We start from the raw sequence: 57671 nt of genomic DNA, 5'->3' as shown, positions 1-57671 counted from the left end.
TGGATTTTAGTTGACCATGCTAAAGACTGGAAGGTAAATGTTTTGGGACAAGTAAAATCATGGTTGGATGATGGTTTGAAACCTCGCGCCGTGACGCGTGACTTAGATTGGGGAATTGATGTTCCTGTTGAAGGTGCCGAAGGAAAGAAATTGTATGTGTGGTTTGATGCGCCAATTGGTTACATTTCTGCTACCAAAGAATGGGCAGCAAGAGAAGGGAAAAACTGGGAAGACTATTGGAAAAAAGACGATACTAAACTCGTTCATTTTATTGGGAAAGACAATATCGTTTTTCACTGTATCATTTTCCCGGCGATGTTGAAAGCTGAAGGCACTTATATTCTACCTGATAACGTTCCGGCAAATGAGTTTTTGAATTTGGAAGGAAATAAATTGTCAACCTCGAAAAACTGGGCCGTTTGGCTTCATGAATACTTACAAGATTTCCCGGAAAAGCAAGATGTTTTGCGTTATGCTTTAACAGCAAATGCTCCAGAAACAAAAGACAATGACTTTACGTGGAAAGATTTTCAAGCTAGAAACAATAATGAATTGGCTGCCGTTTTTGGTAATTTTATCAATCGTGTGGTGGTTTTGACTAATAAATATTATACCGGAATTGTTCCGGCTCCAAATGAATTTAATGATGTTGACGCACAAACCTTAGCCGAATTAAAAGCCTATCCTGCTGTAATTTCAAGTTCGATTGAACGATACAGATTCAGAGAAGCACAAGTTGAATTGATGAATGTGGCGCGTTTGGGAAATAAATATTTGGCCGATGAAGAACCTTGGAAAATGGTAAAAATCAATCCGGAAAGAGTGCAAACACAAATGTATGTGGCGCTTCAAATTTCGGCTGCATTACAAGTTTTATGCGAACCATTTTTGCCGTTTACAGCAAACAAATTAGCAACCATTTTGAATAGTAAAAATCTAGGTTGGAATTTGGTTTCTGAAACATCCGATTTAATTCCTGCTGGTCATCAAATTGGTGAAGCGGAAATACTTTTCGCCCAAATTGAAGATGCCGAAATCCAAAAACAAATAGAAAAATTAGAAGCTACCAAAACATCAAACGCGATGGAAAATAAAGTAACCGAACCTCAAAAACCAACCACAACATTTGAGGATTTTGCAAAATTAGATTTGCGTGTTGGAACGATTGTAGAAGCCGAAAAAATGCCAAAAGCCAACAAACTTTTAGTTTTGAAAGTGGATACAGGTTTGGATGTTAGAACCATAGTTTCCGGAATTGCAGAACATTTTTCTCCTGAAGAAGTTATCGGAAAGCGCGTGACGGTTTTAATAAATTTAGCACCAAGAGCTTTGCGTGGTGTTGAAAGTGAAGGCATGATTTTAATGACCAATAATGCCGAAGGGAAGTTGGTTTTTGTAAATCCGGATGCTGATGGTGTTGATAATGGTGCTTTGATTAGCTAAAAACAATACCGACATACTAAGAAGAAGCAATTTATTTTTAACTTTATGAAAAATTAGAAACTATGTTATCAAAAAATATAGAAGCTGCATTAAACAAGCAAATCCGCATCGAAGCTGAATCTTCACAGGTTTATCTATCAATGGCTTGTTGGGCAGAAATACAAGGTTTAGAAGGTGTTGCGCAATTTATGTATACCCAATCTGACGAAGAGCGTATGCACATGTTAAAGTTAGTAAAGTATGTTAACGAACGTGGCGGACACGCAATGGTAACCGACTTAAAAGCACCAAAAACTTCTTTCGGAACTATGAAAGAAATGTTTGAAGAACTATATAATCATGAGTTATTTGTTTCCGACTCTATTAATAAATTGGTTCATGTAACCTTTGAAGAAAAAGATTATGCGACACATAACTTTTTACAATGGTATGTTGCTGAACAAATTGAAGAAGAAGCTCAAGCAAAAACCATTTTAGATAAAATTAATTTGATTGGAGATGACAAAGGCGGATTATATTTATTTGATAGAGATATTCAACAAATAGTCGTTAAAAGTTCTATTGGAATCACTAATAATTAATCCGAATTTCACTCATTTTGAGTAATAAAGAAAAACATAAGGCCAAAAAGAAGACCGAAAAAGTGCTTCTTAAACTCCACAAAATTGCTGAAAATTGCAAGTCAGAATGTTGTGAGAAATATAAAAAAAGGAAAGTAAACGCTGCAAACGTTGCCCAATGTTTGACTTGCTGAAAAAATATAAAACTCCTTCTTTGTGATGGAGTTTTTTTTACCAAAACAACTACTATGAATTTAAAAGTAATTGCCTTCGATGCCGACGACACTTTGTTTGTCAATGAGCCTTATTTCCAGGAAACAGAACAAAAATTCTGTGGTTTGATGAGTAGTTATTTGTCCCATCACAGTTTATCACAGGAATTGTTTAAAACCGAAATTGACAATCTAGATTTATATGGTTATGGAATAAAAGGATATACGCTTTCTATGATTGAAGCAGCAATGAAAATCTCTAACAATACTTTGTCTATTGAAGTTATTGGGGAAATTATTGAATTGGGGAAAGCATTGTTACAAAGACCTATTGAACTTTTAGATGGTGTAGAAGAAACACTAAAAGCACTTCAAGGGAAATACAAACTGATTGTGGCAACCAAAGGCGATTTGAAAGACCAACAAAGAAAACTTCACGACTCCGGACTTGGCCCTTATTTTCATCATATTGAGGTGATGGCGGATAAACAAGAATTAAATTATGAGAAACTCTTAAAGCGGTTGGAAATTGAGTCAAAAGAATTTTTTATGATTGGGAATTCTTTGAAGTCGGATGTTTTGCCAGTATTGGGCATTGGCGGTTATGCTGTTCATATTCCGTTTCACACGACTTGGGAACACGAAATAATTAGTCATACCGTAAATCATCCTAATTTTAGAACGTTGGAAAAAATATCGGATGTGTTAGAGATATTATTATAGTTTTAATTTATAAAAGTCCAATTAATTCCATCGCTGATAATAATTACTGTTTTTAGAGCAGAATTAAAAGGCATAGTTAATGGCGCTGAAGTATTAGTACTTGAATTTTTTGAAAAAAACAATCCGCCCAAAGTATAGATTAATGCGTCAACAGAATTGGAAATATTCCTTAAAACATAAATCCTTCCAGGAACATTAACCGCATTTGGCAATATAAATTCCTGATTTCCTGTAGTTGGTGTCAATGATATATAAACCCCGTCAGAAATTGGTGTAGCACTTAAACTTGGCCCACCATTAAGTGATCCCGAACCAGCAACCAACGCATTAAAAATTCCAATCTCTTTTACATTTAAATTCCCATTAATATCTAAGGTACTTAATGGCGTTGTAGTATTAATTCCAACTTGGGAAAAACCAAAATTTGCAGTGCAAACGACTGCAATTAAAATCAGTATTAATTTTAATTTATTCATGGCTTTGTTCTTGTTTGGACTTTTTTGACATTTTAAATGTAACTAAATTGTTGAACAAAAGCCACTTAACTGATTTTAAATTGACACCGAAAACGTTTGCGTGTTGACAACTTTATGTTTATTACGTTAAAAGATTACGATTTTGGCAATAAAAAAACGGCAAAATTTTCACTTTGCCGTTTTTCATTGGTATTTGAAATTATTATTTCCCCAATAAAAGAATGTCATTGGCAACTACTTCTGTGATGTAACGTTTGTTCCCATCTTTGTCGTCATAACTTCTGTGTGTTAGTTTCCCTTCTATGGCAATTTCTTTGCCTTTGGTTACATACTTTTCGATGATGTCAGCTACTTTTCCCCAAGCACTTACACGGTGCCATTGGGTTTCTTCTACTTTTTCACCTTTGTCATTGGTGTAATACTCATTAGTAGCGATAGTGATGTTGGCTACTTTTTTTCCTGCGTCAAACGTTTTGATTTCAGGTTCTTGTCCTACGTTTCCGATTAACTGTACTTTGTTTTTCATTGCATTCATGGCGTTTAAAATTTAAATGTTATTGTTATTTTTTTGTTTTCCGTTACCTGTTATGAGTTTTCTGTTTCTCATTTCCGACGATGCAAAGTTGTGACGACTTTCAAAAATTATTCGGTAACTAACCATTTACTTTCGGTTGTAATTGTTTGTAACCGTTTGTAAATGGATATTATTTTTCTATCTTTATCAAAATTAGCGTTTTATGCAAACAGAAATAAATAAGGTTGAACTCCGAAATTTACGTATTGAAGACTATAAAGAATTGAAAAATTCCATGATGGAAGCTTACAGCGAATTAGAAAACTCTTATTGGAAAGAACGTGATATCCAAAAACTGTTGTCTATTTTTCCTGAAGGACAATTGGTAATTGTAGTCGATGATAAAGTTGTAGGCTCTGCACTCTCATTAATCGTAGATGAAGACACTGCGAATAAAAAACATAATTATGCGGAGATTACCGGTAATAATACCTTTTCCACTCACGATCCTTTAGGTGATGTGTTGTATGGTATTGACGTCTTTATTCATCCAAAATACAGAGGGTTGCGTCTTGGAAGACGACTTTATGATACCCGCAAAGAATTGTGCGAACAATTAAATCTTAAGGCAATTGTATTTGCAGGAAGAATTCCAAATTACACTAAACACCACAAGGAGATTTCACCGAAAATATATATTGAAAAAGTCCGTCAGAAAGAAATATACGATCCTGTACTTTCTTTTCAATTGAGCAATGATTTTCACGTTATAAAAGTGATGCAAAATTATCTTGAAGGTGACAAAAACTCCAAAGAATACGCTGTCTTATTAGAATGGAATAATATTTATTATGATAAAAGTCCAAGATTAATAAACATAAGAAAAACGGTCATTCGAATAGGTTTAGTCCAATGGCAAATGCGACCTTTGGCTAATTTAGAAGCTCTTTTTGAACAATCAGAGTTTTTTATCGATGTAGTATCAGGTTACGGAAGTGATTTTGCTCTTTTTCCGGAACTATTTATAGCTCCATTAATGGCCGATTATAATCATCTTTCTGAAGCTGATGCCATAAGAGAGATTGCTAATTATAGTGAGCCGATTCGTAAAAAATTTTTAGAATTTGCCATATCCTATAACATCAATATCATTACCGGAAGTATGCCTCACCTTGAAAATGGTGTTTTATACAATGTGGGCTATTTGTGTAAACGAGATGGAACATTTGAGATGTATACCAAAATTCACATCACTCCAAATGAAGTGCTCTATTGGGGAATGAAAGGTGGATCGGAAATTAAAACATTTGACACCGATTGCGGAAAAATTGGAATTATGATTTGCTACGATGTAGAATTTCCTGAATTATCACGATTAATGTCTGATCAAGGCATGGAAATTTTGTTTGTGCCTTTTTTAACTGACACGCAAAATGGCTACACACGAGTAAAACTTTGTGCCCAAGCGCGCGCTATCGAAAACGAATGCTATGTTGCCATTGCAGGTTGCGTTGGTAATTTGCCAAAAGTAAATAATATGGATATTCAGTATGCTCAAACAGCCGTTTTTACACCTTCAGATTTTGCATTTCCAAGCAATGGTATAAAAGCTGAAGCAACTCCAAATACTGAGATGACCTTAATTGTTGATGTCGATTTGGACTTGTTAAAAAAGCTTCACGAACACGGAAGTGTCAGAATTCTGAAAGACCGAAGACACGATTTGTATCAGATTAAAAAGTTGAAATAAATGTAAATTAAATTACTTTGGGTATGGATAAAACCTGTTTAGAATGTGGCGAAAAAATTGTAGGTCGCGAGGACAAAAAGTTCTGCAGTGATGGTTGTCGCAATGCCTACAACAATAAAATAAACAAAGACAGCACAAATTATATGCGAAACATCAACAACAAGTTACGCAAAAATTACCGAATTTTGTCAAACCTCAATGTGGAAGGGAAATCAAAAACCACCAAGACCAGACTGTTAAGCAAAGGTTTTGATTTTGATTTTTTTACCAACATACTAAATACTGGAACTGGCAACACTTATTATTTTGTGTATGACCAAGGTTATCGATTTTTGGATAACGATTTTTATATGTTGGTAAAAAAAGAACATTAATTTTATCTTAATGAGAAAAAATAATACTTCCATTAATTCCCTACTCGTGCTTGTGGCTTTGCTATTCGGTATTTTCTTCTTCATGATGCCTCAAAGTTATGACCAGACTGAAGCACCACTTTCGGAGTTTTCTACTAAAAGAGCTTTGGCAAGCGTAAAAGAAATTTCGAAAAAACCTCATTTTGTTGGTTCCAAAATACACGAAGTTATTGCCAATTATCTTCAAAAAGAATTACAAGATTTGGGTTTAGAAACATCGATTCAGGAAGGTTTTACCATGACTGAAAAAGGAACATTAGTCAAATCGAAAAATATCATTGCCAAGATTAAAGGTTCAAAAAACACAAAAGCATTATTGCTGCTTTCACACTATGATTCGGCTCCACATTCGTACTCGAAAGGTGCTAGCGATGATGCTTCGGGCGTTGCAACAATTCTCGAAAGTGTTCGTGCTTATCTGCATAATAAAACACCGCATAAAAACGACATCATTATTCTGTTTACTGATGCCGAAGAATTGGGTTTGAATGGCGCGGCACTTTTTGTGACGCAACATAAATTGGCTAAAGAAGTTGGTTTGGTTTTGAATTTTGAAGCACGCGGAAGTTCCGGCCCAAGTTATATGCTGATGGAAACCAATGACGGAAATGCCAAAATGGTGGATGCGTTCAAAGCTGGAAATGTGAGTTATCCAGTTTCCAATTCGTTGATGTATAGCATTTATAAAATGTTGCCCAACGATACCGATTTGACCGTTTTCAGAGAAAGTGGAAAAATTCAGGGATTCAATTTTGCCTTTATTGACAGTCATTTTAACTATCACACAGCACAAGATAAATATGAAAATCTTGATCCGAAAACCTTGGCACATCAAGGAAGTTATTTATTTCCATTGTTGAATTATTTTTCGAATGCCGATTTAACCAATTTTAATTCTGTCGATAACAAAGTTTATTTCAATGTTCCGTTTAGTTTTGTGAGTTATCCTTTTGGATGGATTTTCCCGATGCTGATTGTAGCTTTTGGCTTGCTTTTCCTATTTGTTTTTGTTGGTTTGGGTAAACGTGCTTTGCGCTTGGACGAAATCATTAAAGGATTTGTTCCCCTTTTTGGTTCACTTGCTACGGCAGGTTTAGTGACTTATGTTGGTTGGAAATTACTGCTCAATTTTTATCCGCAATACAACGACATTCTTCACGGATTTACTTATAACGGTCACGATTACATCTACGCATTTGTGAGTTTGACTTTAGCGATTTGCTTTTTGTTTTATCATAATGATGGTAAACGGAATCCGGAAATGAGTCAGATGGTGGCGCCATTATTTGTTTGGTTACTTATCAACCTTGGGATTGCTTTTAAACTGCAAGGCGCTGGATTTTTGATAATTCCGGTTATTGCCAGTTCGTTGATGTTAGGCTTTTATGTGCTTACGCAAAAATCGGGTTGGGTTTTAAATTGTCTTTTAGCAATACCAACGCTGATAATTTTAGTGCCTTTTATACAAATGTTTCCTATTGGTTTAGGATTGAAAATTCTTTTTGGAAGTGCTGTTTTAACTGTTTTGACTTTTACGCTTTTGTTACCCATTTTTGGTTCCTATGTCAAAAAAGGAATTTGGGCCATATTTTTCATTTTGGTTTCGATTGGATTTTTTATCAAAGCGCATCAAGCTTCTAGTTATACTAATGAAAAAGGGAAGCCAAATAGCTTGGTCTACATTTTAAATGCTGATACAAACACTTCGAATTGGGCAACCTATGATACCAATCTTGACGAGTGGACGAAAATCTATTTAGGTGAAAAACCAAAAGCAGCAACAGCTATAAATTCGAATAAATTGTATAGCAAATATGGTTCGCAATATACTTTTATGGCTAATGCACCGGTGAAGAATATTCCCAAACCAACAATTGAATTCGTTCGGGATACTGTTAAAGGAAATCTGCATTTGTACAAAATAAAAATCACTCCAAACAGAGGCGTAAATCGTTATGATATTTTTGTAAACAACGATTCTCAAATCAATAATCTGAAAGCTAACGGTGTACAATCTATAGATTTTAAGAGCAATATTACTTCGAAAACATCGGACAAATTGTTGACCTATTATGTTGTAGATAATCTTCCGTTAGAATTGGAATTCTCAATTTCAAATTCACAAAAACTAGATTTGGAATTAGTGGAAAGCTCGTTTGATTTACTTGCAAATCCTTCCATAAAAATGATTCAAAGAAAACCGGGAATGATTCCAACCCCTTTTGTTTTGAATGATGCCGTGATTATCAGACAGAAGATAAAACCTTCGCCAAAAATTCCGATTGAAACGCCGGCAATGAGAAACTATTACGAGCGAAAAAGAGATACTTTGAATGTTGCTGTTGATAGTTTGAGATAAATTTAATTTAAATAATTATAGTTATATTCGTACATTAGCGGCTAATAAAAGTATGGATAATGAAAGTTGCTACTTTACAATCTAAAATATATGAAATTCATAATCTCAAAGTTATGTTAGACTTTGACTTAGCTGAGCTTTATGAAATACCGACAAAAGCATTAAATCAAGCTGTCAAACGGAATTTGAAAAGATTTCCTTCCGATTTTATATTCCAATTAACTATTGAAGAGTGGGCTAACATGCGGTCACAAATTGTGACCGCATCTCAAGAAAAAAGAAATATAAAAACAACTCCTTATGCTTTTACTGAACAAGGTGTTGCGATGTTAAGTGGTATTCTCAATTCTGATATAGCTATTAACGTTAATATTGCCATCATGCGAACTTTTGTAATGATAAGAAAGCACGCGATTGAGCATAAAGATTTCAATGAAAAATTAAATGTTTTAGAAACTAAATACGATAAAAAGTTTGGCGATATTTATGAAGCATTAAATTATCTACTTCAAAATGAAGAGACAGAAAAGAAACAGAAAGAAAGAAAACAAATTGGCTTCAAAAAACAATAATCAAATCTCTATTTTAGGTTGCGGTTGGCTGGGTTTGCCTTTGGCAAAATCATTACTTGAAAACGAATTTTCGGTAAACGGTTCGACGACTTCTTTGGAAAAAATATCAGTATTGGAACGTAATGGAATTCAACCTTTTCAAATTGAATTATCAGAAACCGAAATAAAAGGAGAAATCGATTCGTTTCTTGCAACTTCTGAAATTCTGATTATTGATATTCCACCAAAACTGCGAAGTGCTTCAAGCGAAAGCTTTGTCAAAAAAATTCAAAATCTGATTCCGTTTATCGAGAAATCGAAGATTGAAAAAGTTGTTTTTATTAGCTCAACTTCCGTTTATGCAGATAATAATTCGGTTGTCACGGAAGCAACAAAGCCAAATCCTAATACGGAAAGTGGAAAACAATTAGCGCAAGCAGAAAACCTTTTGCAAGGCAATCCAAATTTCAAAACTACAGTAATTCGATTTGGCGGATTGATTGGTGAAGACCGACATCCAATACATTTTTTGGCGGGACGAAAAAATATCGAAAATCCGGAAGCGCCAATCAATTTAATCCATCAAATTGATTGTATCGGAATCATTGAAAAGATTCTTCGACAAGCTCAGAATGACAATTGGGATTGGAACGAAACTTTCAACGCAGTAGCGCCATATCATCCAACTCGAGAAGCCTATTACACTCAAAAAGCAATGGAACTACATTTACCTTTACCTGAATTTGACCAAACTAAAAGTTCGGTTGGAAAAACAATTTTGAGTGATAAATTGGAAAACGTTTTCGATTATAAATTTCAAAATACAACCTTATGAACACAACTGACATAATTGGAACAATTGGCGTTGGATTAATCTTGATTGGATACTTTTTGAATATCTTTTCATTAATAAAAAAAGATGGTGTTTTGTTCTATGTTTTGAATATTCTTGGTGGAATCATTGCGTGTTTTTCTTCCTATCTGATTCGATTTTGGCCTTTTGTCATTCTTGAAGGAACTTGGGCAATAATTAGCGTAATTGGATTACTAAAAAGCATAAAAAAACCTCAAGTATCTTGAGGTTTTTATTTATAATTTGAATTCGATTACCAAATTTTAACTCTTTTGCTTGGCTCAACATACATTCCATCTCCTTGTTTGATATCAAACGCATTATAGAACGTATCCAAGTTTAACAAAGGCACATAAGCTCTGTACATTCCCGGTGAATGCGGATCCGTTTTAACTTGATTTTTCAAAGCTTCATCACGCATTTTGCTTCTCCAGATAGTTGCCCAGGAAATAAACAAACGTTGCTCCGGCGTATATCCATCGATTAATCCCGGATTTCCATTTTCTTTTAAATACAATTGTAATCCGTCATAAGCGGCGTTAATTCCACCTAAATCTCCAATGTTTTCACCCAAAGTAAATTTCCCGTCAACCTTTGTTCCCGGTAACGGCTCTAAAGCTGAATATTGATCTGCTAAAGCTGTTCCTAATGCTGTAAATTGCGTTAAATCGTCTTCAGTCCACCAATCTACAAGATTCCCTTCTGCATTATATCTTGAGCCTTCATCGTCAAAACCATGCGAGATTTCGTGACCAATAACGGCTCCAATTCCACCATAATTTACTGCTTCGTCCGCTTTATAATTATAAAAAGGAGGTTGTAAAATTGCTGCCGGGAAAACAATCTCATTATAAGATGGATTGTAATAGGCATTGACAGTTTGTGGAGACATTCCCCATTCTGTTTTGTCTACTGGTTTTCCTTGTTTCTCTAAATCCTTTTTCCAATTCCATTCCGATGTATTTCTCACATTTTCAAAAAAGCTACCTCCTTCGTCCGGACTTTTAATTGCTAAAGCTGAATAATCTTTCCACCGGTCAGGATATCCAATTTTAATTGTTAGACTATTTAATTTTTGAATCGCTTTGGTTTTGGTTTCCTCCGACATCCATGTCAAATTGTTGATTCTGTTTTCATAAGCGCGCATAACATTTTTAATCATTCTAGCTGCTTTCCCTTTTGCTTCCTCCGGAAACATTTTTTCAACATATAATTTTCCCAAAGCTTCTCCAACAGTTCCATTAACTACTTGAAGTGCTTTCTCATGACGAGGTCTTTGTTTCAAAGCACCGGTTAATGTTTTCCCGTAAAATTCCCAATTTGCTGTTTCAATATCAGTTGATAATGTAGCTGCAGATCCTCTCAACAACATCCAACGCATATACTCTTTCCAATCCTCAACTTTATTATCCGTGAAGATCTTTTGTAAAGCTGCCATATAACGTGGCTGACTTACGATAATAGTATCTAATTTTTTGAATCCAACTTCTCCTAAATACGTATTCCAATCAATAGCCGGAACCATTTTTTGTAAATCAGAAATCGCTGTTGGATTGTATTGTTTTCTGGCATCTCTTCGTTCAACTCTGTCCAATCTTGGGCTTGACATTGCTGTTTCTAAAGCTAAAATTTTAGCCGCATTTGCTTTCGCTTGTTCTGGTTTTTCATCTAAAAACTGCAACATTCTTGCTACATGAAGAATATATTTTTCTCTTTTTTCTTTAGAATCTTTATCGTCAGAAACATAATAATCTCTATCCGGTAATCCTAATCCTCCAGGGCCAAGACTTACCACATTTCGGTTGCTGTTTTTATCATCCGCTCCAATTCCAACGCCAAAAAAACCAACGCCACCACCTTTTGATTCTTCCTGCATCATCAATTTTTGCAAATCAACTATGTTTTTAACCGCATCAATTTTTGCTAAATACGGACGTATAGGATCAATCCCGTACTTGCTTCTTGCTACTGTATCCATAGCAGCTTTATACATATTTATGGCTTTCCCTTGATCAGTATTTGAGCCATATTTTGGATTTTTAGCAGCTTCGTTTAAGATAGCCAATGCATCTTTATCCGTGTTTTGACGCAATTCATCAAAACTGCCCCAACGCGTTTTATCTGCTGGAATTTCTGTGTTTTTTAACCATGTTCCATTTACAAACTTAAAAAAATCGTTTTTTGGACTTACAGCTTTGTCCATCAAAGACAAATTAATTCCTGGTGTTTTTTGTTGTGCATTGATTTGAAAAGCAATTGTAAATACAACTGCTGTCAACAATGTTTTTGAAAGAATAGTGAACTTCATAAATAGTTGGTTTATTTTTTTGTGATACAAATTTATTCTTTCTGATGAAAGAAACTTTTTTTTAACAAAAATATATGTCTTAATTGTTTTTGAAATGTTACAATGAATGAGTTGCTTTTGTACTTTTGCAAAAAAAAGAATGCTTGATATCATAAAGAAATACAGAATTTTCATTGGAACTTTTGTGATTTTTTCTATCATAACCATCACTTTGTTTTACAATGTTTTAAAACCAAGTAAAAAGCTTCCCATCTATAATCCTTCAGACGTCAATCCCGAATTAGTAGATTCAACTGTTCAGTATATTGCCCGAGAACATACCATTGACGACTTCTCGTTTATCAATCAAAACGGAAAAGTAATTACGCAAAAAGACTATGAAGGTAAAATTTATGTTGCCGATTTTTTCTTCACAACCTGTCAATCCATTTGCCCAATTATGACCACTAATATGGTAGATGTTCAAAAAGCAATTTTGAATAATCCAAAGATAATGCTGCTCTCGCATACGGTAACTCCGGAAATTGACAGCGTTCCTGTTTTAAAAAAATATGCTCTCGAAAAAGGTGTTATTGATTCTAAATGGAACTTGGTTACCGGCGATAAAAAAGAAATTTACGCAATAGCGCGAAAATCCTATTTAGCAGTTAAATTGGGCAAGCCAAACGAATTATACGATATGGTTCACACCGAAAATTTTGTTTTGGTCGATGCTCAAAAAAGAGTTCGCGGTTTTTATGACGGAACCAAAAAAGAAGAAATCAGTCGACTAATTGACGATATTAATTGGCTTTGCGAAAATGATAAAAAGTAGTTAAACTGACATTTATCATTTAATACTCTCATTTTATGCTTACTTTTGTAATCTTAATTCAATCTAAATAAGCATTGAAAACCACTGTTGATTTATTACAAATTGGAGACATCGCCACAATCACTAATGTTGATTTGGACAAAATTCCGCTAAAGCTTTTAGAAATGGGTTGTTTCCCAGACAATACCGTGGAGATTATCCAAATTGCACCGCTTGGCGATCCCATTTATTTGAATGTAAATAATGGTTCTCATTTGGCTATTAGAAAGGAAACAGCTCGTGAGATTGAAGTTGAAATTCGGCAGAAATAAGTAAACATGAGCATCCAAAACATCAATGTTGCCTTAATTGGAAATCCAAATACCGGAAAAACTTCGGTGTTCAACCAATTGACCGGATTAAAGCAACAAGTTGGAAATTATCCCGGAATTACCGTTGAAAAAAAATTGGGCTTTTGTAAATTAACCAATACAATCAAAGCAAATATTCTTGATTTACCAGGAACGTATAGTCTGAATGCAAGTTCTATTGATGAAAACGTCGTTATCGAATTATTGCTCAATAAAAACGACAAGCTCTTTCCTGATGTCGCGGTTGTAATTTCCGATGTTGAAAATTTAAAAAGAAACCTATTACTTTTTACACAAATAAAAGATTTAGAAATTCCGACTATTCTTGTCATTAACATGGCGGATAGAATGAAGCCAAAAGGAATTTCGCTCGATGTTACACATCTTGAAGAAGAATTAAAAACCAAAATTGTTTTAGTTAGTACGCGCAAAGGATATGGAATTGATGACCTTAAAAACCAAATCGTCGCTTACAAATCCTTATCAACGGAACCTTGTATGAATGCATCGAGCATTGATGAAGAGTATTTCAATAAACTCCGACATGCATTTCCAAATCAGTTGTTATATAAACTTTGGCTGGTGATTACACAAGATGTGAATTTTTTGAATTTGGAGCGAAATGAAATCCGAAATTCTTTTACAAAATCGCATTCCGATTTAAAACGTTTGCAGCAAAAGGAAACCATAAAACGATACCAATTTATCAATGATACTTTGAAAATTGGGCAAACTATTGACTCAACTAACGCTAAAGATTTACGTTCCAAATTAGACAAAGTGCTAACGCATAAAATTTTTGGTTACGCTATTTTCTTTGGGATTTTGCTGTTGATTTTCCAATCTATTTTTGATTGGTCGAGTTATCCGATGGATTTTATTGACGCCACTTTTGCCGATTTAGCGAATTTTGCGAAAACGCATCTTCCTTCAGGAGAATTTACCAATTTAATCAGCGAAGGAATCATTCCCGGAATTGGTGGAATCGTAATTTTCATTCCGCAAATTGCGTTTCTTTTTCTCTTTATTTCTGTACTCGAAGAAAGTGGTTATATGAGTCGCGTTGTCTTTTTGATGGACAAAATCATGCGGCGTTATGGACTCTCTGGCAAAAGTGTCGTGCCTTTAATTTCGGGAACCGCATGTGCAATTCCGGCAATTATGAGTGCGCGAAATATTGAAAATTGGAAAGAACGTTTGATTACCATTTTGGTTACACCTTTTATAACTTGTTCCGCACGTTTACCGGTTTATGCCATCTTGATTGCTTTGATAATTCCCAACAAACGCTTATTTGGATTTTTTAGTCTGCAAGGCGCTACTTTAATGATCTTGTATCTTTTGGGTTTTGGAATGGCGCTTTTTTCGGCCTATATTTTAAATAAAATTTTAAAGGTTAAAACCAAATCGTACTTCGTTGTTGAAATGCCAAATTACAAATTGCCGCTTTTAAAAAATGTTGCAATTAACGTAATCGAAAAAACAAAATCATTTGTTTTTGGAGCAGGAAAAATCATTTTGGCAATCTCAATAATTCTCTGGTTTTTAGGTTCGCATGGTCCAAAGGAAACTTTTGGAAAAGCAGAAAAACTGATGAATGAAAAATTTAAATATGTTTCCGACTATCGAATTGTCGAAAACGAAATTAGTTCATACAAACTAGAAAACTCCTATATCGGAATAATTGGAAAATCGATTGAACCAGTCATAAGACCTTTAGGCTACGATTGGAAAATTGGAATAGCTGTGGTTACCTCCTTTGCAGCTCGTGAAGTTTTTGTCGGAACATTGGCGACCATTTACAGCGTTGGAAGTAAAAGTGATGATGACTCAACCATCAAAAACCGAATGGAATCTGAAGTACATGAAGACGGCAGAAAAGTATTCAACTTTGCAACTGGTGTTTCGCTGCTTTTATTTTATGCTTTCGCGATGCAGTGTGCCAGTACGCTTGCAATAACTAAGAAAGAAACCAATTCTTGGAAATGGCCAATGGTTCAGTTGGTTTTTATGAGTGGATTTGCTTATATAACTGCGCTAATTGCGTATCAACTTCTAAAATAATCTTCTTCAAATTATTAGTTTAAAAATAATTTTTAAAATTATTATTTATATTTTGTCTAAATAAAAATAAATTATATTTTTGCTGCGTAGAATTAATCTAAATAACTCATGCGCCCATTTTATTCACTCCTTTCTGTTTTATTCATTGCGAATTCGTTAAAAGCTCAAGACAACTTTGAAAATGAATTAAATGACACCATCAAAAAACTTAGTCCAGTAATTATTGTTACCAAACAACAAAGCCCTGAGCGAATGCCAGAGACCAAGGACAATGTTTTATTCTCAGGAAAAAAAAATGAAGTCTTAAATCTTTCCAGCATCAATGGAAACTTAACAAACAACAACGCGCGTGAAATTTTTGCAAGAATTCCCGGTGTTACCGTTTGGGAAAATGAAGGCTCTGGTTTGCAAATCAATTTGGGAGTTAGAGGTTTAAGCCCAAATAGAAGTTGGGAATTAAATACACGTCAAAACGGTGTCGATATGTCCGCTGATGTTTTTGGTTATCCTGAGGCTTATTATAATCCACCATTAGAAGCAGTGGAAACCATCCAAATGGTTCGTGGTGGCGCATCTTTACAGTTTGGACCACAATTTGGCGGAATGCTCAATTATGTATTGAAAAGAGAAAAAGATAAACCATTTTCGTTTGAAACCCAAAACACAGTTGGAAGTTATGGAATAGTAAGTTCGTTTAATGCCATTGGTGGCAAATACAAAAAATGGTCTTATTACCTATATAATCATTCACGAAGTGCAAAAGGCTGGCGAGAAAATAATCGTTTTCAAGCTAGAAATACGCATGCTTTTGTGGAATATCGTTTTTCTGAAAAAACAAAAATTTCAGCCGAATACACGAATTCTGATTATGAAATGCAACAACCTGGCGGTTTAACTGATGCGCAATTTGAAGCGAATCCAAGACAATCAACTAGAACACGAAATTGGTTTGGTGTTCCATGGAATATTTTTGCTGTAAATTTTGATACAAAAGTAAACTCCAATTTTGATGTCAATGTTAAAGCTTTTGGACTTGTTGGTGAGCGAAATAGCGTAGGTTTCACCGCTGCTGCCAATGTGGAAGATGCCATTAGCACTTCGACTAACCAATACGCGAATCGAAGATTAGATTGCGACACCTATAAAAATTTAGGGATTGAAAACCGAAATTTATACCGTTACAAATTGGGCAACACAACTCAAAATCTTGCTTTTGGTATTCGTTTATACCAAGCCAACACCAATCGTTTTCAGAAAGGAAAAGGAACTACGGGAAGCGATTTCGATATGACAATCGAAGGAAAATATCCAACAGATTTGGAATTTACCACAAAAAACGTAGCACTTTTTTCCGAAAATCAATTTAAAATTACAGATAAATTTAGTGTAACTCCAGGATTCCGTTATGAGCATATTAACTCAACGGCCGAAGGTAGAATCGACATCGTTTCTGGAAATGATGTAAACTTTGACAAGAAAACTGTTGTTAGAAATAAACCGCTTTTTGGTCTTGGTTTCGAATACAAATTGAGAAATACAAACTTTTATGCTAATATTTCTCAAGCGTTTCGCCCGGTATTATTTAGCGATTTAACTCCCGCAGCAGTCATTGATGTTGTTGATCCAAACTTAAAAGATGCGAGCGGTTATAATGCTGATTTGGGGTATCGTGGAGTTTATAAAAGATTTCTAAATTTTGATGTTAGTGTTTTCTATTTAAGTTATAACAACCGCGTTGGCGGCGTAAGACAATATATTAATAATGACCCAAGTCAAGGAACCTATTTATTTAGAACAAATTTGGGAGAAACTCGCAATAAAGGAATAGAGAGTTTTGTGGATTTAAATATTACAAAATTATTTGACATTGATAAGCCTTACGGAAACTTGGATATATTTGCTTCGATGTCCTTTATTGACAGTAAATATGTTGATTTTAAAACCACGACGACATCGGGTTCAGCTCCAAATATTGTAATTAACGAAACGAATCTCGCTGGTAATCGAGTTGAAAATTCGCCGCGATATATTCACAATTTTGGAATGTCATGGGGAAATAACAATTTTTCGGCAACAGTGCAATATAAAATATCTGGAAGGATTTTTACCGATGCAAACAATACGGTAACTCCGTCTGCAAATAGTCAAACAGGTGTTTTAGATGGTTACAAAATTGTAGATTTTTCATCAGAATATAAATTCCTGAAAAATTACAATCTTCGAGCTGGTGTTAATAATGTATTTGATAAAAATTATGCTACTCGCCGTTCTGGTGGATATCCTGGGCCAGGAATTTTGCCTGGAGAAGGTAGAACATTTTATATATCAATTGGCGCAAAATTTTAAGCTAATTAAAACCTAAAAGGTTCTCTAATACATGAGAACCTTTTTACATTTGTAGTATGAAAATTCAAGAAGTATTAGTTTATCTAACAGTAATTGTTGCCATTGCTTTCTTATTTAGAAAATTTATTTTTGGGAAAAAGTCAAAGAAAAACTGTGGTGATGATGATTGTGGTTGTCACTAAATAATTTTTACATAAAGATTATTAGCTATTATATTTGAAACAGTAACTATATTTTCCTCCACTTTTATTCGCAATGACAAATCAAATTCTTCTTTGGCTAAAACAACAATTTTAGAACCTAAAGTGATTTGATTTTTATCCAAATATTTTAAAAATTGCGTAGACGAATCTTTTACACCAATACAAATTCCGGTTTGGTTTTCATAGAGTTCAGCCAATACTAATTTTTCTACTTTATTGATTTTCCCTTTCGAATCCGGAATTGGGTCGCCATGCGGATCTTCGGTTGGATTACCCAAAAAATCATCCAGTTTATTGATTAGTTTTTCCGATTTTATGTGCTCTAATTGTTCTGCAATATCATGAACTTCGTCCCAAGAAAACTGCAATTTATCTACCAAAAAGACTTCCCACAAACGATGCTTTCTAACAATCATTTTAGCGGATAGCTTCCCTTTTTCTGTCAATAAAACGCCTTGATATTTTTTGTAAACTATTAATTCTTTTTCGGCCAATTTTTTCAGCATATCAGTTACTGAAGAGGCTTTGGTTTCCATTTTTTCGGCAATGGCGTTGGTACTTACCTCAACTCCGGAAGCAGCGGTAATATGGTAAATGGTTTTTAAATAATTCTCTTCTGAAAAAGTCATAGTATTATATAATCTGATTTAGCCCAGATAGCAGTGGAAATCCTTTTTAAATTTGTCATACTGAGCTTGTCGAAGTACAAATTTAAAAAGATTGCAACGGATAGCTGGAAATAGCTTCAAAAAAAAATAAACCATTAAGAAATTAAGAAAAATTAAGTCAAACTCTTAATGAACCTTAATGTCTTAATGTTTCAAAAAATTAATTTTTCACAATAAACAAAGGTATGCTAATCTTATGTCGAACATTGTCAACGGTTGTGCCAAATATCAAATCTTTCAAACCGGTGTGCCCATGTGTTCCCATAATTAGCAAATCATAATTACCCTCGTTTATGATTTTCGGAATGATTTTTCCGGGCTTACCAAATCCTAATTTGACTTCTATTTTAAAACCTTTTTCTTCTAACAGCCTTTTATAATCTAACAATAATTTCTCGTCTGTTGTAGTTTCGAAGTCGCTAGTTTTGTTACCATAAATCATAGCTCCAACGGTTTCTACAACATGTATCAATGTGTATTTTGTTTCTTTGTTGCCTATATCTAAAGCGTGATTTAATGCCTTTTCATCGGCATCTGAAAAATCAACTGAAATGGCTATGTTTTTCTTTTCATAGTTCCTTTCCGGACTCAGTTTTACAATCATACTGTGAGGCAAATGATTTCCAATCACCTCTTTTGCATCGGTTATAAATGGTTTGAAAATAATGTATAAAAGTAAGATCAAAAACCCAAATGCTAATGGGACAACAGTAAGCCATAAAACAATTGGGTTTTCAGAAGTTTCGAGCCAGCCCTGAATTTCGTTAAAAACTAATTTGGCATTCAACGAAACAATTATAATGGCAACAATCCATGAGGCAATTTGTGTAATTATACTGATCTGAAATCCTTTCATTTTAGTTTTGTCACTCACAAAATGAATAAGCGGAATGATGGCAAAACCCAATTGTAAACTCAAAATCACCTGACTAAAAATCAGCATTTTTCCTGTTACTCCTTCGCCAAAAACAGAAATTACAATCACCGCAGGGACAATCGCAATCAAACGCGTTATTATTCGACGCACCCATGGTTGAATTCTCAAATTAAGATAGCCTTCCATAACGATTTGACCTGCCAATGTTCCGGTAATTGTAGAGCTTTGTCCGGCCGCAATCAAAGCTACCGCAAATAATATTGGTGCCCATTTTGTCCCTAATAATGGTTCTAAAAACTTATGTGCATCCTGAATTTCTGCCACATCAAACATTCCGTTTTGATAAAACACTGCGGCGCCCAGAATCAAAATAGCTGCGTTTACAAAAAAAGCAAGGTTAAGCGCAATCGTCGAATCGATAAAATTATATTTTAATGCCTGCTTAATTCCCGCTTTGCTTCTATCAAATTTTCGGGTTTGAACTAAAGAGGAATGGAGATACAAATTATGAGGCATAACCGTTGCGCCAATAATTCCGATAGCAATATATAATGCATTTTCATTAGGCAATGACGGAATTAATCCTGTTAATATTTTCCCGACTTCCGGTTGCGCAAAAATCATTTCAAAAATGAAGGAAAAACCAATAATCATTACCAGCGCAATGATGAAAGCTTCCATTTTCCGAATGCCTTTGTTGATTAAAAACAGTAATAAAAAAGTGTCTAAAACGGTTATCATTACACCTTGAATTAACGAAATATCAAAGAGTAAATTCAAACCAATTGCCATTCCGAGAACTTCGGCCAAATCGCAAGCTGCGATAGCAATTTCTGCTAAAAAATAAAGAATATAATTTATAAATGGTGGGTAGGTTTCTCGTGATGCTTGCGCCAAATCACGTTGTGTCACAATTCCTAGACGTGCGCTCAAACTCTGAAGCAACAACGCCATAATGTTACTCATTAATAAAACCCAAAGCAAGGCATACCCAAATTGGCTTCCGCCTGCAATGTCAGTTGCCCAGTTTCCAGGATCCATATAACCAACGCTGATTAAGTATGCCGGACCAAGAAATGCTAAAATTTTTCTAAAGCCCGTTTTTTTACCTTCGGTTGCAACCGACTGATTTACTTCTTCTAATGACTTGCTCATTTTTAAAATATTTTTACTTCGTAACAGTTCGTCTCGTCTTTAGGACGAGACTCGATTGCACAAATATAAAAATAAATTTGATTAGAGTAAATATTTTTTTAGTTTTGTCTAAAAATTAATTATGAAGAAGATAATCCATTTACTTAGCATTTTAGGTTGCTTTACAATACAAGCGCAAACTACAGAACCCATACAATGTGACAGACCAGATCAAACCGAAACTCCGGCAATTGTTCCGAAAGGAATGTTCCAAGTTGAAACAGGTTTCACCTTTCAAAAGAATGATGAAATCAGCAACACTAACAGTTTGCCTACCGTTTTATGGAAATATGGTGTAAACGAAAACTTTGAATTGCGATTGATTACCGAATTTGTTTCTGAAAAAATGAACGATGAAAAAAGCTCGGGTTTCACTCCGATTTTGATTGGTTTTAAAGTCAAGCTTTGCGAAGAAAAAGGAATCATCCCAAAAACTTCTTTCATCGGACATATTGGTTTGCCAAATGCCGCTTCTTCAAAATACAAAAATGATTTTGTGGCGCCTGAATTCAGATTTACGATGCAACATACGCTTTCAGAAAAGCTTTCTTTGAGTTATAATTTAGGTTGTGAATGGGATGGAATGACGCCAGAAACCACTTTTATTTATACGCTGACAACCGGTTATTCAATAAACAACAAGTTGGGTTGTTATGCTGAATTATTTGGATTTGCCCCGGAAAAGAATGAAGCTAATCACAATTTTGATGCTGGACTTACCTATTTGATAAACAACAATTTTATGGTAGATTTGTCTTCAGGAATTGGCATTACTGAAAATGCGCCAAAGCATTATTTTGCTTTTGGTTTTTCGTTCCGAATATAAATGAAACACTACCATTACATCTTTACAGGTTCAGGGTTATCGGCTTTGATGACCGTTTATGAAATGGTGCTTTCCGGGAGATTTGAAGACAAAATTATTTTGTTGATTGATGAAAATCTCAAGAAAACCAATGACAGAACCTGGTGTTTTTGGGATAAAGACAACTTGTTTGACGATATAGTTTCTAAAAAATGGAGCACGGCTCTTTTTGCTGATAAGAACTTCCGAAGAGAATTAATTCTCCAGCCCTATCAATACAAAATGGTCAAAGGTTTGGTTTTTTATAAATTGGTTTTCGATTTAATATCGAAGCAGGAAAATATTCATTTTGCCAATCAGAAAGTCATTGATTTTGAAGAACTAGGGAATCATTGTGTGTTAAAAACAAGTGTTGGAAGCTTTACCTGCGACAAAATTCTCAATTCCATTTTCACCCGAACCCATAGGGCGAACAGTACGGAGCGTAGCGCAATAAATCCAGAAATTGTAAAAAACCAAAACAAATATCCCTTATTGCAACAACATTTTATTGGTTGGTTTATCAAAAGCAAAGAAGCTGTTTTCAATACGGATTGCGCCACCTTCATGGATTTTTCGGTGGAACAAAAAGGCAACACTCGATTTATGTATGTACTTCCAACATCGGAAACCGAAGCTTTAATCGAATATACTTTGTTCTCAAAAGATTTACTATCGATAACAGAATACGAAACCGAAATCCAAAATTACATCCAAAAACTAGGAATCACAGAATACGAAATAGTCGAAAAAGAGCAAGGAAATATTCCGATGACTTCCTATAAATTCTGGAAACACAATTCGAAAAACATCATCAATATTGGTTCTGCTGGCGGTTGGACAAAAGCCAGTACGGGTTATACTTTTAAAAATACGACTAAGAAATCAAAAGCTTTGGTACAATTTCTATTGACGGAAACCGACTTTACCAAATTCCACAAGAAAGATAAATTTTGGTTTTACGATTTGCTTTTTTTGGATGTTTTGAATCGAAGAAATGATTTGGGTTCTGAAGTTTTTTCAGCACTTTTCAAAAAAGGAAATCCAACTTTAATCTTCAAATTCTTAGATGAAGAAACAACATTGCGGGAAGACTTAAAAGTGATGTTAAAATGTCCAACAATTCCTTTTGTAAAAGCATTTTTTAAAAGATTATTTTAAATCAACAAATGTTAAATTTTATAAAAGTGTATCTTGCTTTCGAATTTACTTTATACATTTACAAAATAATAAAATCAAAATGAAATTTACAATCACTCAATTGCATCATCATCATCTTACCTCACAGGCGAGTTAATGATGCATTGTAGTTAATCATATTTAAAAACCGTCTGAGTATCTGACGGTTTTTTTGTATTTATTACAGTCGTATATACTCAGATTTATCCAAAAAAAAAATGAGTACTTTAAAAATTGCCATCCAAAAAAGTGGCCGACTGAGTGAAAAATCACTTGAACTATTAGAATCATGTGGCATTCAAATCTCTAATGGAGAACGAAAACTAAAAGCCATTGCCAGTAATTTTCCTATTGAAATTTTGTATTTGCGCGATGACGATATTCCGCAATATGTAGAACAAGGTGTTGCCGATATAGGCATTCTTGGTGAAAATGAAGTTTGGGAAAAAAACAAAAAAGTTACTACCATTTCCCAACTCGGATTCGCTTCGTGTAAATTATCATTAGCAATTCCAAAAGATGAAATTTATAACGGTTTGAGTTATTTCCAAAACAAAAAAATCGCAACCAGTTATCCGAAAATTCTATCTGTTTTTTTCGACACTAAAAGCATTCCAGTTATCATTGAAGAAATTAGCGGAAGTGTAGAAATTGCAACAGGAATCGGACTTGCTGACGCCATTTTTGACATTGTAAGTTCAGGAAGCACCTTGCTAATGAATGGGTTGAAAGAAGTAGAAGTTGTTTCAAAAAGCCAAGCGGTTTTAATCTCAAATGAAAATTTATCCGAAGAGAAGGAACAAATTCTAAAGAAATTATTATTCCGCATTAACTCTTATCGCAACGGAAAAGAAAACAAATATATTCTTCTGAATGCGCCAAACACTTCGATAGAATCCATTTGCGAAATTTTACCCGGAATGAAATCACCAACTATTTTGCCTTTGGTTGAAGAAGGTTGGAGCAGTTTGCATTCGGTGGTGAAAGAAAATGACTATTGGGATGTTGTCGAACAATTGAAATCGCTCGGAGCCGAAGGAATTTTGATTATTCCAATAGAAAAAATGATACTCTAATTTGAAAAATAAAACTATGAAAACATACATAAATCCGAACCCAAAAGAATGGGGAGATTTATCCCAACGAAAAACATTAGCACTAACCGATTTGAGCGAAACTGTAAAAGGAATTTTTAGTGATGTTCAAAAGAATGGTGACAAAGCCGTGTCAAAATACACCCATATTTTTGATGGCGTTACGATTACCGATTTTAGTGTTTCAAATGAAGAAATGCAAAATGCAACTACATTGGTTTCTGAAGATTTGAAAAATGCCATTCAAGAAGCAGCCAAAAATATCAAACAATTCCATACTTCGCAAAAAGAAATTGCAACTAAAGTAGAAACTACTTCTGGAGTATATTGTTGGAGAGAAAATCGTGCTATAGAAACCATTGGGATTTATATTCCAGGCGGAACAGCTCCACTTTTTTCAACGGTTTTGATGCTTGCGATTCCCGCGCAAATCGCTGGTTGCCAAAACATTATTTTGTGTTCACCGCCAAACAAAAAAGGAGAAATTGATTCAGCAATTTTATATGCTGCGCAATTAACCGGTGTAACATCAATTTATAAAATAGGTGGCATTCAAGCCATTGCGGCTTTAACTTTTGGAACCGAAACCGTTCCGAAAGTTTCTAAATTATTTGGGCCTGGAAACCAATATGTAACTGCAGCTAAACAATATGCACAGCAACAAGGAATTGCTATTGATATGCCTGCTGGTCCGAGTGAATTATTAGTCATTGCAGATGATACATGCGATGCTGATTTTGTAGCTTCTGATTTATTATCACAAGCGGAACATGGCGAAGACAGTCAAGTAATTTTAGTTGCGAATTCAATAGAAATTATAGAAAAAGTAAAAATTGCAATTGGTGTTCAAAAAGCAAAATTACCCAGAATTGCAATCATAGAAAAAGCACTCGAAAACAGTCGTGCTCTTGTATTGAATTCTATTGATGAAGCTATAAAATTCAGTAATTATTACGCACCAGAACATTTGATTTTAGCTATTGATGATGCCGAAAATAAATTAGTTAAAATAGAAAATGCAGGTTCGGTTTTTATTGGAAACTATTCGTGCGAAAGTGCCGGAGATTATGCCAGCGGAACTAATCATACATTACCTACCAATGGTTTTGCAAAAAATTACAGTGGCGTTTCATTGGACAGTTTTGTAAAAAAAATTACGTTTCAAAAAATCACGGCAACCGGAATTCAAAATTTAGGTAAAACAATCGAAATTATGGCCGCTGCTGAACAATTAGAAGCACACAAAAACGCCGTTTCTATTCGATTAAAAAAGATACAAAATGGACAATATTAATCAATTAATCAGGGAAAACATTGCAAATCTTTTGCCTTATTCGAGTGCAAGAGATGAGTTTTCGGGAACCGAAGGGATCTTTCTAGATGCTAATGAAAATCCGTTTGGAAGTTTGAATCGCTATCCCGATCCGTATCAATGGCGTTTGAAACAAATTTTAAGTAGCAAGAAAAAAGTAGCTATCGAAAATATTTTGATTGGAAATGGAAGTGATGAAATTATTGATTTGGTGCAACGTGTTTTTGGCGAACCTAATGAGGATGCCATAATTATTTGTCCGCCAACTTACGGAATGTATGAAGTGTATGCCAACATCAATAATTTAAAAATAATTTCGATTCCGTTAACCGAAAATTTTGAATTGAATACCGAAGCGATTTTAGAACAAAAAGCAAAAATTTTATGCTTGTGTTCACCCAATAATCCTACGGGAAATTCACTAGAAAATTTAGAATGTATTATTCAAAATTTTAACGGAATTGTCTTTGTTGACGAAGCGTATATCGATTTTAGTAAGCAACGTTCATTGGTAGAAAAAATTAAAATTTACCCCAATTTAATTGTTTCTCAAACGTTTAGTAAAGCACGTGGTTTAGCCGCTGCACGTATTGGTATTGCGTATGCTAATGCTGAAATTATTAAAGTTTTATCAAAAGTAAAACCCCCTTATAATGTGAGTGAATTGAATCAGGAAGCGGCAATAAATACATTAGCAGATGATTCTGTTTTTAGAAAAAATATAGATTTAATAATCGAAGAACGCGAAAAATTAAAAATAGCACTTTCAAAATTTGAATTTGTAACCAACATTTATCCATCAGATGCAAATTTTCTTTTGGTTGAAATGGAAAATTCCATTGCGATTTTCGAAGCCTTAATTGAACGTCAAATTATCACAAGAAACAGAAATTCAGTCGTGAAAAACACCATCCGAATTACTGTTGGTACACCACAAGAAAACCAGTTATTAGTATACACTTTACAACTTATAAAAGATGAAAAAAGTATTATTTATAGATAGAGACGGCACTTTAGTAATCGAGCCACCAATAGATTTTCAGTTGAATTCATTAGAAAAATTGGAATTTTATCCCAAAGTTTTTCAAAATCTTTCTCGCATTGTTTCCGAGCTGGATTATGAGTTAGTTATGGTTACCAACCAAGATGGGATGGGAACTGATTCTTTTCCGGAAAACACATTTTGGCCAACACAAAACAAAATCATTCAGGCATTTGAAAACGAAGGAATTGTTTTTAGTGAAGTGCTTATTGATGTTTCACTTCCAGAACAAAATTTACCAACTCGAAAACCCGGCATTGGCATGTTACAACAGTACATTAAAGGAAATTATGACTTAAAAAACTCTTTCGTCATTGGTGACCGAATTAGCGATCTTCAATTAGCCGAAAATTTGGGTTGTCAATCGATTTTTATTTCATCTGATAAAAATAAAAAGGCGACTTTAACAACTACTTCTTGGAATAAAATTTACCAATTTTTAAGTCAACAAGCACGACAAGCAACTGTTATAAGAAACACCAATGAAACCAAAATTACCATCGATTTGAATTTAGATGGAAACGGAAAAAGTACCATTCAAACAGGTTTAGGGTTTTTTGATCACATGTTAGAACAAATTGCAAAACACGGAAATATGGATTTAAAAATTGAAGTGAAAGGTGATCTATATGTTGATGAACACCACACCATAGAAGATGTGGGCATTGCTTTAGGCGAAGTTTTTGCAAAAGCATTGGGTTCCAAAAAAGGGATTGAACGTTACGGGTTTGTATTGCCAATGGATGATTGTTTGGCTCAAGTGGCTTTAGATTTTGGCGGACGTTCCTGGTTGGTATGGGAAGCAGATTTTAAACGAGAAAAAATTGGTGAAATGCCGACCGAAATGTTTTCTCACTTTTTTAAATCGTTTACTGATGGCGCTAAATGTAATTTGAATATCAAATGTGAAGGCGAAAATGAACACCACAAAATCGAATCAATATTCAAGGCATTTGCCCGAACATTAAAAATAGCGGTTAAAAAAGATGGTTCTAATACCATTCCAAGTACCAAAGGAATATTATGATAGCGATAGTAAAATATAATGCTGGCAACATTCAATCTGTAAAAAATGCGATTGAAAGACTAGGGTTTTCGTGTATTGTTACCAATGACGAAACCATCTTAAAATTAGCCGATAAAGTTATTTTTCCCGGAGTTGGAGAAGCAAGTTCAGCCATGAAGTATTTAAAGGATCGGAAGTTAGATGTTGTCATTAAAAATTTAACACAACCTGTTCTTGGAATCTGTTTAGGACAACAATTATTATGTAATTTCTCTGAAGAAGGTGACACAAAATGTTTAGGAATTTTTGATGCCAATGTTAAAGAATTTGAAGCTGTAGAGAAAGTCCCACATATGGGTTGGAATACCATTTCGAATTCAAAATCAGCATTATTCAACGGAATTTCTGCAGAAGAAGATTTCTATTTTGTACACAGTTACTATGCCGAGATCAGTAATGAAACCACTGCCGTTTGTGATTATATCGTTCCTTTTAGCGCTTCGATGCAAAAGAATAATTTTTACGCCACTCAATTTCATCCTGAAAAATCATCACAGGTTGGCGAACAATTATTACTGAACTTTTTAAAACTATAAACATATAAAAAGTTTTAAACCATTAAGGTATTAAGCTAATTAAGTCTTAATGAAACTTAATACCTTAATGGTTTAAAAATCAATAGAAAATATTATTATGAGAATCATACCAGCAATAGATATCATCAATGGAAAATGTGTGCGATTGTCAAAAGGCGATTATGCCACACAAAAAATATACAACGAAAATCCACTAGAAATCGCAAAATATTTTGAAGATAGTGGCGTAGAATTTCTTCATTTGGTTGATTTGGATGGGGCAAAATCGAATACAATTATCAATCACAAAGTATTATACCAGATTTCGACAAAAACAAATTTAAAAATTGATTTTGGTGGCGGAATTAAACAAAATAAAGACCTTGAAATTGCTTTTGAAAATGGAGCTAATCAAATTACAGGTGGAAGTATTGCGTATAAAAATTCGAGTTTGTTTTTAGAATGGGTTGAAAAATTTGGAGCTGACAAAATAATTCTTGGCGCCGATGCTTTGAACCGAAAAATTGCAACACAAGGTTGGTTGGAAACTTCTGAAACTGATGTTGTAGATTTTATTTCAGAATATAAAAAAAACGGAATTGAATATGTGATTTCAACTGATATCGAAAAAGATGGAATGCTCAATGGCCCATCAATAGAATTGTATCGAGACATTTTAAAAGTTGCAAAAGTAAAGTTAATTGCTAGTGGTGGAATCACAACAATAGAGGATGTTTTGGAGTTAAAAAAGCTTGGTTGTGAAGGCGCTATTATTGGAAAAGCCATTTATGAAAACACTATTAATTTAAAGCAATTAATTAAGCTATGTTAAAGAAAAGAATCATTCCATGTTTGGATATAAAAAATGGTCGTGTGGTTAAAGGCATTCAATTTGAAGGATTGAAAGATGCTGGAAATCCGCTTGAATTAGCGCAATTTTATTCTGAAAATGGTGCTGATGAATTGGTTTTTTTAGACATTACTGCGACGTTGGAAAACAGAAAAACATTGGCGGAATTAGTAAGTCAAATTGCGAAAAAAATAAACATTCCATTCACCGTTGGCGGTGGAATAAATTCGGTCGAAGACGCCAAAATCATGGTACAAAATGGCGCCGATAAAGTAAGTGTTAATTCAGCCGCAATTCAAAATCCGAACCTTATTTCTGAGCTGGCAAACGAATTCGGAAGTCAATTTGTAGTCGTTGCTATTGATGTAAAATTCGTAGAAAATAATTGGATTGTTTTTGTAAAAGGTGGCACTGAAAAAACCAATTGGAAAGCCATCGATTGGGCAAAAAAAGTTGCTCAACTTGGAGCTGGAGAAATTCTGTTAACGTCCATGAATAACGATGGTTCCAAAAACGGATTTGCATTGGAAATTACAAATGAGATATGTAAAGCCGTTTCCATTCCAGTAATTGCTTCCGGTGGTGCAGGAAAAGTTGACCATTTTATTGAATTATTTACCAAAACCGAAGTCAGTGCCGGATTAGCAGCGAGTATTTTTCATTTTAATGAAATACCAATTTCCGAATTAAAAAACGTTTTAAAAACCCAAAATATTCCCATCAGATGAATTTAGATTTCTCAAAAAACAATGGATTAATTCCAGTTATCATTCAAGATAATAAAAGTCAGCAAGTTCTGATGTTAGGTTATATGAATGAAGAAGCCTTGCAAAAAACACAAGAAGAAAATACCGTAACTTTTTTCAGTCGAAGTAAAAATCGTCTTTGGACAAAAGGCGAAAGTTCAGGTAATTTTTTGGAAGTAATTTCCATTTATGAAGATTGTGATCAAGACACTCTTTTGATTACAGTAAAACCAACTGGACCAACTTGTCATAAAGGTACTAATTCGTGCTTCGGAACAAATGATGAAAGTCCGTTTTTATACCAATTGGAAAACATTCTAAAAAATCGTATTTTAAGCAATGATACTAATTCATATACTGTTTCATTAGTGCAAAAAGGTATCAATAAAGTAGCTCAAAAAGTGGGTGAAGAAGCTATAGAATTGGTGATTGAAGCTAAAGACAATAATGATAGTTTATTTTTGAATGAAGCAGCCGATTTAATGTATCATTATTTACTTCTATTACAAGTCAAAGGTTTTTCATTACAAAATGTAGAAACTATTTTGAAAGACAGAAACAGTGTCAAATAATTTAAGTTCGATTTCTCAATCTAAACATAAGAAATCTTTATGATTTCTTTAAAATTTAAAAAGTAAAATCTCATTACCTTTGCATTAGATTAAATCAATTAATCCTAATTCCTTAATCCTAAATTAAAAATTATGTATCCAGAAGAAATGGTATTACCAATGCGTGCTGAATTAACTGCCGCTGGTTTTCAAGATTTATATAATGCAGAAGACGTAAAAAATGCTATCAAAGCAGAAGGAACAACACTAGTAGTTGTGAATTCGGTTTGTGGTTGTGCTGCAAGAAACGCTCGTCCGGGAGCAAAAATGAGTTTAGACGGAGCAAAAAAACCAGACCATTTAATTACGGTCTTTGCCGGTGTTGATAAAGAAGCGGTTGATGCAGCCCGAGAAGAAATGTTTCCTTTTCCTCCATCATCGCCAAGTATGGCTTTGTTCAAAGATGGCGAATTGGTTCACATGTTAGAACGTCATCACATTGAAGGTCGCCCTGCTGAAATGATTGCTGAAAACTTGAAAGACGCTTACGCAGAATTCTGTTAAAAGTTAACCGCAAAAACGCAAAGTTATTCCGCTAAGAACGCAAAGAAAATTAAATAATTATTTACCGCAAATTCGCAAATTAGTTTTGCGAATTTGCGGTTTGGTTTTTAAAACCTTTGCGAACTTTGCGTAAACCTTTGCGAACTTTGCGTAAACCTTTGCGAACTTTGCGGTAAAACTTTATCTTTACCTCGGATTCTTCCATTTAGAGTTCAAATATATATTTCTGTAATTTAAAGTTTATAGCATGCAACTGTATAACACCTTAAGCGCAGAAGAAAGAGCCGAACTTATTGATCAAGCCGGCAAACAAAGACTTACTTTGTCTTTCTATGCATATGCCAAAATTGAAGATCCAAAACAATTTCGCGACAATTTATTCCTCGAATGGAACAAACTCGATGCCCTTGGCCGAACGTATGTAGCTAAAGAAGGAATCAACGCTCAAATGTCGGTTCCAGCAGAAAATATTGAAGCTTTTCGGGAAACTATAGAAGTGTATGACTTCATGAAAAACATCCGTCTGAATGTGGCTGTCGAACAAGACGACCATTCCTTTTTGAAACTGACCATAAAAGTCCGCGACAAAATTGTTGCTGACGGCTTAAACGACGAAACCTTCGATGTTACTAATATTGGAATTCATTTAAAAGCTAAGGAATTCAACCAAATTTTAGATGATCCAAATACAATTGTAGTCGATTTTAGAAATCATTACGAAAGTGAAATTGGTCATTTTAAAGGCGCCATAACTCCTGATGTAGAGACTTTCAGAGAAAGTTTACCCATCATCAACGAGCAACTTCAGAATCATAAAGAAGATAAAAATCTGGTAATGTATTGCACCGGCGGCATTCGTTGCGAAAAAGCTTCAGCTTATTTCAAACACCAAGGTTTTAAAAATGTATTTCAGTTAGAAGGCGGAATTATCAATTATGCTAAGCAGATTCAGGAAGAAGGTTTGGAAAGCAAATTCATTGGAAAGAACTTCGTTTTCGATCATCGTCTTGGCGAAAGAATTACCGACGATATTGTTTCGCAATGTCATCAATGCGGGAAACCTTGCGACAATCACACGAATTGTGAAAACGAAGGCTGCCATTTGTTATTTATTCAATGTGATGAATGTAAAGTTGCCATGGAAAACTGCTGCTCGACCGAATGTCAGGAAATCATTCATTTGTCATTGGTTGACCAAGTGAAATTGCGTCGCGGTGTAAAAAACGGCAACATGATTTTCAGAAAAGGGAAATCGGATAAATTATTGTTCAAACATTCGGGTGACCTTTCAGATAAACCATTGGCAACAATTCAAAAATTAGCAGACATTCGTCAAAAAATAAAAATAAAAAAAGTCTTGATTGGCAAAGCAGAACATTATTATGCAAAAGCAGAAGTTGGGCTTTTTAGTATTGAAAATCAGGAAGTAACTATTGGCGATAGAATATTAATTTCAGGACCAACCACAGGAAGTCAGGAAATTGTTGTTGAAAAAATGTTTGTCAACGGAAGTGAAAATACTTTGGCAAAAGCGGGTGATAAAGTCACTATGAATTTACCTTTCAGAATTCGTTTGTCGGATAAATTGTTTAAAATTCTAGACTAAAATATAATCAAATTCCAATACTTAAAATTCTAAATTCCAAAAATAAAACCCTTTGGAATTTGGGATTTTTTTATTGGAATTTATTTTTTTAAAATACTATCTTTACCAATTAATCGTTTTATGAATTATAAGTTGCTTTTTGCAACACTACACATATAATTATGGCTTGTCAAAGTTGTTCAACATCTGATGGTGGCGCACCTAAAGGATGCAAAAATAATGGGACTTGCGGCACCGATAGCTGCAACAAATTAACGGTTTTTGATTGGCTTGCCAATATGAGTTTGCCCAATGGAGAAACTGCTTTTGACTGTGTTGAAGTTCGCTTCAAAAACGGAAGAAAAGAATTTTTCCGCAATACCGAAAAACTCACACTTGGTATTGGAGATGTTGTAGCTACTGAAGCTTCTCCCGGACACGATGTTGGAATAGTAACGCTTACTGGAGAATTGGTCAAAATTCAAATGAAGAAAAAAGGCGTTAATCACACTAGCGCAGATATTCCGAAAGTATACCGAAAAGCTTCCCAAAAAGACATCGATATCTGGAGCGATTCTCGCGAAAAAGAAGAACCAATGAAAGTGAAAGCGCGTGAATTAGCTATTATTCACAAGTTGGAAATGAAAATTTCTGATATCGAATTCCAAGGCGATGGTTCCAAAGTAACTTTCTATTACACCGCAAACGACAGAGTTGATTTCAGACTTTTGATCAAAGATTATTCTCGCGTATTCAGCACCAGAATTGAGATGAAACAAGTTGGCTTGCGACAAGAAGCAGCTCGCCTTGGCGGAATTGGTTCTTGTGGTAGAGAATTATGTTGTTCTACTTGGTTAACTGATTTCCGTAGCGTAAATACATCGGCAGCGCGTTACCAACAATTGTCTTTAAATCCGCAAAAATTAGCCGGACAATGCGGTAAATTAAAATGCTGTTTGAACTACGAATTGGACACTTATTTAGATGCTTTAAAAGGGTTTCCTGATTTTGAAACCAAATTAAAAACAGAAAAAGGCGATGCCATTTGCCAAAAGCAAGATATTTTCAAAGGCTTGATGTGGTTCGCTTATACCGATAATTTTGCGAATTGGCATGTCTTAAATATTGAACAAGTCAAAGAAATAATGGCTGAAAACAAGCAAAACAAAAAGGTAAGTTCTCTTGAAGATTTTGCTATTGAAACAGTTGCTGAGCCTGAAAAAGATTTTAACAATGCCATGGGACAAGAAAGTTTAACACGATTTGACCAACCCAAAAAGAGCAAAAACAAAAACAGAAACAAGAATAAAAATAAGGTTTCACCCGAAGCACACGAGCGTCAGCGAACTGGCGAAACAAAGCCGAACGGAGCGAAGCTAAATCAAAATTCACCCGGTCCAAAGGCGAACGGCGGGAAGCTAAATCCAAACCAAAACCCGAAAAAAGAGCAAGGTCAGGGACAAATGCAAAATCAAAACCAAACCCGAGCCACAGGCGAACGGAGCGAAGCTAAACCAGAAAACAAGAAACCTATAATCATAAAAAAGAATGAGAATAAAGAATAGCATCCTTTTTATTTTACTACTTCTTTTGGCTATTTCTTGTGATAAAAAAAGAGTTTTTGACGAATATAAATCGGTGGGGAAAACTTGGCATAAAGATAGCATCGTGACTTTCGATTTGCCAAAATTGGACCCGAAAAAATTCTTTAATTTATATGTAAATGTTAGAGATAACGACGATTACCCGTTCAATAATTTGTTTCTGATTGTTTCTTTGGAACAACCTAACAGAAAGGTAAAAGTCGACACATTAGAATACCAAATGACAAATCCGGACGGAACACTTTTGGGAGATGGCTTTTCGGATATTAAAGAAAGCAAGCTTTTTTATAAAGACAAAGTAAGATTTACTCAAAAAGGAATTTATAAAATTCACATACAACACGCAACGAGACAAACCGGAAAAATTGAAGGCGTAACAGCACTTCCCGGTATTTCTGATGTTGGCTTTAGAATAGAATCTACAGAATAAAATTATGGCACAAAAAAATAACACTCCGGTCAAAGACATTAAGTATTACCAAAAGAAATTTTGGAAGTTGTTTTTTTATGGTCTTGGAGTAATGGCATTGTTTTTCACTTTGGCATCATGGGGGTTTTTTGGAAGTATGCCTTCTTTTGAAGATTTAGAAAACCCGGAATCAAATTTGGCAACCGAAGTAATTTCTTCCGATGGTGTAACGATTGGGAAATTTTACAATGAAAACAGAACGCCAATTAAATATGAAGATTTACCACAAAGTTTGGTCAAAGCTTTAGTCGCCACTGAAGACGAGCGTTTTTACGAACATTCTGGAATTGATGCTCGACGTACTTTGGGTGCTGCATTAAAATTAGGTTCCGATGGTGGAGCAAGTACATTAACCCAACAGTTAGCCAAATTGTTATTCCATGGTGAAGGCTCAACATTTAAACTTTTCCGAGTTATCCAAAAAGTCAAAGAGTGGATTATTGCTGTTAAATTGGAACGGCAATATACCAAGAACGAAATTATCGCTATGTATTTGAACAAAGCCGATTTTGTAAATACCGCAGTCGGAATTCGATCGGCTGCAAAAGTTTATTTTGGAAAAGAACCACGCGATTTGACTATAGACGAAGCTGCAATGTTTGTCGGAATGCTTAAAAATCCATCTTTATACAATCCGTTACGCCGATTAGAAAAAGTGCGTTTGCGAAGAAATACAGTTTTGGGTCAAATGGTTAGAAATGGTATTTTGGATAAAGCAACCAAAGATAAATTAGCTGCTCAACCTATCGTTTTACACTTTCATCCAGAAAGTCACAAAGAAGGAACGGCTACTTATTTTAGAGAATTCCTTCGTGAATACATGAAAAATTGGGCGAAAGAAAATAAAAAACCTGACGGAAGCGATTGGGATATTTATAGCGATGGTTTAAAAATTTACACAACCATAGATTCAAAAATTCAGGAACATGCCGAAGAAGCCGTTCAGGCACATATGAAAAATTTGCAAAAGGAATTCTTTGCGGAACAAAAGGATAATAAAAATGCTCCATTTTTAAAAATTACTCCCGAAGAAACTCAAAGAATCATGGACAATGCCATGAAAACATCAGAACGTTGGCGTGTTATGAAAGATTTAGACAAATCAGAGGAAGAAATTATAGCCTCTTTTAGTGTCAAAACAAAAATGAAAATCTTTTCATGGAAAGGTGAAATTGATACATTGATGACACCTACGGATTCCATCAGATATTACAAACATTTTCTTCAAGCCGGCTTAATGTCGATGGAACCGAAAACCGGTCATATCAAAGCTTGGGTTGGCGGAATTGATTATAAATATTTTCAATACGATCACGTTGGACAAGGTGCAAGACAAGTAGGCTCGACTTTCAAACCTTTTGTTTACGCCACGGCTATCGAACAATTAGGAATGTCGCCCTGCGATTCGATTATCGATTCACCGTTTACAATTCCCGTTGGAAGACATCACGTTACCGAAGCTTGGACACCAAAAAATTCCGATAATAAATATCGCGGAATGGTCACGCTCAAAAAAGCTTTAGCTAATTCAATCAATACGGTTTCGGCAAAACTAATGGATAAAGTTGGACCGGAAGCAGTAGTTGCCTTAACCAAAAAATTAGGAGTAAAATCAGAAATCCCCGTTCAACCTTCTATTGCGCTTGGTGCAGTGGAAATTACGGTAGAAGACATGGTTGCCGCTTACAGCACTTTTGCAAACCAAGGTGTTTATATAAAGCCCCAATTCATTAGCCGAATTGAAGATAAAAATGGTGTCGTGCTTTACGAACCAGTTCCTGAAACGCATGATGTTTTGAATAAAGACATCGCTTATGCCGTTATCAAACTTTTAGAAGGTGTAACCGAAGAAGGTTCCGGAGTTCGTCTAAGAACTCAAGGCGGCGGAAGTGGCGACAATCGCTGGACAGGTTATCCATATATGTTTACCAATCCAATTGCCGGAAAAACAGGAACATCCCAAAATCAATCCGATGGTTGGTTTATCGGAATGGTGCCCAATTTAGTTACTGGAGTTTGGGTTGGTTGCGAAGATCGTTCGGCTCGTTTCAAAGGAATTACTTATGGTCAGGGAGCAACTGCTGCTTTGCCAATTTGGGGTTACATGATGAAAAAATGCTATGAAGATAAAGATTTGCTCATATCAAAAGATCCGTTTGAAAGACCTGATAATCTTTCTATAAAAGTGGATTGCTGGAAACCGAGAAAAGCTGTGGTTGACTCTACGGCGGTTCCAACTGAAGAAGAAGAACAAAACCCGGAAGAATTTGGGCTGTAAAAATTAGGAGCTATTTCCAGCTTTCCACTCTATCTTTTCCTTGTTAAAAAAACAAGAAAAAGGATGCCGTTGCAATCTGGGCTAAAAAACAGAATAACAAACAACCATGATTAACAAAAAAGCAAATTCCGTTCAAGAAGCACTGCAAGGCATTGAAGACAATATGACCATTATGCTCGGCGGCTTTGGTCTTTGCGGTATTCCCGAAAACAGTATAGCTGAATTAGTAAAAAAAGAAACAACCGGACTAACCTGTATTTCAAATAATGCTGGTATTGACGATTTTGGACTCGGATTGCTTTTGCAAAAAAGACAAATCAAAAAAATGATTTCTTCCTATGTTGGAGAAAATGCCGAGTTTGAACGTCAAATGCTTTCAGGAGAATTAGATGTTGAACTAACACCACAAGGAACTTTAGCCGAAAAATGTCGTGCCGCTCAAGCCGGAATTCCAGCTTTCTTTACGCCTGCAGGTTTTGGAACCGAAGTGGCCGAAGGAAAAGAATCTCGTGAATTTAACGGAAAAATGCACATAATGGAATTAGCCTACAAAGCTGATTTCTCTATTGTAAAAGCATGGAAAGGCGACGAAGCCGGAAACCTTATTTTCAAAGGAACAGCCCGAAACTTCAACGCGTGTATGGCTGGTGCCGGTAAAATAACCATTGCTGAAGTAGAAGAATTAGTACCTGTTGGCACACTTGATCCAAATCAAATACACATTCCGGGAATATTGGTGCAACGGATTTTCAAGGGTGAAAAATTTGAAAAAAGAATTGAGCAACGCACCGTAAGGAAAAGAGAATAGAACAAAGAACATAGAAAATAGATTTTACGATTTCTCTTTTCTATAAATGATAATCTTAATGAAACTTAATTCCTTAATGGTTTAAAAAAACATTTATGTTAGGTAAAGAAGAAATCGCAAAACGAATAGCCAAAGAAGTTAAAGACCGCTATTATGTAAATTTAGGAATCGGAATTCCAACCTTGGTAGCCAACTATGTCCGTACTGATATTTCGGTTGAATTCCAAAGTGAAAATGGCGTTCTCGGAATGGGACCATTCCCATTTGAGGGTGAAGAAGATGCTGATATCATCAATGCCGGGAAACAAACAATAACAACATTGCCCGGAGCAAGTTTCTTTGATTCTGCTTTTAGTTTTGGAATGATTCGAAGTCAAAAAGTAGATTTAACGATTCTTGGCGCGATGGAAGTTGCCGAGAACGGAGATATTGCCAACTGGAAAATTCCGGGGAAAATGGTCAAAGGAATGGGCGGCGCGATGGATTTAGTGGCTTCTGCCGAAAACATAATCGTTGCCATGATGCACGTCAATAAAGCTGGCGAAAGCAAAATCCTGAAAAAATGTACCTTGCCATTAACAGGTGTTGGCTGTGTTAAAAAAGTGGTAACCGAATTAGCCGTTTTAGAAATAACGCCAAAAGGATTCAAACTTTTAGAACGCGCACCAGGCGTTACTGTAGAACACATTATCGCTTCGACTGAAGCCGATTTAATTATTGAAGGAGAAATTCCGGAGATGGTTATTGATTAAGATAATCTAATAAGACTTCTGAAGCATTGCCAAAAGTATTCACTTTTTCTGTGATACTGACTGCTCGTTTTTTATTCAATTTATATGTTAAATCAAACTCTGTCGTAAACAATATTGCCGACAAAAAAGGGTTATTGATATACGTAACCAGCTTGTCACGAGCCGCATCAATAGTATGGATTTCGACTACTTCTTCTTGTTGAAATTTGTATTTAAGTTCCAGTTTCAAAACTTCCTCTTCTACAATTGGGCGAACGTAAATATTCATTAAATCGGTGTTTCCAATGGTTTTTGCCATCGTTAATTTAGCAAAAGTGCCGTCGGCTAAACTCGCTTTAACTTTATTATAAAACTCTTCAAAAGCTATGTAAATTGACATTAGGTTTAGAATAAATTGAGGCGTAAAGTTATGAAAAGTTGCAGAATTTTAACTGGCTTTCCTGCAAGGTTTCTAAAACCTTGTAGGTATGTTTAATTATATATACCTACAAGGTCAAAAAAAGACCTTGCAGGACAAGTTTAAAAAAACCAACTCGCCACAAAAATCGCAGTTATCACACAAATCAAATCTACCAAAAGCATCGTGCTAAGTGTGTAACGTGTATTCTTAACATTGATACTTCCAAAGTAAACCGCAATCACATAAAAGGTAGTTTCAGCACTGCATTGGAAAATACAACTCAATCTTCCTGTAAAGGAATCTGGTCCAAAGGTTCGCATCGAATCAATCATAAATCCACGTGAACCACCAGAACTAAAAGGTCGTAACATCGCAACCGGAAGCGAATCTGTAATTTGTTTGCTTACGCCAATATTTGAAAATGCAAACGAAATTCCGTTGCTTATAATTTCAAACAAACCACTATTTCTAAAAAAGGAAATCGCAACCAACATTCCCATTACATAAGGGAAAATTTTGACTCCGGTTTGCAAACCATTATTGGCTCCAGTTACGAAAGCATCAAAAATAGTAGTGTCTTTTTCAACAAACTTTTTCTCATTAATGAATGAAAAGATTAATGTAAATCCAATTATTGCAACAAGCATCAAGCCTGAAAGATTAGAAGTAAACGCATTTTTACCTATTAGATCTAATGTGTTTACATAAAACAACAATCCAGCAATAGCCGCAATTATTGTCATCAAAGCAACCACTAAAGAAGCGCTTTTAAAGTTTATTTTTTGTCGAATTCCAACAATTAAAAACGCTGCAATCGTTCCGATAAATGACGTAATAATACAAGGCAACATTACATCGGCAGGATTACTGGCATTTTCGGCAGCACGATAACCAATGATAGATGTCGGAATCAATGTTAGTCCGGCGGCATGCAAACACATAAACATAATTTGGGCATCACTTGCTTTGTCTTTTTCGGGATTGAGTTCCTGTAAACTCTGCATAGCTTTTAATCCAAAAGGTGTTGCGGCTGAATCTAATCCCAGAAAGTTAGCGGCAAAATTCAAAGTCATATACGATATTGATTCGTGGTTTTTTGGAACAGTCGGAAACACTTTTACAAAAACCGGACTTAGTTTTTTGGCTAATTTTTCCGAAGCTCCTGAGTCAATCAACAATTGCATTAAGCCGCAGAAAAATGCCAAATACGCAATCAAAGGAAGAATTAAATCTAGTAAACTGTTTTTGCATGTTGGCAACAATCCATCCGACTTTTGAATGCCTGAATAGATTTTAACAGTCTTTGCTTTATAAACATACGTTGTATCTGCATTCAGCGTATCTCTGTTGATAATCATGGTTTGTTCAGGTGCTTTTTTGATGCTGTCCATGATAAATTTTGGCAACTGTTCCACATACTTTTCGGAAATTAAAATCGGATCATCTTTTTTTCCATTGAGAACATTATCAATAGTATAGCTGCTTCCTATACACAAACTAAATATTACAAAAGCTATGGAGGAAACAAAAATAGCCAGCCAAAATCTACTTAAAACCATACGTTGTTTTTTTGTAAATATAGCATTTATCAATTTTGAATTAAAAGATTAAGTTCAAATTTTATTGCTGTATTTATAACCTATTAAACAAAAGCTAAATTTTTCTGATTATTTACCAATAAAATGCAGATATTAATTTGGTGTTTATATATTTGTCGGCTATAGTTACATAATATTTATTTTTAGTTACAAAATTTCCATTTCCATAATCTATGAAAAAGAATTATTTCTTATTGCTAGTGATTTTGTTCAGTGCATGTACGATTTTCGCACAATCATCGGAGGATATCAAAAAAATTACTGCCAAATATGATATGGCAAAGCTTAAAAATACAGAAGCTTTTTATAGAAAAAAAGAGCAAGCGGATAAGCGAAAAGCAATTGCTGTTGCTCTAACTAAAAATTGGCCACTTAGTATCAAAGATGCAGATGGAAATTTTTCTGAGTTAATGAGACTTTCTGCTGATGGTTTCCCTCTTTATTATTCTACACAGAATGTAAATGCAGCAAGAACAACCAGAGCAAATCACTTAAATTCTGGCGGTTCGTTAGGTTTAACATTAAATGGCCAAGGAATGGTTGTTAGAGAATGGGACGGCGGAAATGTTAGAACAACCCATGCTGCTTTTGGCGGAAGAGTTGCTGTAATTGACAATCCATCAAGCACAACAACTGTGGCGCATGCAACACACGTTTGCGGAACTATGATTGCTAGTGCTAGCCCAACTGCTGTAAAAGGCATGGCGTATCAAGCCAATGCCAGAACATTCGATTGGGATTCTGACGATTCAGAAGCTATTTCAGAAGCGCAACTTGGAATGCTTATCTCCAATCACTCTTATGGTGTTCCTATTACAAATGGCGGAACAACATTGCCTTCATGGTTTATAGGCTCTTATTCCTCTGAAGCTTATATTTGGGATGAACTCGCTTATAATGCTCCTTATTATTTGCCTGTAATGTCAGCCGGAAATGATGGACAGAATGAAAATAATCCAGAGCCTATTTTATTTGGGTATGACAAACTAACTTCTAATAAAACCGCCAAAAACAATTTAGTTGTAGCTAGTTGCGAAGATGTTGCTGCACTAAGCAATGGAACAGTTAACACGGCAAACATAATCATCAGCTCATTTAGTAGCCAAGGTCCAACAGATGATCTTAGAGTAAAGCCGGATATTACAGGAAACGGATCAAATTTAACCTCAACATCAAATGGAAGTAACACCGCTACTGAAATTATGTCCGGTACGTCAATGGCTTCTCCAAATATTGCGGGAACTTTAGTTTTAATACAACAACATTATAAAAATGTAACCAATAGCTTTATGCGTGCTGCTACACTAAAAGGTTTGGCTTGTCATACGGCTGATGATGCTGGAAATACAGGTCCTGATGCCAATTTTGGTTGGGGTTTATTAAATGCTAAAAAGGCAGCAGAAACTATTACTGCTAACGGATTGACTTCTTGGATTTCGGAAGAGAATTTAAACACTGGTCAAGTTTTTACAATGAATGTGAATTCAAATGGAACTACTCCTTTAATTGCTTCCATTACTTGGACAGATTTGCCTGGTCAGGTAAATAATGGCACTTTACCTGCAAACGATCCAACTCCAGCGTTAGTAAATGATTTGGATATTAAAATTACAAAAAACACGACAACCTATTTCCCTTGGAAATTAAATTCTGATCCAAGCTTACCGGCAGTAAGAACAGGAGATAATTCAGTAGATAATGTTGAGCAAGTAAAAATTGACGCTCCAACAGCAGGACAATATACCATTACGGTTACTTCTAAAGGAGCTTTAGTAACCGGAAGTCAAAAATATTCTCTAGTTATTACCGGCATAAACTCAGCTTTTGCAATTAATTCAAATTCAGATAATTTAACCGTTTGCGCTAGTCAAAATGCCGTATATACTTTTAATTATACTCAAACAGGTTCGGGAACAACAACATTTTCAGCAGTTGATTTGCCAACTGGAGCATCCGCTTCATTTTCTCCGGCATCTTTAAGTGCTAATGGAACCGTTTCTATGACAATTACTGGCCTAACAAATATTACTCCTAATGAATATTTTGTTGGAATTAAAGGAACGAGCGCGACCGAGACAGAAACTAGGTATAAATCGTTACGCGTTTTCAATGCGACTTTCCAACCAATAGCTTTACAAAGTCCAACCAATGGTCAAAACGGATTGTCAACTTCTACAAATTTAAAGTGGAATAGACAAACCAATGCCCAAATTTATAGAGTACAAGCTTCAACATCTCCAAACTTTACAACTTTTGTAATTGACGATTTTGTAACTGATACTGAATATTATCTTTCGGGACTAAGTCAAGCATCAAGATATTATTGGAGAGTAATTCCTTCTAACGATTGTGGTACCGGTTTAGCAGCTAATGCAGCTGTTTATTCGTTTGATACTGGGACATTATCTTGCGACCAAACTTTTACTGCAACTGATTTTTCAAATAATTTTATTGATACTGTACCAAACTCAGAAGCAAGTGTTCCATTAACAATTACTGGTGGATATACTATTGGCGATATTAATGTAAATATGAGCATTACTCATACTTGGATTGGAGATATAACTGTAACCCTTGAAGGTCCGGCTTCTATTGGAAGCCCTGTTTTTACTTTATTGGATATTCCTTGTGGAGATAATCAAAACATCATTTGTACAATGGATGATGATGGCGCAGTTCCGGCTTGTACTGGAATTCCAGCAGTGTCAGGGAATATTACGCCTGTCAATCCTTTAAGTGTTTTGAACACTTTGCCAGCTGATGGAGAATGGGTTTTAAGAGTTTTGGATCATAATAATGAAGATGGCGGAACTATTGATAGCTTCAGCATTAACTTATGCCGAGTTCAAGTCGCGTTAGCTGTCGTTACGAATCCAATTTTAAATAGTAGTGTTTATCCAAACCCAACTAAAGGTATTGTGAATGTTGCAATTCCGGCATTGACAGATAAAGCAACTATAAATTTATACGACTTACAAGGAAGACAAATTTTTTCAAAAGAAACCAATCAAGTCAATACTTCATTTGGAATTGAAAATCTTCAGGACGGAATTTATTTAGTTAATATCCAAAATGATTTAGGCTCAATCACTAAAAAGATAGTCTTGAGAAGAAACTAAAACTAATAAAAAGTCCTCTCGGTTCAAAAAACGAGAGGACTTTTTTTATACATGAATAACTTCATCGTCAATCAATAAATCTTCTCTTCGCATTCGGAGAAAGATTTGTGCCACAGCAATCACATCTTTTTCGCAATAAATTACAATTCTATCAATGTCTTTTTCGACGTAGTAAACATGCGCAACCTGACTTCCGTCGATATCGCCTTTTGGAGATGGGATTCCGAGAATTTTAGTCAATAGTTTTAAGGAAGTGAAATGTTTGTAATCGCCAAATTTCCATAATTCCAATGTGTCCAAATGTGGAATTTCCCATGGTTTTTTTCCAAATAAATTCAGTTTGTTCGGAATAGCAATTTGGTTAATTATCATTCGACGTGCAATAAACGGAATGTCAAATTCTTTAGCATTATGACCACACAAAACATGTTGTGCTTGGTTAAAGTGATTCTCCAATAAATTAGAAAAATCCTTTAAAATCTTTTTCTCTTCACCAAAAAAGGACGTGACCCTAAAATTTCGAATGTCACCTTTATTGACAAAATACCCAACCGAAATACAGACAATTTTTCCAAACTCAGCCCAAATTCCGGCGCGGTCATAAAAATCTTCCGGAGTAAATTCATCACGCCTTTGGTACTGTGTTTTTTGTTCCCAAAGCTGTTTCATGTCATCATCCAAAGAAAGAAAGTTTTCTTCTTCGGGAACCGTTTCAATATCGAGAAAAAGGATGTTATTGAGATTTATCTTTTCTATCATCTTAAATAAATTTAGGAATTTACCGACTTAAAATTAAGTAATGTAATTCAAATATGAAAGAAAAAGTTTAAAAAAAATATTTTTGCCCATGCAAATTATTTAAAAAACTATCTTTAATTAAAAAATGAATCCGATGAAAAAATTTCTAGCTCTCTTAACGGTTCTTATTTACTTTGCAAGTTGCGCTGATAAAGATGACGAACAAACTACTCAGGCGGTTTGTGACACTACAAATTCCGAATTCAAGCAAGTTTATACTGCCTTTTCATCGGCACCAACAGCTCACGCAGAAGTTACTATGGATACAGAAATTCATTCATACACCTTTTTTGTAAGCAGCCCAAAAACTATTTGCAGCTTCGGATATCAAAGCGCACATGCAGACCCAACAGTTCCGTATCTTATTGAAATTGTAAACAATGTAACTAGTGCAGTTGTATATAGTGGAAGCCATATTTTTTCAACTACTGCTACGAGTTATGTTTCTTTGACAACAACGGTAAACCTTCAGGCAAATATTAGTTATACTATTCGAAGAATTCAAACCAATTGGGGAACCGACATAGGAAATACGATTGGAAGGTTATCCTGGTCTTACGACAGTTCGGGTGATGTTGATTTACTACCGTTGACATCTGGTGATTTAACTATAACCAGCGCTTATTTCGACGCATTTGGTATGGGGCAGTTGTATAATATGTTACCCTATATAGACATTGTTTTTGAAAGCTAAAATAAACTTTGTTGCTTTGACGGACTTTCATGTTCTAACAACCATTTTTTGCGCCACAAACCGCCTGCATAACCTGTTAACGAACCATCGGTTCCGATTACGCGATGACACGGTACTACAATCCAAACTGGATTTTTTCCATTGGCGGAAGCTACGGCACGAATCGCTTTTACATCGCCCAATTTTTTGGATAAATCAAGATACGACATGGTTTTTCCAAAAGGAATATTTAATAATTCCTGCCAAACTCTTTGCTGAAAATCGGTGCCTTGCGGATTGAGTTTGAAATCGAAATGGTTTCGCTGACCATCAAAATATTCACGAAGTTGAGATACACATTCTTGAAGTTGGGCCGGAATTTCAGTCGTTACTGCACCTTCACTTAAAACAGAAATTTCGGAAATACCGTTTTCATCACCAACAATTTTGGCGATTCCGAGTGGCGATTCTATAAAGGAAATTTCCATTGGATAAAGTTAGTGATTTAACCACAAATCCCGACACTTCGGGACACTAAGATGGCACGAAGTTCACTAAGAAATTATTTCGAAAAATTAAGAATGTAATCTTCTAAGGCTTTCAATTGGTCGTCGCTCATGCTTTTGGTAATGGCGAAATTGGTTTTCATAATGTCGTACTGACTTGGGTCAATTATTGGTTCACTTTCCTCTTTTAAGAATAGAACAATGCTTGCATTTTTCTCCTTGTAGACTTTTGCAATGTCTTGCAAACTGGGTCCGATTATTTTCTGGTCGGGTTTATGACAAGCGATACAATTTCCTTCGCCTTCAAAAAGTTCTTGGCCTAAAATTTTGGTTGCAGTTTCGTCAACTGAAGTTGCTGTTTTCTCTTCTTTATTTTGACAAGACACGAGCGTTAGCGAACTGGCGAAGCAGATTAAAAAAAGGAATGAAACTATAAATAAAAGATTTTTCATGGTTTACAAAAATTCAATACGTTTTTCAATTAGCCCTGATTGAAGTGGCATCTTTTATACCTGACAGGTTTTAAAAACCTGTCAGGTATAAAAATATAACGGAAAGCAGGAACATGGAACACTGATAAAGCCCAAGCCCTTCGCTCCTAAAAATTACCGCAGATTCGCAGATTAAAATAAAATGATTAATCTGCGAATCTGCGGTTTATTTATTTGTTTAATAAAACAGCTGCTTCCTTCGCAAAATAAGTCGAAATTAAACTTGCTCCTGCTCTTTTGATGCACATCAATTGTTCCATCATGATTTTGTCGTGGTCAAGCCATCCTCTTTCTGAAGCTGCCTTAATCATAGCATATTCGCCCGAAACATGAAAAACCGTTACCGGAACATTGACAGCATTTTTGACTTCGCGAACGATGTCTAAATACGCAATTCCTGGTTTTACCATTACCATATCGGCGCCTTCTTCTACATCCATAAGTGCTTCTTTGATGGCTTCGATGCGGTTGGCATAATCCATTTGGTAGGTTTTTTTGTCTTTAGGTACTTCGACAGGCTCAGTATTAGATTTATTGTCTTTCGGTGCGCTATCCAAAGCATCTCGAAACGGGCCATAAAAAGCTGAGGCATATTTAGCCGAATAACTCATGATGCCAACATTTGAAAATCCGGCTGCATCTAATCCTTGACGTAATCGTAAAACTCTTCCGTCCATCATGTCGCTTGGTGCGACAAAATCGGCTCCGGCTTGGGCATGAGAAACTGCCATTTTTACTAAACCTTCATTCGTTGCATCGTTGGCGATATCTCCATTTTCTATAATTCCATCGTGACCGTAAATCGAGTATGGATCTAACGCAACATCAGGCATTACAATCATTTCAGGGCAAGCTTTTTTGATTGCTTTAATCGCATTTTGCATCAATCCGTTTGGATTCCATGCTTCTTCTCCTGTGTTGTCTTTTAGAGATTCATCAATCTTTACATAGATATTTACGGCGCGGATTCCGAGAGCAAATACTTCTTTGACCTCTTCCACTGTTAAATCGATAGAACGACGGTAAATGCCAACCATAGATGGAATTTCTACTTTTACGTTTTCGCCTTCTGTGATAAACATTGGGAACATAAAATCGCTTGGACTTAATGTGGTTTCGCGAACTAAGGAACGAATGCTTTCGTTTACTCGTAATCTTCTGCCTCTTTGTAGTGGGAACATATTCTTTTATTTTTTCTCGCAAAGACGCAAAGGCGTAGAGCGAAGTTATTTATGCTTTTTTTTAACCATTAAGGTATTAAGATTTTGACTTAATTTTTCTTAATTTCTTAATGTTTTAATTATATCCAATTTATGGGATTTTCTAATACTTTAATTAATTTTTCTTCTTCACTTCCAACTTCTGGATGATGGTCATAAATCCACTGAACGTGCGGTGGTAAACTCATCAAAATCGATTCTATTCTGCCGTTGGTTTTGAGTCCAAATAAAGTTCCTTTATCGTGAACCAAATTGAATTCGACATAACGCCCACGACGGATTTCCTGCCAGGTTTTTTGTTCCGCTGAATACTGTAATTCTTTTCTTTTTTCAACAATTGGGACATAGGCTTCAAGGAAACTATTACCAACTTCTGAAACAAAGTTAAACCAATCTTCCATTTTCATTTCTTCAGTGGCTTTGCAGTAATCGAAAAATAATCCGCCTATTCCACGTGCTTCATTTCGGTGAGCATTCCAGAAATAATCGTCACATTGTTTTTTATATTTTGGATAAAACTCAAGATTATGGTTGTCGCATGCTGTTTTACAGGTTTGATGAAAATGTTTTGCATCTTCTTCAAACAAATAATAAGGCGTTAAATCTTGTCCGCCACCGAACCATTGTTCAATAACATTTCCTTTAGTATCATACATTTCAAAATAACGCCAATTTGCATGAACCGTTGGCACCATGGGGCTTTTTGGATGAATTACCAGACTTAATCCGCAGGCAAAAAAATCGGCTTCACCAACGCCAAACATTTTTTGCATGGCATCGGGTAATTTACCGTGTACTGCAGAGACATTTACACCGCCTTTTTCAAAAGCGTTCCCATTTTCAATAACACGTGTTTTTCCGCCGCCGCCTTCTGGTCGTTCCCAAATGTCTTCACGGAATTTGGCGACACCATCAACCGCTTCAAGTCCAGAAGTGATTTGGTTTTGGAGTTGTAATATGTACTGGTAAAACTTGTCTTTCATTTTTAAGGTTCTAAGTTCCTAAGGTTCAGAGGTTCTGAGTTTTTTACTAAGCTGCTCAGGCACTAAGCTGCTCAGCAACTATAGTTTATACTCTTTCACGGCTTCAATAAAAGCCTTAGCGTGATCTACCGGAATGTTTGGTAAAATTCCGTGGCCAAGGTTTACGATATAATTATCTTTTCCAAATTCGTTTATCATTTCATGTACCATTTTTTTGATGGTTGGAATAGGGGAAAGCAAACGGCTTGGATCAAAATTTCCTTGTAGGGTGATTTTTCCGCCAGATAAATAACGAGCATTTCTTGCAGAACACGTCCAGTCAACTCCGAGTGCTGATGCTTTTGATTTTGCCATATCATTCAAAGCAAACCAACAACCTTTTCCGAAAACAATAACTTTTGTATCTTCTGCTAAAGCTTCAACTATTTGGTTGATGTATGGCCATGAGAATTCGTTGTAATCAACTGGCGATAACATTCCGCCCCACGAATCAAAAATCTGAATCGCGTTGCATCCTGCTTTTACTTTTTCTTTTAAATATAAAATAGTAGTATCGGTGATTTTTTGTAATAAAGTATGCGCGGCAACCGGATTTGAAAAGCAAAATCCTTTAGCCGTATCAAAACTTTTTGAGCCTTTCCCTTCCACAGCATAACAGAAAATTGTCCATGGTGAACCTGCGAAACCAATAAGTGGAACCTCATCGTTTAACATTTCTTTAGTTAGTTTTATGGCGTCAAAAACGTAACCTAATGTATCATGAACATCGGGTACAAAGGTTTTGTTTACGTCTTCCATGGTTCGAATTGGATTGGGAATAATTGGTCCCAAATTGTCTTTCAGCTCAACGTGTATTCCCATCGCGCGTGGCACAACCAAAATATCCGAAAACAAAATAGCCGCATCAGGTTTTACAATTCGGATTGGTTGCACGGTGATTTCAGCTGCTAATTCTGGGGTTTCACAACGTGTGAAGAAATCGTATTTGTCGCGCAAAGCACGGAATTCCGGTAAATATCTTCCGGCCTGACGCATCATCCAAACAGGTGGACGTTCAACGGTTTCGTTATTTAAGGCTCTTAAAAAAAGGTCGTTTTTAATCATATTTTATAGTTGCAAAGTGCCTGAGTGACTAAGTTGCTGAGTTTAGTTTTTATAATTTTCTATACATTTCATTACCACACTTTCCATTGTTGGCTGGTTGGCAATGATTCTGTTTGGTGTTACATATTTTAGTGCTTCGGCTGTTGTGTTGCCAATACAAAAGCAATTTTCATTTTCAATTTTATTTTCGTGCAGATAACTTTCTACCGCAGATGGACTAAAAAATAGTATTCCATTTGGTATGAAAGGGATTTCATATGTTGTTAAAATCGTTTCATACACTTCAATCTCATCTAACGTAATTTGAACTAATCGCAACGCATCGGGCAAAACATCTCTACGGATATTTCCACAAAAAAAGGTGAAGCTGTTTTTCGAATATTGGTTACAAATAAGTGACCCTAATTCGGCAGCATAATCAGAATCTGCTATAACTTCAAAATCATTTTCTTCCAACAGTGTTTTGGTTTTTTCACCAACACAAAAACATTTTCTACTTTTTATTTCAATTAACTTTTTATTTCTAAGAACACTCTCGACCGCATTTTGACTTGTAAAAATCAGATAGTCGTTTATTGTTTCAATCTCAAAATCCTTGTTTTGAATACGGATAAAATCTTCATCAAATACTGAAAAACCCGCACTCAACAGTTGCTGCTTTTGTCTTTCTGAAAGCTTCTTTGTTGATACTATGCGAATTTGATTTTGCATTACTTTTTCAGTTCGTTTTTGATTTTTGTCATCAATTCTGCTCCTCCATTTTCTAAAATTTCCTGAGCGGAATTAAATCCTAATTTCTTCCACTCCGAAATGTCGACCGCTTTTTCGATTTCCAGTTTTTGTTTCCCATCAATGGATAACAAAACCCCTTTGAAATCTATAGTATCGTCATATTCGTTATATTTTGCCAAAGCTCCAATTGGTGCTGTACAACCTCCTTCGAGTGTTCTCAAAAATTGACGCTCAATATAAGTGCAGATTTCGGTTTCAATATCGTTGAGTTGTGAAAGGGCATCAATAGTAAACGTGTCGTTTTCCATAGCTAACACAACCATCGCTCCTTGTGCCGGCGCCGGAATCATCCAATCCAAATTGATAAAACTATCCGGTTTTAGATTAATTCGTTCCAAACCTGCAGCAGCAAAAACAGCTCCGTTCCAATCGTTATCTTTTAGTTTTTGCATTCTGGTATTTACGTTTCCGCGTAAATCGACAACGGTATGATTTGGGTATTTGTTCCACCATTGCGCTTGACGACGTAAGCTTCCTGTGGCAATTGTTCCTTCTTTATCAAGAAAATCCAAATTGCCTTTGTGTACCAAAATATCTAATACATTTGCTCGTTCTAAAACTGCAGCTTGAACGATTCCTTTTGGCAAAGCCGTTGGAACATCTTTCATCGAATGCACCGCAATATCGACTTGCCCATTTATCATGGCAATGTCTAAAGTTTTGGTAAAAATTCCTGTGATTCCGAGTTCGTAAAGTGGTTTATCAAGAATGATGTCACCATCTGATTTAACGGCAATAATATCTGTTTTATAGCCTAAATCTTGGAGTTGCTTTTGAACTGTGTTGGCTTGCCAAAGTGCTAGTTGGCTGTCACGAGTTCCTATACGAATGGTTTTTTGGGTCACTTTGTTTTAGTTTTTCTAGTAAAAAGTAACTTTTTTAAAAGAATGATTTCTCTTGTTCTAATTGAAATACTTTTTCAATCCACTCAATTCCTTCATCCATTGAATCGCCATCTTTAAGATGATTTACAAAATGATTTGTTATTTTTTGGATGATTCTATTGCTGATTAATTCGGCTTGTTCTTCGTCAAAATTGGAATTCTTTTTACGTTGCGTATTCAACTCGCTTTCTTTAATGGCATTTAATTTTTCCTTTAACGCCTGAATTGTTGGAGCAAACTTTCTGTTTTTTGTCCAAGCTGTAAATTCTTCTTTGATTTCTTCAATAATAGCCTCAGCTTGAGGAATATATTGCTTGCGATTTTCTAATGTTTCATCCGTAATTTGAGAAAGATGATCCAAGTGAATCAACGTAACGCCTTCGATATCCTGAACATTTTCATTTACGTTTTTCGGAATCGATAAATCTAAAATCAACAAAGGTTTTTTAAGATTCAATATGGCTTTGTCAATTGTTGGATTTTGTGCTCCAGTTGCCACAACAACAACATCTGCTCTTTGCAATTCTAGTTGTAAATCGGAGTAGTCTTTTACAATTAAATCTAATTTTTGAGCTAATTTTTCGGCTTTGTCTTTGGTTCTGTTAATTAACGTGATTTGATCGTGTTTGGTATGTTTTACCAAATTTTCACAAGTGTTTCTTCCTATTTTTCCAGTTCCAAAAAGCAGTATATTTTTATTTGAAATGTCTTCAACGTTTCTAATTATATATTGTACCGATGCAAATGAAACCGACGTTGCTCCAGAAGAAATTTCAGTATCTGTTTTTATTTTTTTGCTGGCTTGGATAACGGAATTCACTAATCTTTCCATAAACGAATTCGCTAATCCGTTTGATTTACTTTGAATAAAAGCTATTTTTAATTGACTGATAATTTCGAAATCTCCAAGAATTTGGCTATCCAAACCAGTTCCAACACGGAACATATGACTAACAGCATCTTGATTTTTGTATATGTAAGCGACTTCCTGAAATTCTTCAACAGTTCCTTGACTGTTTTCGCAAAGTAATTTAATTAACTCATATGGATGATTGGCAAAACCGTAAATTTCGGTTCTATTGCAAGTTGAAGTAACAATTAGCGATTCAATTCCTTCGGCTTCGGCTTGCATCAACAAGGTCGATTTAGCATTGGCATCCAAACTAAATTTGCCTCTAATTGCAGCATCTGCTTTTTTGTAACTCAATCCGATGGCGTAAAAAGAAGTGTGCTTCGTCATATTAAAATTTTCCATATTTACTTTCCTTAAAAAGTTCAACAAAATTATTATTAACTAATTTATAAAAGTAACGCTGTAAGGACTTTTTGTATCGCTGTGAGATATTTTGTTTGTTAAATATCTTTTTAGCGTTATTTATTATAAATTTGTACTGAAATCAAGTGCTCACAATTTCTTTATGTAGATTGATTCTAAATAATAATTTAGCTTGACTTCGAAACTATATACGAAAAAATATCGCTATGGGTTCTCAAGAGATAATAACAATTGAAAATGATTTCACCCTAATTCGTTTTCAAAGTGATGAAAATGAAAATTTTCACGTGAAAAAGCCTATCAATCAAGGGCTAATACAATTTCATTTTGGGATTAAAGGCAAAGCGAAATTTGTTTTTAATGAAGGAACTTATGCCCTAGAATTGAAGGAAGAAAAGTCGCTTCTATTCTACAACCCACAAAAAGAATTGCCATTAAATTTAGAATTAGCGCCAAATTCTTGGGTAATTTCGGTTATAATTTCCATTCAAAAGTTTCACGGGTTGTTTTCAAACGATGCCAAACATATTCCGTTTTTGAGCGATGAAAATAAGGATAGGAAATACTATAAAGAGGACGATATAAGTCCGTCAATGGCAATTGTACTAAGCCAATTGTTTCATTACAATTTAAATCCACAGATAAAAAACCTATATTATAAAGGAAAAGGATACGAATTATTGAGTTTGTATTTCAATCGTTCCGAAGATCCAAATGCCGAACAATGCCCGTTTTTAGTTGATGAAGAAAATGTATTAAAAATCAGAAAAGCAAAAGAAATTATTATTGCCAATATGGCTGAACCACCAGGTTTGGAAGAACTGGCAGATAAAGTTGGTTTGAGTCTGAAAAAACTAAAAATGGGTTTCAAACAGATTTATGGCGATACGGTTTATGGCTATTTATTCGATCACAAAATGGATTATGCGAGACAATTATTGGATTCTGGTTCTTATAACGTAAATGAAGTTGGACTAAAAATTGGTTACAGCACCGGAAGTCATTTTATTGCAGCTTTCAAGAAAAAATTTGCCACAACACCCAAGAAATATTTAATGTCATTAAACCAAAATACCTAACCAAACCGATTTCGTATATCAAATATTATTAAAAAATTAAATTTACAATTGCCAAATGAAAGGAGTATTATTAGTCAATTTGGGCTCGCCAGAGAGTCCAACGCCAAAGGATGTAAAGCCTTATTTAGATGAATTTTTAATGGATAAATACGTAATAGACGTGCCTTTTTTACTGCGTGCTTTATTAGTTCGTGGTATTATTTTACAAACCAGACCAAAAAAATCAGCTGAAGCTTATGCTAGAATTTGGACCAATGAAGGTTCGCCTTTGATTGTTATTTCCAAAAGAATGCATAAAAAAGTTCAAAGTTTGGTTAATATCCCAGTTGCTTTGGCAATGCGTTATGGAACGATTACCATCATGAAAGGATTACAAGAATTACACGACAAAGGCGTCAATGAAGTTATGCTTTTCCCTTTGTATCCGCAACATGCCATGGCATCTACAACAACCATTGTGGTATTGGCAGAAGAATTGCGTGCAAAACACTTTCCTGAGATGAAATTCAAGAATGTTCCAGGATTTTATAATAAACAGGATTACATTCAGGCATTAGCCAATTCTATTAAAAAGAATTTAGACACTTTCGAATATGATCACTTGTTGTTTTCGTATCACGGAATACCGAAGCGACATATTCGTAAAACGGATATTACAAAATCACATTGCAAAATTGATGGTTCTTGTTGCAACACGCCGTCGCCAGCGCATGAATTTTGTTATCGCCATCAATGTTATGAAACCACGAGACAAGTGGTAAAATTATTAGGGATTCCAGAAGGAAAATACAGTCAAACCTTCCAATCTCGATTAGCTGGCGATAAATGGTTAACGCCATATACCGACGTTGAAGTCAATAAAATGCCCGAAAAAGGAATTAAAAAATTAGCCGTGGTCACACCTGCTTTTGTTTCAGATTGTTTGGAAACGTTAGAAGAAATTGCCATGGAAGCAAATCACGAATTTAAAGTGCATGGCGGCGAAGAATTTATGGCTATTCCGTGTATGAACGATGGTGATGAGTGGTGCGGTGTGGTTGCAAATTGGATTACTGATTGGTCAAAATAATATTGAAAAACAGTACTTTTACCGCAGATTCGCAGGTTATAAACAATTAAATCTGCGAATCTGCGGTTTATTAACTCATTTATGGAATACTACAACTACATAAAATCACTCCACCTCATCTTTGTCATCACTTGGTTTGCGGGTTTGTTTTACATTGTTCGCTTATTTGTATATCAAATTGAAGCCAACGACAAACCTTCGCCAGAGAAAGAAATTTTGCAAAAGCAATACAAAATCATGACGTATCGTTTGTGGTATATCATCACCTGGCCAAGTGCTTTTTTGGCTGTGTTTTTTGCGCTTTGGTTGTTAGTAATAATGCCGGTTTGGATACAAATGCCATGGATGCAAGTCAAATTGGGATTTGTGGTTTTACTGATTGCCTACCAAATAAAATGTCATTTAATTTATAAAGAATTACAAAACGATATTTTCAATTACTCTTCCAATTTCATGCGATTGTGGAATGAAGGCGCAACGATTATTCTGTTTGCCGTTGTTTTTTTAGTAATTTTAAAAAATGCTTTTAACTGGATTTACGGCGTAATCGGAATTGTTTTGTTTTCGGTTTTGATAATGCTTGGATTTAAGTTTTATAAAAGAATTCGAGAAAAGAAATAGTGGTCAGTAATCAGATTTTAGTGGTCAGTTTTATCCTGAATTCTAAAAGTACTGAACACTGAACACTGAACACTGAACACTATGCTCAACGGCTTCAAAATGTCAATGCTATCACTTCGAATTAGGATTTTCCTATCGATGATTATATTGATATTAATTGCTTCCATTTTGATGGCTTCCATTTCGATTATTCAGTTTAAAAACGAAGCCAAAGATTACCATCAAAAACGTTTAGACCAAAAAGAATTTGCCATAAAAGAACATATCAATTATGTGCTTGCGAATACCACTTATCCGCTTACAGAGAAAAATCTACCACTAATTTTTAAGGATAAAATCCACGAACTGGCTGATATTCATAACCTTGAAATCAATATTTATGGTTTAAATGGGAAATTGCTAAAATCTTCCAAAGCTTCCTTTTCTGTTGATAAAGTGGCGCCGCCAATTCCGAATTATGTACTCAAACTCGTTCAGTCATCGGTAGAGAAAAGATACGTTGACATCAAAAGTGTAAATGGTCTCAAAAATCGCTCATCATATAGCCAGATTAAAGATGACAAGTTCAAACCATTAGGAATTTTGAATATTCCATATGTTGAAGATGATGGTTTTTACGAAACGGAATTGCAACAATTTTTACTGCGTTTGAGTCAGGTTTATTCTTTTATGTTAATTATCGCATTTGCTTTAGCGTATTTCCTTGCGAGTTATATTACCAAGTCGTTAAAGACTATTTCGGATAAAATCAATGAAACAAGCCTGAACCAAAAGAACGAGAAAATCGTTATTGAAGCCAACAGCAGAGAGATCAATTCATTGATAAACGCCTATAATCAAATGGTGGATAAATTGGAAGATAGTGCCACGATGCTTGCCCAAAGCGAACGGGAACAAGCTTGGCGCGAAATGGCGAAACAAGTAGCGCACGAAATCAAAAATCCGTTGACACCAATGCGATTAACCGTGCAAAGTTTCCAGCGAAAATTTGATGCCAATGATCCCGAACTAAAACAAAAACTCAACGATTATTCCAAAACATTGATTCAGCAAATTGATACGATGAGCGCTGTGGCTTCGGCGTTTTCAAACTTTGCTTCGATGCCGGCACAGCAAAATGAAACGCTAAATGTGGTTCAGGTTGTGGAATTAGCTTTGGATATTTTCAACGAAGATTTTATTGTTTTTAAAAGCAATAAAGAATATGTAATTTCGAAATTAGACAGAACGCAATTGATTCGGATTATAACCAATTTGGTTAAAAATGCCATTCAATCCATTCCGGATGAACAGGAAGAAAAGAAAATTATGGTATCGGTTAACGAAGTAGAAAACGATGTTATCATCACCGTTGAAGATAACGGAATTGGGATTGAATCAGACAATATTGAACATGTCTTTGAACCTAAATTTACAACAAAAACCAGCGGAATGGGATTAGGTTTAGGAATTATAAAAAACATTATAGAAAATTACAAAGGAACTATTACATTTGAAACAGAACTCGGCAAAGGAACAACGTTTTTTGTTTCGCTGCCCATTGTTAAATAAAAAGTTAACCGCAGATTCGCAGATTTTAAAAAAGGATAGTTAATTAAAATAATTTGAACTTAAATTCTTTCATGACTATTAAAATTAAAATAAATAATCTGTGAATCTGCGGTAAAATTATAAAACTAATAAACTACAAACTATGAACTTCGAAAACATACTCGTTGCTGTAGAAAACGGCATAGGACAAATCACCATCAATCGCCCTTCAAAATTAAATGCACTCAATGTAGCGACAATTAAGGAATTACATGATGCTTTTGAAAGTCTGGAAAACAATGCAGCTGTTAGAGTTATCATCATTACCGGCGAAGGTGAAAAAGCTTTTGTAGCCGGTGCTGATATTTCTGAATTTGCTAATTTTTCTATTGAAGAAGGTGCGCAATTAGCAGCTCAAGGACAAGAACTGCTTTTTGATTTTATTGAAAATTTAAAAAAACCAACTATTGCTGCCATTAATGGTTTTGCACTTGGTGGTGGATTAGAATTAGCAATGGCATGTCATTTCAGAATTGCTTCTGACAATGCCAAAATGGGTTTGCCGGAAGTTTCTCTTGGCGTAATTCCGGGTTACGGCGGAACGCAACGTTTGCCACAATTAATCGGAAAAGGTCGCGCCATGGAAATGATAATGACTGCCGGAATGGTTTCTGCTGAAGAGGCGCATCGTGTCGGTTTGGTTAACCATGTTGTGCCACAAGCTGAGCTTTTAGATTTTACAAAAGGCATCGCAACCCGAATTATGAGAAATTCTCCTTTCGCTATTGGCAGAGCCATAAAATGTGTCAATGCTAACTTCAAAGAAGGCATAAATGGTTATGATACTGAAATCAGAAACTTTGGAAAATGTTTTGGCACTGAAGATTTTAAGGAAGGAACAACTGCGTTTATAGAAAAGAGGAAAGCTGAGTTTTCTGGAAAATAGTTAGTCCACAGTCTCAGTCGTCAGTCTCAGAAGTATAGTTGTAAACTGAGACTGTAAACTGTAAACTACTTCTCGCCTTCCCATTCGGCATAAAACTGCGAAAGAAAGTTTTCCATGTATTTGTGACGTTCTAATGCAATTTTTTTACCCGTTACGGTGTTCATTTTGTCTTTTAACAAAAGTAACTTTTCGTAGAAATGATTGAGCGTTGGTGCTTCCGAATTTTTATATTCTTCTTTAGTCATATTTAAATTAGGAGCAATCTCAGGATTATATAAAGCTCTATTTTTAAATCCACCATAATTAAATGTTCTTGCTATACCAATGGCTCCAATAGCGTCTAATCGATCCGCGTCTTGCACGATTGCCAATTCTTTGGAGTGGCATTGCTTTTCAAAGTTTCCTCCTTTAAAAGAGATGTTTTCTATGATGTTAATCACATGTTGTATCGTGGCTTCATCTACCTTTTCATTTTCTAAAAAAGCTCTGGCAGTTTGTGGACCAATGGTTTCATCGCCATCATGAAATTTACTATCGGCAATATCGTGAAGTAAAGCACCCAATTGTACAACCGTCAAATCACAATCTTCCTCACGAGCAATTAAAAGCGCATTTTTATAAACGCGTTCCATATGAAACCAATCG

General features: G+C 35.2%; 55 protein-coding genes (1 of these 55 running past the window's edge). 38 read left to right on the top strand and 17 right to left on the bottom strand.

From position 1 onward, the window contains the following. The 3 genes from metG to RMN97_RS10060 form a co-directional block, all read left to right on the top strand. Positions 1-1443: the 3' portion of a methionine--tRNA ligase gene (gene metG, locus RMN97_RS10070; RefSeq protein WP_309614392.1), read on the top strand. The gene continues 615 nt to the left of window position 1, outside the view; the window shows 1443 of its 2058 coding nt (coding positions 616-2058); the start codon falls outside the window, past its left edge; it ends in the stop codon at positions 1441-1443. 62 nt (positions 1444-1505) lie between these two features. Further along, the gene (locus RMN97_RS10065; RefSeq protein ID WP_309614391.1) at positions 1506-2024 is read left to right on the top strand and encodes a ferritin; all 519 of its coding nucleotides are present in this window, start codon (positions 1506-1508) and stop codon (positions 2022-2024) included. 227 nt (positions 2025-2251) lie between these two features. Then, positions 2252-2938, top strand: coding sequence for an HAD family hydrolase (locus tag RMN97_RS10060; protein WP_309614390.1), 687 nt, complete (start codon positions 2252-2254; stop codon positions 2936-2938). A 2-nt stretch (positions 2939-2940) separates the two neighbouring features. Here the strand turns inward: RMN97_RS10060 and RMN97_RS10055 are convergent, their stop codons facing one another. Together RMN97_RS10055 and RMN97_RS10050 are read right to left on the bottom strand one after the other, a co-directional pair. After that, a complete protein-coding gene (locus RMN97_RS10055) occupies positions 2941-3414 on the bottom strand; it encodes a hypothetical protein (RefSeq protein WP_309614389.1) in 474 nt (157 codons plus the stop codon). Positions 3415-3616: 202 nt separating this feature from the next. Beyond that, positions 3617-3949: a single-stranded DNA-binding protein gene (locus RMN97_RS10050; RefSeq protein ID WP_309614388.1), complete on the bottom strand. Its 333-nt coding sequence runs from the start codon at positions 3947-3949 to the stop codon at positions 3617-3619. A 202-nt stretch (positions 3950-4151) separates the two neighbouring features. Between RMN97_RS10050 and RMN97_RS10045 the strand changes: the two genes are divergently transcribed. From RMN97_RS10045 to RMN97_RS10020, 6 genes are read left to right on the top strand one after another with little or no spacing between them, the layout of a single operon-like run. Next, positions 4152-5678, top strand: a complete 1527-nt coding sequence (locus RMN97_RS10045; RefSeq protein WP_309614387.1) for a bifunctional GNAT family N-acetyltransferase/carbon-nitrogen hydrolase family protein — start codon at positions 4152-4154, stop codon at positions 5676-5678. Positions 5679-5701: 23 nt separating this feature from the next. Further along, entirely contained in the window at positions 5702-6052 is a 351-nt protein-coding gene (locus RMN97_RS10040) for a hypothetical protein (RefSeq protein ID WP_309614386.1), read from the top strand. Between the two features lie 10 nt (positions 6053-6062). Then, on the top strand, positions 6063-8450 hold the full coding sequence (locus RMN97_RS10035; RefSeq protein ID WP_309614385.1) for a M20/M25/M40 family metallo-hydrolase: 2388 nt from the start codon (positions 6063-6065) through the stop codon (positions 8448-8450). A gap of 59 nt (positions 8451-8509) precedes the next feature. Then, entirely contained in the window at positions 8510-9022 is a 513-nt protein-coding gene (locus RMN97_RS10030) for an ORF6N domain-containing protein (RefSeq protein WP_309614384.1), read from the top strand. Then, positions 8964-9836, top strand: a complete 873-nt coding sequence (locus RMN97_RS10025) for an SDR family oxidoreductase (RefSeq protein ID WP_309614383.1) — start codon at positions 8964-8966, stop codon at positions 9834-9836. Before RMN97_RS10030 ends, RMN97_RS10025 begins: the two co-directional genes overlap by 59 nt. Then, positions 9833-10081, top strand: a complete 249-nt coding sequence (locus RMN97_RS10020) for a CBU_0592 family membrane protein (RefSeq protein WP_309614382.1) — start codon at positions 9833-9835, stop codon at positions 10079-10081. Before RMN97_RS10025 ends, RMN97_RS10020 begins: the two co-directional genes overlap by 4 nt. Positions 10082-10107: 26 nt before the next feature. Here RMN97_RS10020 and RMN97_RS10015 read toward each other — a convergent pair whose 3' ends face one another. After that, a complete protein-coding gene (locus RMN97_RS10015; protein ID WP_309614381.1) occupies positions 10108-12162 on the bottom strand; it encodes a M13 family metallopeptidase in 2055 nt (684 codons plus the stop codon). 139 nt (positions 12163-12301) lie between these two features. Between RMN97_RS10015 and RMN97_RS10010 the strand changes: the two genes are divergently transcribed. The 5 genes from RMN97_RS10010 (at position 12302) to RMN97_RS09990 (ending at position 17918) form a co-directional block, all read left to right on the top strand. Then, a complete protein-coding gene (locus RMN97_RS10010) occupies positions 12302-12976 on the top strand; it encodes an SCO family protein (protein ID WP_309614380.1) in 675 nt (224 codons plus the stop codon). Between the two features lie 74 nt (positions 12977-13050). Next, positions 13051-13287 carry a FeoA family protein gene (locus RMN97_RS10005; protein WP_309614379.1) on the top strand — a complete coding sequence of 79 codons (237 nt, stop codon included), beginning with the start codon at positions 13051-13053 and terminating at the stop codon, positions 13285-13287. 6 nt (positions 13288-13293) lie between these two features. Then, entirely contained in the window at positions 13294-15390 is a 2097-nt protein-coding gene (gene feoB / locus RMN97_RS10000) for a ferrous iron transport protein B (protein WP_309614378.1), read from the top strand. A 108-nt stretch (positions 15391-15498) separates the two neighbouring features. Further along, complete coding sequence (locus tag RMN97_RS09995) at positions 15499-17736, top strand: TonB-dependent receptor (RefSeq protein ID WP_309614377.1); 2238 nt, start codon at positions 15499-15501, stop codon at positions 17734-17736. A 56-nt stretch (positions 17737-17792) separates the two neighbouring features. Then, the gene (locus RMN97_RS09990) at positions 17793-17918 is read left to right on the top strand and encodes a FeoB-associated Cys-rich membrane protein (protein ID WP_309614376.1); all 126 of its coding nucleotides are present in this window, start codon (positions 17793-17795) and stop codon (positions 17916-17918) included. On the opposite strand, the gene RMN97_RS09985 is transcribed toward RMN97_RS09990, so the two are convergent. Further along, positions 17915-18568, bottom strand: a complete 654-nt coding sequence (locus tag RMN97_RS09985) for a metal-dependent transcriptional regulator (RefSeq protein WP_309614375.1) — start codon at positions 18566-18568, stop codon at positions 17915-17917. The two genes, RMN97_RS09990 and RMN97_RS09985, sit on opposite strands and share 4 nt — an antisense overlap. A 199-nt stretch (positions 18569-18767) precedes the next feature. Then, entirely contained in the window at positions 18768-20639 is a 1872-nt protein-coding gene (locus RMN97_RS09980; RefSeq protein ID WP_309614374.1) for an Nramp family divalent metal transporter, read from the bottom strand. Positions 20640-20760: 121 nt separating this feature from the next. Here RMN97_RS09980 and RMN97_RS09975 point away from each other — a divergent pair, with 121 nt between their 5' ends. The 17 genes from RMN97_RS09975 to RMN97_RS09895 all read left to right on the top strand — a co-directional run bounded on the left by RMN97_RS09975 (position 20761) and on the right by RMN97_RS09895 (position 37937). Further along, positions 20761-21504, top strand: a complete 744-nt coding sequence (locus tag RMN97_RS09975; protein ID WP_309614373.1) for a transporter — start codon at positions 20761-20763, stop codon at positions 21502-21504. Then, positions 21505-22683 (top strand): lycopene cyclase family protein, encoded by a 1179-nt coding sequence (locus tag RMN97_RS09970; protein ID WP_309614372.1) that lies wholly within the window; start codon positions 21505-21507, stop codon positions 22681-22683. Positions 22684-22919: 236 nt separating this feature from the next. Further along, positions 22920-23777, top strand: a complete 858-nt coding sequence (gene hisG, locus RMN97_RS09965) for an ATP phosphoribosyltransferase (RefSeq protein ID WP_309614371.1) — start codon at positions 22920-22922, stop codon at positions 23775-23777. Between the two features lie 16 nt (positions 23778-23793). Next, positions 23794-25089, top strand: a complete 1296-nt coding sequence (hisD, locus tag RMN97_RS09960; RefSeq protein WP_309614370.1) for a histidinol dehydrogenase — start codon at positions 23794-23796, stop codon at positions 25087-25089. Then, positions 25076-26110, top strand: a complete 1035-nt coding sequence (gene hisC / locus RMN97_RS09955; protein WP_309614369.1) for a histidinol-phosphate transaminase — start codon at positions 25076-25078, stop codon at positions 26108-26110. Before hisD ends, hisC begins: the two co-directional genes overlap by 14 nt. Then, positions 26085-27176: a bifunctional histidinol-phosphatase/imidazoleglycerol-phosphate dehydratase HisB gene (gene hisB, locus RMN97_RS09950; protein ID WP_309614368.1), complete on the top strand. Its 1092-nt coding sequence runs from the start codon at positions 26085-26087 to the stop codon at positions 27174-27176. The genes hisC and hisB overlap by 26 nt, the downstream gene beginning before the upstream one ends. After that, the gene (hisH, locus tag RMN97_RS09945; RefSeq protein ID WP_309614367.1) at positions 27173-27751 is read left to right on the top strand and encodes an imidazole glycerol phosphate synthase subunit HisH; all 579 of its coding nucleotides are present in this window, start codon (positions 27173-27175) and stop codon (positions 27749-27751) included. The genes hisB and hisH overlap by 4 nt, the downstream gene beginning before the upstream one ends. Positions 27752-27848: 97 nt before the next feature. After that, a complete protein-coding gene (hisA, locus tag RMN97_RS09940; RefSeq protein ID WP_309614366.1) occupies positions 27849-28562 on the top strand; it encodes a 1-(5-phosphoribosyl)-5-[(5-phosphoribosylamino)methylideneamino]imidazole-4-carboxamide isomerase in 714 nt (237 codons plus the stop codon). After that, positions 28556-29308 (top strand): imidazole glycerol phosphate synthase subunit HisF, encoded by a 753-nt coding sequence (hisF, locus tag RMN97_RS09935; protein WP_309614365.1) that lies wholly within the window; start codon positions 28556-28558, stop codon positions 29306-29308. Before hisA ends, hisF begins: the two co-directional genes overlap by 7 nt. Beyond that, positions 29305-29898 carry a bifunctional phosphoribosyl-AMP cyclohydrolase/phosphoribosyl-ATP diphosphatase HisIE gene (hisIE, locus tag RMN97_RS09930; RefSeq protein WP_309614364.1) on the top strand — a complete coding sequence of 198 codons (594 nt, stop codon included), beginning with the start codon at positions 29305-29307 and terminating at the stop codon, positions 29896-29898. The genes hisF and hisIE overlap by 4 nt, the downstream gene beginning before the upstream one ends. Before the next feature lie 132 nt (positions 29899-30030). Further along, positions 30031-30441 carry a BrxA/BrxB family bacilliredoxin gene (locus RMN97_RS09925; protein WP_309614363.1) on the top strand — a complete coding sequence of 137 codons (411 nt, stop codon included), beginning with the start codon at positions 30031-30033 and terminating at the stop codon, positions 30439-30441. A gap of 247 nt (positions 30442-30688) precedes the next feature. Then, positions 30689-32047, top strand: coding sequence for a rhodanese-related sulfurtransferase (locus RMN97_RS09920; RefSeq protein WP_309614362.1), 1359 nt, complete (start codon positions 30689-30691; stop codon positions 32045-32047). 161 nt (positions 32048-32208) lie between these two features. Beyond that, complete coding sequence (locus RMN97_RS09915; RefSeq protein WP_309614361.1) at positions 32209-33591, top strand: regulatory iron-sulfur-containing complex subunit RicT; 1383 nt, start codon at positions 32209-32211, stop codon at positions 33589-33591. Continuing rightward, complete coding sequence (locus tag RMN97_RS09910) at positions 33575-34060, top strand: gliding motility lipoprotein GldH (RefSeq protein ID WP_309614360.1); 486 nt, start codon at positions 33575-33577, stop codon at positions 34058-34060. The genes RMN97_RS09915 and RMN97_RS09910 overlap by 17 nt, the downstream gene beginning before the upstream one ends. Before the next feature lie 4 nt (positions 34061-34064). Further along, entirely contained in the window at positions 34065-36377 is a 2313-nt protein-coding gene (locus tag RMN97_RS09905) for a PBP1A family penicillin-binding protein (RefSeq protein ID WP_309614359.1), read from the top strand. Between the two features lie 106 nt (positions 36378-36483). Beyond that, complete coding sequence (locus RMN97_RS09900) at positions 36484-37185, top strand: CoA transferase subunit A (RefSeq protein ID WP_309614358.1); 702 nt, start codon at positions 36484-36486, stop codon at positions 37183-37185. A 95-nt stretch (positions 37186-37280) separates the two neighbouring features. Then, on the top strand, positions 37281-37937 hold the full coding sequence (locus tag RMN97_RS09895) for a 3-oxoacid CoA-transferase subunit B (protein ID WP_309614357.1): 657 nt from the start codon (positions 37281-37283) through the stop codon (positions 37935-37937). On the opposite strand, the gene RMN97_RS09890 is transcribed toward RMN97_RS09895, so the two are convergent. Beyond that, positions 37927-38316: a hypothetical protein gene (locus RMN97_RS09890; protein WP_309614356.1), complete on the bottom strand. Its 390-nt coding sequence runs from the start codon at positions 38314-38316 to the stop codon at positions 37927-37929. The two genes, RMN97_RS09895 and RMN97_RS09890, sit on opposite strands and share 11 nt — an antisense overlap. Before the next feature lie 140 nt (positions 38317-38456). Beyond that, on the bottom strand, positions 38457-39896 hold the full coding sequence (locus RMN97_RS09885) for a nucleoside recognition domain-containing protein (RefSeq protein ID WP_309614355.1): 1440 nt from the start codon (positions 39894-39896) through the stop codon (positions 38457-38459). 212 nt (positions 39897-40108) lie between these two features. Here RMN97_RS09885 and RMN97_RS09880 point away from each other — a divergent pair, with 212 nt between their 5' ends. Next, positions 40109-43054, top strand: coding sequence for a S8 family serine peptidase (locus RMN97_RS09880; RefSeq protein ID WP_309614354.1), 2946 nt, complete (start codon positions 40109-40111; stop codon positions 43052-43054). Between the two features lie 45 nt (positions 43055-43099). On the opposite strand, the gene RMN97_RS09875 is transcribed toward RMN97_RS09880, so the two are convergent. Beyond that, positions 43100-43813, bottom strand: a complete 714-nt coding sequence (locus RMN97_RS09875; RefSeq protein ID WP_309614353.1) for a 3'-5' exonuclease — start codon at positions 43811-43813, stop codon at positions 43100-43102. 133 nt (positions 43814-43946) lie between these two features. Here RMN97_RS09875 and RMN97_RS09870 point away from each other — a divergent pair, with 133 nt between their 5' ends. After that, complete coding sequence (locus RMN97_RS09870; RefSeq protein WP_309614352.1) at positions 43947-44546, top strand: hypothetical protein; 600 nt, start codon at positions 43947-43949, stop codon at positions 44544-44546. On the opposite strand, the gene RMN97_RS09865 is transcribed toward RMN97_RS09870, so the two are convergent. The 8 genes from RMN97_RS09865 to hemA form a co-directional block, all read right to left on the bottom strand. Further along, the gene (locus RMN97_RS09865) at positions 44543-45013 is read right to left on the bottom strand and encodes a methylated-DNA--[protein]-cysteine S-methyltransferase (protein WP_309614351.1); all 471 of its coding nucleotides are present in this window, start codon (positions 45011-45013) and stop codon (positions 44543-44545) included. The genes RMN97_RS09870 and RMN97_RS09865 overlap by 4 nt on opposite strands. Positions 45014-45087: 74 nt before the next feature. Further along, complete coding sequence (locus tag RMN97_RS09860; RefSeq protein WP_309614350.1) at positions 45088-45483, bottom strand: c-type cytochrome; 396 nt, start codon at positions 45481-45483, stop codon at positions 45088-45090. A 209-nt stretch (positions 45484-45692) separates the two neighbouring features. Next, on the bottom strand, positions 45693-46703 hold the full coding sequence (hemB, locus tag RMN97_RS09855) for a porphobilinogen synthase (protein ID WP_309614349.1): 1011 nt from the start codon (positions 46701-46703) through the stop codon (positions 45693-45695). A 119-nt stretch (positions 46704-46822) separates the two neighbouring features. Continuing rightward, entirely contained in the window at positions 46823-47725 is a 903-nt protein-coding gene (gene hemF / locus RMN97_RS09850; RefSeq protein ID WP_309614348.1) for an oxygen-dependent coproporphyrinogen oxidase, read from the bottom strand. A gap of 78 nt (positions 47726-47803) precedes the next feature. Further along, entirely contained in the window at positions 47804-48829 is a 1026-nt protein-coding gene (gene hemE, locus RMN97_RS09845) for a uroporphyrinogen decarboxylase (protein ID WP_309614347.1), read from the bottom strand. A 42-nt stretch (positions 48830-48871) separates the two neighbouring features. Continuing rightward, positions 48872-49540: a uroporphyrinogen-III synthase gene (locus RMN97_RS09840; protein ID WP_309614346.1), complete on the bottom strand. Its 669-nt coding sequence runs from the start codon at positions 49538-49540 to the stop codon at positions 48872-48874. Further along, the gene (gene hemC, locus RMN97_RS09835) at positions 49540-50466 is read right to left on the bottom strand and encodes a hydroxymethylbilane synthase (protein WP_309614345.1); all 927 of its coding nucleotides are present in this window, start codon (positions 50464-50466) and stop codon (positions 49540-49542) included. The genes RMN97_RS09840 and hemC overlap by 1 nt, the downstream gene beginning before the upstream one ends. A gap of 34 nt (positions 50467-50500) precedes the next feature. Then, a complete protein-coding gene (hemA, locus tag RMN97_RS09830) occupies positions 50501-51760 on the bottom strand; it encodes a glutamyl-tRNA reductase (protein WP_309614344.1) in 1260 nt (419 codons plus the stop codon). Between the two features lie 227 nt (positions 51761-51987). Between hemA and RMN97_RS09825 the strand changes: the two genes are divergently transcribed. From RMN97_RS09825 to RMN97_RS09805, 5 genes are all read left to right on the top strand, one after another. Next, a complete protein-coding gene (locus RMN97_RS09825; RefSeq protein WP_309614343.1) occupies positions 51988-52860 on the top strand; it encodes an AraC family transcriptional regulator in 873 nt (290 codons plus the stop codon). A 55-nt stretch (positions 52861-52915) separates the two neighbouring features. Next, positions 52916-53929: a ferrochelatase gene (gene hemH / locus RMN97_RS09820; protein ID WP_309614342.1), complete on the top strand. Its 1014-nt coding sequence runs from the start codon at positions 52916-52918 to the stop codon at positions 53927-53929. 81 nt (positions 53930-54010) lie between these two features. Then, positions 54011-54550, top strand: coding sequence for a CopD family protein (locus tag RMN97_RS09815; protein WP_309614341.1), 540 nt, complete (start codon positions 54011-54013; stop codon positions 54548-54550). Positions 54551-54631: 81 nt separating this feature from the next. Further along, positions 54632-56101, top strand: coding sequence for an ATP-binding protein (locus RMN97_RS09810; protein ID WP_309614340.1), 1470 nt, complete (start codon positions 54632-54634; stop codon positions 56099-56101). Positions 56102-56243: 142 nt separating this feature from the next. Continuing rightward, positions 56244-57026 (top strand): enoyl-CoA hydratase-related protein, encoded by a 783-nt coding sequence (locus tag RMN97_RS09805; RefSeq protein ID WP_309614339.1) that lies wholly within the window; start codon positions 56244-56246, stop codon positions 57024-57026. A gap of 65 nt (positions 57027-57091) precedes the next feature. Here the strand turns inward: RMN97_RS09805 and RMN97_RS09800 are convergent. Continuing rightward, the coding region (locus RMN97_RS09800) for an HD domain-containing protein (RefSeq protein ID WP_309614338.1) at positions 57092-57671 on the bottom strand (580 nt) is incomplete at its 5' end.

Origin of the sequence: Flavobacterium sp., from assembly GCF_031381455.1 — a bacterium.
Lineage (GTDB): Bacteria > Bacteroidota > Bacteroidia > Flavobacteriales > Flavobacteriaceae > Flavobacterium.
This window is presented reverse-complemented; position numbering and strand designations above follow the sequence as displayed.

Bases quoted from the DNA above. Each gene is read 5' to 3' on its own strand.
- hemB (WP_309614349.1), bottom strand. From the start codon at position 46,703: ATGTTCCCACTACAAAGAGGCAGAAGATTACGAGTAAACGAAAGCATT.
- hemF (WP_309614348.1), bottom strand. From the start codon at position 47,725: ATGAAAGACAAGTTTTACCAGTACATATTACAACTCCAAAACCAAATC.
- RMN97_RS10015 (WP_309614381.1), bottom strand. From the start codon at position 12,162: ATGAAGTTCACTATTCTTTCAAAAACATTGTTGACAGCAGTTGTATTT.
- hisA (WP_309614366.1), top strand. From the start codon at position 27,849: ATGAGAATCATACCAGCAATAGATATCATCAATGGAAAATGTGTGCGA.
- RMN97_RS09900 (WP_309614358.1), top strand. From the start codon at position 36,484: ATGATTAACAAAAAAGCAAATTCCGTTCAAGAAGCACTGCAAGGCATT.
- RMN97_RS10040 (WP_309614386.1), top strand. From the start codon at position 5,702: ATGGATAAAACCTGTTTAGAATGTGGCGAAAAAATTGTAGGTCGCGAG.
- feoB (WP_309614378.1), top strand. From the start codon at position 13,294: ATGAGCATCCAAAACATCAATGTTGCCTTAATTGGAAATCCAAATACC.
- RMN97_RS09840 (WP_309614346.1), bottom strand. From the start codon at position 49,540: ATGCAAAATCAAATTCGCATAGTATCAACAAAGAAGCTTTCAGAAAGA.
- RMN97_RS09825 (WP_309614343.1), top strand. From the start codon at position 51,988: ATGGGTTCTCAAGAGATAATAACAATTGAAAATGATTTCACCCTAATT.
- RMN97_RS09860 (WP_309614350.1), bottom strand. From the start codon at position 45,483: ATGAAAAATCTTTTATTTATAGTTTCATTCCTTTTTTTAATCTGCTTC.
- RMN97_RS09875 (WP_309614353.1), bottom strand. From the start codon at position 43,813: ATGATAGAAAAGATAAATCTCAATAACATCCTTTTTCTCGATATTGAA.
- RMN97_RS10065 (WP_309614391.1), top strand. From the start codon at position 1,506: ATGTTATCAAAAAATATAGAAGCTGCATTAAACAAGCAAATCCGCATC.
- RMN97_RS09970 (WP_309614372.1), top strand. From the start codon at position 21,505: ATGAAACACTACCATTACATCTTTACAGGTTCAGGGTTATCGGCTTTG.
- hisF (WP_309614365.1), top strand. From the start codon at position 28,556: ATGTTAAAGAAAAGAATCATTCCATGTTTGGATATAAAAAATGGTCGT.
- RMN97_RS10035 (WP_309614385.1), top strand. From the start codon at position 6,063: ATGAGAAAAAATAATACTTCCATTAATTCCCTACTCGTGCTTGTGGCT.
- RMN97_RS09880 (WP_309614354.1), top strand. From the start codon at position 40,109: ATGAAAAAGAATTATTTCTTATTGCTAGTGATTTTGTTCAGTGCATGT.
- hemA (WP_309614344.1), bottom strand. From the start codon at position 51,760: ATGGAAAATTTTAATATGACGAAGCACACTTCTTTTTACGCCATCGGA.
- RMN97_RS09920 (WP_309614362.1), top strand. From the start codon at position 30,689: ATGCAACTGTATAACACCTTAAGCGCAGAAGAAAGAGCCGAACTTATT.
- RMN97_RS09925 (WP_309614363.1), top strand. From the start codon at position 30,031: ATGTATCCAGAAGAAATGGTATTACCAATGCGTGCTGAATTAACTGCC.
- RMN97_RS09980 (WP_309614374.1), bottom strand. From the start codon at position 20,639: ATGAGCAAGTCATTAGAAGAAGTAAATCAGTCGGTTGCAACCGAAGGT.
- RMN97_RS09915 (WP_309614361.1), top strand. From the start codon at position 32,209: ATGGCTTGTCAAAGTTGTTCAACATCTGATGGTGGCGCACCTAAAGGA.
- RMN97_RS10025 (WP_309614383.1), top strand. From the start codon at position 8,964: ATGAAGAGACAGAAAAGAAACAGAAAGAAAGAAAACAAATTGGCTTCA.
- RMN97_RS10050 (WP_309614388.1), bottom strand. From the start codon at position 3,949: ATGAATGCAATGAAAAACAAAGTACAGTTAATCGGAAACGTAGGACAA.
- RMN97_RS09885 (WP_309614355.1), bottom strand. From the start codon at position 39,896: ATGGTTTTAAGTAGATTTTGGCTGGCTATTTTTGTTTCCTCCATAGCT.
- hemE (WP_309614347.1), bottom strand. From the start codon at position 48,829: ATGATTAAAAACGACCTTTTTTTAAGAGCCTTAAATAACGAAACCGTT.
- RMN97_RS09990 (WP_309614376.1), top strand. From the start codon at position 17,793: ATGAAAATTCAAGAAGTATTAGTTTATCTAACAGTAATTGTTGCCATT.
- RMN97_RS10055 (WP_309614389.1), bottom strand. From the start codon at position 3,414: ATGAATAAATTAAAATTAATACTGATTTTAATTGCAGTCGTTTGCACT.
- hisC (WP_309614369.1), top strand. From the start codon at position 25,076: ATGGACAATATTAATCAATTAATCAGGGAAAACATTGCAAATCTTTTG.
- RMN97_RS09995 (WP_309614377.1), top strand. From the start codon at position 15,499: ATGCGCCCATTTTATTCACTCCTTTCTGTTTTATTCATTGCGAATTCG.
- hisD (WP_309614370.1), top strand. From the start codon at position 23,794: ATGAAAACATACATAAATCCGAACCCAAAAGAATGGGGAGATTTATCC.
- RMN97_RS10030 (WP_309614384.1), top strand. From the start codon at position 8,510: ATGAAAGTTGCTACTTTACAATCTAAAATATATGAAATTCATAATCTC.
- RMN97_RS10010 (WP_309614380.1), top strand. From the start codon at position 12,302: ATGCTTGATATCATAAAGAAATACAGAATTTTCATTGGAACTTTTGTG.
- RMN97_RS09810 (WP_309614340.1), top strand. From the start codon at position 54,632: ATGCTCAACGGCTTCAAAATGTCAATGCTATCACTTCGAATTAGGATT.
- RMN97_RS09890 (WP_309614356.1), bottom strand. From the start codon at position 38,316: ATGTCAATTTACATAGCTTTTGAAGAGTTTTATAATAAAGTTAAAGCG.
- RMN97_RS10060 (WP_309614390.1), top strand. From the start codon at position 2,252: ATGAATTTAAAAGTAATTGCCTTCGATGCCGACGACACTTTGTTTGTC.
- RMN97_RS09865 (WP_309614351.1), bottom strand. From the start codon at position 45,013: ATGGAAATTTCCTTTATAGAATCGCCACTCGGAATCGCCAAAATTGTT.
- hisB (WP_309614368.1), top strand. From the start codon at position 26,085: ATGAAAAAAGTATTATTTATAGATAGAGACGGCACTTTAGTAATCGAG.
- RMN97_RS09910 (WP_309614360.1), top strand. From the start codon at position 33,575: ATGAGAATAAAGAATAGCATCCTTTTTATTTTACTACTTCTTTTGGCT.
- RMN97_RS09975 (WP_309614373.1), top strand. From the start codon at position 20,761: ATGAAGAAGATAATCCATTTACTTAGCATTTTAGGTTGCTTTACAATA.
- hisG (WP_309614371.1), top strand. From the start codon at position 22,920: ATGAGTACTTTAAAAATTGCCATCCAAAAAAGTGGCCGACTGAGTGAA.
- RMN97_RS09815 (WP_309614341.1), top strand. From the start codon at position 54,011: ATGGAATACTACAACTACATAAAATCACTCCACCTCATCTTTGTCATC.
- hisIE (WP_309614364.1), top strand. From the start codon at position 29,305: ATGAATTTAGATTTCTCAAAAAACAATGGATTAATTCCAGTTATCATT.
- RMN97_RS09870 (WP_309614352.1), top strand. From the start codon at position 43,947: ATGAAAAAATTTCTAGCTCTCTTAACGGTTCTTATTTACTTTGCAAGT.
- RMN97_RS09805 (WP_309614339.1), top strand. From the start codon at position 56,244: ATGAACTTCGAAAACATACTCGTTGCTGTAGAAAACGGCATAGGACAA.
- RMN97_RS09895 (WP_309614357.1), top strand. From the start codon at position 37,281: ATGTTAGGTAAAGAAGAAATCGCAAAACGAATAGCCAAAGAAGTTAAA.
- RMN97_RS09985 (WP_309614375.1), bottom strand. From the start codon at position 18,568: ATGACTTTTTCAGAAGAGAATTATTTAAAAACCATTTACCATATTACC.
- hisH (WP_309614367.1), top strand. From the start codon at position 27,173: ATGATAGCGATAGTAAAATATAATGCTGGCAACATTCAATCTGTAAAA.
- RMN97_RS09905 (WP_309614359.1), top strand. From the start codon at position 34,065: ATGGCACAAAAAAATAACACTCCGGTCAAAGACATTAAGTATTACCAA.
- hemH (WP_309614342.1), top strand. From the start codon at position 52,916: ATGAAAGGAGTATTATTAGTCAATTTGGGCTCGCCAGAGAGTCCAACG.
- RMN97_RS10020 (WP_309614382.1), top strand. From the start codon at position 9,833: ATGAACACAACTGACATAATTGGAACAATTGGCGTTGGATTAATCTTG.
- RMN97_RS10045 (WP_309614387.1), top strand. From the start codon at position 4,152: ATGCAAACAGAAATAAATAAGGTTGAACTCCGAAATTTACGTATTGAA.